This window comes from Pseudoalteromonas sp. XMcav1-K (assembly GCF_044005875.1).
GTDB lineage: Bacteria > Pseudomonadota > Gammaproteobacteria > Enterobacterales > Alteromonadaceae > Pseudoalteromonas > Pseudoalteromonas spongiae.
In genome coordinates, this window is sequence record NZ_JBIPJE010000018.1 from 1 (window position 1) to 57,671 (window position 57,671).

A 57,671-nucleotide genomic window follows, 5' to 3' on the forward strand; every position below is an offset into this window, starting at 1 on the left:
AACACAGTAGAAAAGCCAATCAAGCGCTGCCGAACGGTTCTTTTGAGCGCACTTTTCTCATTGTTGCTCGATATTCGCTTAGATTACTAGGCCACACATCGAGCGCCGCGATAAAAGCACGCTCAAAGAGAGCAAAAATAGAACAGCAAAGATCAACAGACCCTAGTTTAGGTAAAGAAAAACCCAGCTAGTGCTGGGTTTTTTTGTTGTTTATACTGCGGAAAATTATAAATGCTGTTTTATGATTTCATAAAAGGCAGCAATATGATCATCGCGGTCATTTAATGCTGGAATATAACGGTAGTGTTCGCCGCCAGCATGTTCAAAAATTTCACGATTTTCTTCTTCTAATTCTTCCAATGTTTCCAAGCAGTCTGAGCTAAAAGCTGGGCTGGCAATGGCAATGTTCTTAATGCCATTTTCTTTGGCTAATTTTTCGAGTGTTTCATCGGTGTAAGGTTTTAACCATTCCGCTTTACCAAAACGACTTTGGAAGGTGGTGATTACGTCGTCTTTGTTAAGTCCTAACTTTTCTACCACTAAACGGGTGGTCATTTGGCAAAAACAATAATACGGATCGCCTTTTTCTAGGAAAAACTTAGGTGTGCCATGGTAGCTAAGTACCAATTTTTCAGGCATACCATGTTTGTCTAAATCTTCTTTGATACTTGCGGCAAGGGCATCAATATAATGCGGGTTGTCTTGATAACCATTGATAAAGTGTAGTTCAGGTACCCAACGCCAGTTAACAAGCTCACGACTAATGGCATCATAAGTTGAGCCAGTAGTTGAACCGCTGTACTGAGGATATAAAGGTAAGACGACAATTTTTTGATAGCCTTTTTCACGAATCTCTTCGAGCACTGATTTGATTGATGGGTTACCGTAGCGCATCGCTAAGAATACTTCGGCGTGATCTAGGCCTTTGTCTTTAAGTAAAGTTGCTAGCTTCGCTTGCTGTTTTTTACTGTAAACCAATAATGGTGAACCGTGTTCAGTCCAAATACCGGCGTAAAGTTTTGCCGAACGTTTTGGGCGAATACGTAAAATAATGCCGTGCAAAATAATTTTCCAAAGCACACGCGGAATTTCAACGATGCGCGGATCAGATAAAAACTCTGCCAAATAGGTTCTTAGAGCCTTTGCGGTGGGTGCATCTGGGCTGCCTAAGTTAGTGAGTAAAACGGCTGTTTTTTTATGAAATCGTTTATGCGGTTCTTCAGTGACGGCAGTGAATCGAGACACGGTGACCCTTACTTAATTTGCTAAATTAAAAAGATTGTATCAAATCTTTTTGGAAAATTGCCCACATTACGTTGTGTTAGCTATTTAAGATCAATTTTTGATAAATAACTCGAGCTTACGTTAAATAAATATGGCTGAGGACAAATAGCCTAGACTTTTGTAATTCAACAAGTTTAGATGGTGTAAATTACTACACAAGCAAAGCAAATGAAAAAAATAGCTGTTTTACTTCTCGTTGTTTTAAGTGCTTTAAGCACGCCAGTGTTTGCCAAAGAGCAAACCGTTGTTTTGATTTCCCTTGATGGTTTTCGCTGGGATTATATTGAAAAGCACCAAGCAAAGAATTTAGCAAAAATTGCTAAAGCAGGCGTTCGTGCAGAGCGCATGATTCCAGTTTACCCAACGAAAACATTTCCTAATCATATTTCAATTATTACCGGCTTGCAGCCCGCTAATCACGGCATAATTGATAATAAATTTTGTGATAGAAATCGTAAAGAATGCTACAGCATGGGCAAAGGGCGTAACGACAGTACCTGGCTAAACGGAACGCCACTTTGGAACCTTGCTGAAATGCAAGGTGTTAAAGCGGCAACTTACTTTTGGCCAGAATCAGACGCGCGCTTTAATGGTCGTACACCAAGTTACTTTTATCACTACTCGCAACATAGCGATTATCAGCGCCGCGTAGACCAAATTGTAGACTGGCTTAGCTTGCCAAAGTCACAGCGCCCACGTTTTATTGCCGCTTATTTTTCAGTGGTTGATTCAATGGGCCATGATTTTGGACCTAACGCACAGCAAACGTTTGATGCGGTGCAAAAAATGGATGCGTTAATTGCCCAGTTGGATGCGCGCTTAGCCGAGCTGAAAGATCTTAATATTAATTTAGTTTTAGTATCCGATCACGGCATGTCGCAAGTTGATCCAAAACAGACCATTGAAATTAATTCGTTGGGCTTGTCTGAAGACGATTTTCTGATTAAGAATTCAGGTACTCGTGTGCAGCTTTATAAAAAGCCAGAATCCCAAATCGCTATTTTAGAGGCTAAAAAACACTTAGCAGAGCAAGCGAAAGGGCGTTATAGCGTACTTGATAAAAGCACACTAGCGAGTCGCGGGATTAAGTTTGGTGCTCGAGATGCAGATATTATTATTGAAACCACTGCACCAAAAACGTTCTCATTTGAAGGTGAATCAGATTATTTAGGCACGCATGGTTATGCCTACACTCAAGAAATGGGGGCATTATTTATAGCTAAAGGGCCTGCGTTTAAACAAAATACGTCGATTGCTGAGTTTCCTAATCTAGATGTTTACCCAACAATTGCGAAAGTACTTGGTTTAAAAATACTTTCCCCGGTAGATGGTGATGGCAAAAGCTTGGAAAGTGCACTTGCTCAATAAAGCCAGTAATAGCTATTTCGCTTAAGGATATAAGCAGCTTTAGCCGACTTAAATAATGCGTTATTTGAGTAAACAGGTATTAAGCGCAGAAGTTAGGTTAAATACTTTATTTTTAGCAATAACTTTCCAGAAAATTAATTTAATTAGTATGAATTAAGCAAAGGTTAAGTTTAAAAAGGCTAAAGTAAGCTTAAGTTCCAATCTCCCTTGGACTTTATTTCCCTTGTTGTTTTTATACAAGCTTTGCCCGCTAACTTTAGCGGGCTTTTTTATGCCTGTTAACAGGTTTGCTTAGTTAAAAATGTAGGAGTTGACAGAGTTAAGCTAAGGTTAAGTTAGTAAACTTATACTAAAAACCAGTTCCCAATCTCCAAAAGTACTGAGTTTAACTTGGTAACAAAAAGCCCGCATATTGTAGCGGGCTTTTTATATAAGGTGGGATTATTGTTCCCAGTAAGCTTGTTGCAAACTGTCTTCTCGTTCAGGCAAGCCGCGCGTTAAACGTGGCGAATGTTGCACTAATACTTCATAACTTACACGGTTAGCATATTTACTGATTTGTGAAAGCGATGAATAGGTAAGTGCATTGATTTTATGCTTACTTGAGGTAGGAACATTTAACTGGTGATATACATTAGCGCTAATATCGTGAAGTACTGCTGCCAGTGCGCCATCACCTGCGCCATTGGTATTTTTAATGCTGTCAGGCCCGCCCATGTAAGGTGCAGTGTGAGTGTAAATTTTTACTGGATTTTTACAGTCTTTGCGACGCATCGCGCGTGAAAATTCAAACTTATTAAAATCAGGAATACTGCCTGGCATTAATTGGTGCTCTGTTGGGCGTTTCCAACAGTCATCAATGTAACTAGCTAAGAACATGCCTTGAGCGCCAGCAGTACAAATTACCATATCAACCCAATCAAGCGCTTTATCGGCGGCTAATAGCGGGTCTTCAAAGCCGGTAATAGCAAGGCCTTCCTCTTCGTTCATGGCTAATATGTCAACGTGGTCGTTAACGAAGTTTTGCCACCACTCTGGGTCTTGCTCAATTAAGAATTTGGTGCCTAAGCTCAGTACAACAGGTACATTTGCTGCGTTTGCGTATTCAACGGCTTTTAGCGCCGCTTCGGTCATGGTGTCTTCACCTGTGGTACGCATTAAATAGGCCGAAATAACTAAAGCAGACGAGTTAGCAATAAGCTCTTGGGAAATGGATTCAGGACGTAGGCGGTTCATTAAGCCTGGACTGATAGCGAAAGTACGTTCGCCACTTTCATCAATAAGGGTAAAACAACGACCAATTGGGCCATCGACCGGTTGTAGATGTTCTAAATCTACGCGGGTTGAAGTTTTACTAACGAAACGATAGGCATAACTACCAATTTTGATATTTTCGCACATTACACCAAGCAGTACCGAGCGGTCATCTGATAGCACTGAGTAATTATGCATGGTGTTACCAATAGTGCCGCCAGCAAATTCGTAGTCGATCATGTCATGATCTTTTAACCGTGCATAGAGAGCGTTGGTGGTGTCATCATCCATTACTTGCGACATACCGCGGTGCAGGCCAAACTCATTGAGAAAGGCTTGATCAACTTTGGCTTCTATATCAACCACAATTTGGTCAATACCCACTATGTAATTACGTGCAAGCTTGCTGTCTTGTGTGATCACGTTCGTTAACGGATCTTTATCTTCCACTGGAAAGTAGTGTTTTTGTCTGCGTCGTCCAGGAAATTTCATCTTGTTTCTACATTGCTTTGGCGTCGTGCAAAATGGCGGCGGATTATAGCCTAAAAAATAATTGAATAACTATGACATTAGCCCTTTATTTTAAAAAATTCTAAGAAAAAGAGATAACAATGCATGAATCTTTTTAACTTGGTAAAATATTTAAGGTGTTTATAAATCAACCTGAGTAAGTATGTACCCTGAATTTAGCGATGAATATTGGATGATTGAGGCGCTTAAACGTGCTGATATTGCCGAGCAACATGGAGAAATACCGGTTGGTGCCATTGTTGTAAAAGACAATCAGATTATTGCTGAGGGATATAATTTATCAATTACACAGCATGATCCATCGGCCCATGCTGAGATGATGGCAATTCGCCAAGCTGGCAAGCACATTGAAAATTACCGTATGCTCGATTGTACGTTATACGTCACACTTGAACCTTGCTCTATGTGTGCAGGGTTGTTGGTGCATAGCCGTATAAAACGTTTGGTATTTGGCGCACATGATGAAAAAACAGGTTCAGCGGGCAGTATTATGGACTTAACCCGTCACGAAAAGCTCAATCATCAAATAGATGTAACTAGCGGGGTTTTAGCTGAGGTGTGCAGTGAAAAGCTGTCGGCATTTTTTAAAAAACGTCGCGCAGAAATAAAAGCCGCTAAAAAAGCGGCTAAAGGTGAAAGCTAGCTCGCTTCAGCTTCCACCAATAAATTAAATGCTCTGCGACGCTCAAGAACTTTACGATGGGTGTTGCGTCTTGCAATACGGCGACGAATAGCACAAGTGTTAACCGTACTGCGTTTTACTTTGAATTTTCTACGCGTTTTTAGCATAGGTTCTCCTTAAAAAGGTGAGAGTGGAGAAGGGTGATTGGCTAAAGCCCTTATCTCTCGATAAGTTTATTAATAAATTATGACACTTATATGACATTCACAGTGGTGAATTCAACTATTGTGTTACTCATCTTGGTTTTCATCAAGCCAAACGAGCGTGTCGTAATAGCGGCGAATATTATCGACATATTTAACGGCGACATCGCCACGGGCGAACCCGTATCTTGTTTGGCGATAGTAGCGCTTTTTAATCAGTAACGGTAAATGTTTTTTCACATCTGCCCATTTGTCGGCATCGCCACCTGCTTTTTCCGTTAACACGCGAGCATCTTCCATATGACCAAAGCCCACATTGTAAGCGGCAAGCGCAAGCCAAGTGCGGTCTGGTTCTTTTATGCGTTCGGGCACGCGATTAATCAATTTTTCTAAATAGATACCGCCACCACGAATATTTTGTTCAGGTTCAAGGCGGTTTTTAACACCCACCGATTTAGCAGTGGGCAAGGTCAACATCATAATACCGCGTACGCCAGTTGGCGATTTGGCACGAGGGTCCCACATCGACTCTTGATAACTCACAGCTGCCAGTAAGCGCCAATCAAGGCTGCGTGAATATTGCTTAAACCAATCTCGGTATTTAGGTAATACATCACGAACTGCTTCTATATAAGCGAGGGTATTGATGTAGTTAAACTGACGAACGTGGCCAAAATATTTTTCTTCTAGGTTTTGCAATAGGCCTGTTGAGCGCGCATAACCAAAAAACTCAATCGCCATTGCATATAAACTGTCGTCATCATTTTGCTGTAGCATCCAAGCGACGGGTTCTTCACGGGTCACTGAAAAGGCAATACTAAGCTCAGGGTGATAGCGGCGAAATAGCGCTAAAGTATGCGAGTCAGCAATGGTGTAATCGAATTTGCCATCAATAATGCCTTGTAATAATTCGGCTTCATCAAACTCTTCGGTTTCAACCCATTGTAAGTTTTCAAAGTTGGCTTTTGCTTTTAATAAACTGGCGGCATGAGCGCTTTTGGCAATAACGGTAACAGGGGCATCTAGCTGTGAAAAATTACGCGGTCTTTTGCGCCCTTGTTTATAAACTAGTTTTTGACTGATTGAGCGATATTGCGGAGCAAAACGGTATTTATTTAAACGTGATTTGTTTAGGGTAAGGCCTGAGGCCAGAATATCGATTTGTCCTTTTTCTAGCTTGTTAAGCATGTCTTTAATTGAGAAAAAAGGAATGATTTCGAGTTCTGCGTCAATAAAATTTGCGAATGCTTTGGCTAGCTCATATTCAAAACCGAGCTCACCATTGGCACTAATATAGTAGGTACTTTCGCCGGCAAGCGTGCCGATACGAACTTTATCTTTTTGTTTAATTTGGCCGAGGTGTGTTTCTGCGACAGGCTCTGAGCATGCTGCCAGCAAAAAAATAACCAGTGTAATTACAACGCGTTTTAGCACTCAAATCCTAAAATAACTAACCCCTACAAGCTTGTTATAACAGATAAAGTCCCGATCGTCACGAGGACTAATGTCCTATACATGAAAATAGAATTTGCCTATTTTTGTCTATTTTTTGATTTTTATTTAAATCTCATGTCATTTTCCACTATAATGTGCGCCCATAAATCTTCGTTCAATCCTTAACCCCGGATGAAAATACCTATGTTGATCCTACGTGGTGCACCTGCACTTTCTGATTTTAAAGTTCAAAAGATCCTTAAAACCTGCGCTGACGCCAATTTACCAGTGACTGGTGTTTACGCTGAGTTTATGCATTTTGCTGATTTAACAGCAGAACTTTCAGAGTCTGAGTTAGACAAACTAAATAAGCTATTAAAGTATGGCCCGACCATTACTGAACATACGCCTGAAGGTGCGCTCATTTTAGTGACGCCGCGCATTGGTACCATTTCTCCATGGGCATCAAAGGCAACTGATATTGCTAACAACTGTGGTTTAGACAAAGTACACCGTGTTGAACGTGGTATTGCTTACTATGTTGAAGGCGACCTAAACGCTGAGCAGTTAAATGACGTTGCTAAGCTAGTTCATGACCGTATGACAGAGTCTGTTCACAATAGCCTTGAAGATGCAGGTCAGTTATTCCGCGTTGAAGAGCCGCGCCCAATGTCATCAGTAGACATTCTTGGCGGTGGCCGTGAAGCGCTTGTGACTGCAAACGTAGAGCAAGGTTTCGCACTAGCAGATGATGAAATTGACTACCTAGTAGAAAACTTCACTAAACTAGGTCGTAACCCGAACGACATCGAATTATTCATGTTCGCACAGGCGAACTCAGAGCACTGTCGTCACAAGATTTTCAACGCCGATTGGACAATCGACGGCGTAGAACAGCCTAAGTCGCTGTTCAAAATGATCAAGAATACTTACGAAACGCACCCAGAAAACGTACTGTCTGCTTATAAAGATAATGCAGCGGTAATGAAGGGTTCTAAAGCGGGTCGTTTCTTCCCAAATAAAGAAGGCGAGTACAGCTACAATCAAGAGAACATTGAAATCTTGATGAAGGTTGAAACGCACAACCACCCAACTGCGATTGCTCCATTCTCTGGCGCATCAACCGGTTCTGGTGGTGAAATTCGTGACGAAGGTGCAACAGGTCGTGGTTCTAAGCCAAAAGCAGGCCTAGTTGGTTTTACTGTATCTAACCTTCGCATCCCTGGTTTTGAACAACCGTGGGAAACTAACTTCGGCAAGCCTGGTCGTATTGTTGATGCACTAGACATCATGATTGACGGCCCGCTAGGTGGCGCGGCGTTCAACAACGAATTTGGTCGTCCTAACCTACTTGGTTATTTCCGTACTTACGAAGAAAAAGTTAACAGCCATAACGGTGAAGAGGTACGTGGTTACCACAAGCCAATCATGCTTGCAGGTGGTCTAGGTAACATCCGTACTGAGCACGTTCAAAAAGGTGAAATTCCAGTAGGTGCTAAGCTAGTAGCACTAGGTGGCCCTGCGATGAACATCGGTCTTGGTGGTGGTGCGGCATCATCAATGGCATCTGGTCAGTCAAACGAAGATTTAGACTTTGCTTCTGTACAGCGTGAAAACCCAGAAATGGAGCGTCGTTGTCAGGAAGTTATTGATAAATGTTGGCAGCTAGGCGACGAAAACCCAATCGCGTTTATCCACGATGTGGGCGCGGGTGGTCTTTCAAACGCATTCCCTGAGCTAGTAGACGACGGTGGCCGTGGTGGTAAATTCCAACTACGTAATATCCCGAACGATGAGCCGGGTATGGCACCGCACGAAATTTGGTGTAACGAATCACAAGAGCGCTATGTACTTGCAGTAGCAGCTGAAGACTTCGCACGTTTTGAAGAAATCTGTAAGCGTGAGCGCGCACAATACGCAGTAATTGGTGAAGCAACAGAAGAGCGTCACCTAACAGTTGCGGATAGCCACTTTGATAACAACCCGGTAGATCTTCCGCTTGAAGTGCTACTTGGTAAAGCACCTAAGATGCACCGTGACGTTGAATCAAAGAAAGTAGAGGGTCAAGCTCTAAACACAGACAGCATCGATGTAGAGGAAGCGGCTAAGCGTTTACTTCGTCTACCGACTATCGCTGAAAAAACATTCCTTATTACCATTGGTGACCGTACGGTAACAGGCCTAGTGGCACGTGACCAAATGGTTGGCCCTTGGCAGGTGCCAGTAGCAAACTGTGCTGTAACAGCAGCTGCGTTTGATACTTATCACGGTGAAGCCATGTCTATGGGTGAGCGCACTCCTGCGGCACTTCTAAACTATGGTGCATCAGCACGTTTAGCAGTAGCAGAAGCGTTAACGAACATTGCTGGCGCAAACATTGGCGGTCTTGAGAACATCAAGCTATCTGCAAACTGGATGGCAGCAGCAGGTCACCCAGGTGAAGATGCAGGTCTTTACGAAGCAGTAAAAGCAGTAGGTGAAGAGTTATGTCCAGCACTTGGCCTAACTATCCCAGTTGGTAAAGATTCAATGTCGATGAAGACAACATGGCAAGACGACGGTGAAGACAAAGCGGTTACAGCGCCTCTTTCTCTAGTAATCACTGCATTTGGCCGTGTAGAAGACATTCGTAAAACAGTAACCCCTCAGCTTCGCACTGATAAAGGTGACTCAAGCCTGATCTTAGTTGACTTGGGTGCAGGTCAAAACCGTATGGGTGCATCAAGCCTTGCACAGGTTTACAAGCAGCTTGGTGATAAGACGCCTGACGTTGATAGCCCAGAGCTATTAAAAGGCTTCTATGAAGCGATGCAAGCACTTGTAGCTGACGAGAAGTTACTTGCTTACCACGACCGTTCAGACGGTGGTTTATTCACAACGGTAGCTGAAATGGCATTCGCAGGTCGCACAGGTGTAACTGTAAACCTTGATAGCCTAACAGGTTCTGACATCGAAGCACTTTATAACGAAGAGCTAGGTGCAGTTATTCAGGTTCGCAATGACGACCTTGCAGCAGTTGAAGCTGTGTTAGCTGACAACGGCCTTGCGGCAATCAGCCACACTATCGGTGCATTAAACACGGAAGACAAAGTTATCTTCAACCGTGGCGGCGAAGCAGTACTTGCAAATACACGTACTGAACTACGTACTATTTGGGCTGAAACAACTTACAAGATGCAAGCACTTCGTGATAACCCTGAGTGTGCTAAGCAAGAATTTGATGCTAAGTTTGACGAAAAAGATCCTGGTCTTAACGTTAAACTAAGCTTCGACCTAAACGAAGACGTAGCAGCACCTTACATTGCAACTGGTGCTAAGCCTAAGATGGCTATCCTACGTGAGCAAGGCGTTAACTCACACGTTGAAATGGCAGCCGCGTTTAACCGTGCAGGTTTTGCAGCAGTAGACGTACACATGAGTGACATCCTTGAAGGTCGCCTAACGCTAGAAGAGTTCAAAGGCCTTGTAGCATGTGGTGGTTTCTCTTACGGTGACGTACTAGGTGCTGGTGAAGGTTGGGCTAAGTCAATTCTATTCAATGATATGGCACGCGATCAGTTCCAAACATTCTTTGAGCGTCAAGACACGTTCAGCTTAGGTGTGTGTAACGGTTGTCAGATGCTTTCAACACTGAAAGAGCTTATTCCTGGCACTGAGCACTGGCCACGTTTTGTAACCAACAAGTCAGAGCGGTTTGAAGCACGTTTCAGCCTTGTTGAAGTACAAGAAAGCCCGTCAGTATTCTTCCAAGGTATGGCTGGTTCTCGCATGCCTATCGCTGTATCTCACGGTGAAGGTCATGCTGAGTTTGCAAATGATGCGGCAGTGAAAGCAGCGCTTGCGTCTGGCACAGTTGCAGTTCAGTACGTTGATAACTTTGGTAAGCCTACAACGCAATACCCGAATAACCCAAATGGTTCACCAGAAGGTATTACAGGTATTACATCATCGGACGGTCGTGCAACAGTCATGATGCCACACCCTGAGCGTGTATTCCGTGCAGTTGCTAACTCTTGGCACCCAGATGAGTGGAAAGAAGATAGCCCATGGATGCGTATGTTCCGTAACGCACGTAAGAATGTTGGGTGAGACTGAACCGAAACGAAGTTTCGCAGTTAGTCGAACGCTTTTCAGGGAGGAAAAGCCGGGCCGCAGCTTCAGGACGAATTAGTATGCACAGCCTCAACTTGATTTAATTGAAAGGTCACTTCGGTGGCCTTTTTTATTGTTTGGGGAATTTAACTCTTGGCAGCGATACCCAAAAAAAGAGTGGAAAGAGGACAGCCCATGGATGCGTATGTTCCGTAACGCACGCAAGAACGTGGGTTAATTGAGTTAATTTATAACTCGTTAGAAAAGGTCGCGTAAGCGGCCTTTTTTGTATATGAAAATTAAGACCGACAAAAATATCGGGAATATTTTTGAACAGCGCAGCTGGCACGAAGGGCGAAAGGCAGGATGCCTGAAGTCATCGAAGTTTCGCAGCGTGTTTTACGCGAGTCTGCGATGACGATTACTGCGTAACGCACCGAGCCGCAGCTTCAGGACGAATTAGTCTGCACTGCCTCAACTAGCTTTAAAAAAGGTCACTCAAGTGGCCTTTTTTGTTGCTTGAAGAAAGCTAACTCTTGGCAGCGATACCCAAAAGACGAGTGGAGCGATGACAGTCCGTGGTTGCTTATGTTCCGTAACGCTAGAAAGAACATCGGCTAATTGTTAGCTGAAAGGAAAAGGTCACTTCGGTGGCCTTTTTTATTATCTAAAATAAATATTTAAGTTAAATAAGATTAGTAACTTTTACAGGATTTTAATTTAATTAATAAATTAATTTTTATTTATATAAAGTTTAGATAAATATTCAAATTGCATTGAGCTTTGTTGTAGAAAAGCGCATACTGGCGGCAAATATTTAACTGCGAATAAGTATCATGACGATTTGTGATGTTCCCGTAAAGCAACAGGCGACAATAGCGCGTTTGTGTCCAAGTTTAGATTCCGCCGTCGCTCAACGACTAGAGGAAATGGGGTTCGCTGAAAATGCGTTAATAACCTGCATACGTCGCACACCGTTCAATGGTCCCATTGTTTATCAAGTGGGTGATTGTGTTTACTCACTCGAACCTGCAATAGCTAAACGTATTTACATCGCATAAACCGTAAGAGCCCTCATGAAACGAATTTTATTAGTTGGTAAGCCCAACTGTGGTAAAAGTTTGCTTTTTAATCAGTTAACAGGCTTAAAGCAAAAAGTTGCTAACTTTCCAGGTGTCACAGTCGAGCTTAAAAGTGGTCAATTTAATGACTTTGAAGTAGTTGATTTTCCAGGTACCTATTCGCTAAATACGCTTTCAAAAGATGAGCAGATCGCAGTCGAAAAGCTAAATGAGGCGATTAATCAAGACGACACCGAAGTGATTGTAAATGTACTAGACGCAACGCGATTAGAGCGCAGTTTGGTATTTGCATTGCAAGTGCAACATTTAGCACAGCAACATAATAAAAAGGTCGTGTTTGCACTTAACTTAATTGATGAATTACAGCGCTTTAATCATCAAATAGATGTAGCACAACTCGCTAAAGATTTGAATGCTCCAGTATTTGCTTTGTCAGCAAAAACGCTTACTGGTGTAACTGAGTTTCAAAAAGGCTTAGTTGAAATTGCTAAAGCACCTTTTCAGCAAAATCTTCATTCAGATCCTAGTAAAAACGTGCAAAGTGCTAAAGCGCTTGCAAAAAAATATGCAATTGCCAGTGATATTGTGCTTAAAAAGCAAAATGTTATCGATAATTTTTTGTTAAATAGCGTGTTTGGTGCAGTGGCATTTTTTACAATTATGTTTTTACTATTTCAGAGCATTTTCACATGGGCCGCGCCGCTAATGGATGGCGTAGAAATGCTTATTGGTGATACCGCCGCGCTCGTTACAGGGTTATTGCCAAGTGGCATGATGCAAGACTTTACGGCAGATGCTTTGTTTAGTGGTGTGGGTTCTTTTTTAGTATTTGTGCCGCAAATTATGGTGCTGACGTTTATCATAGGTCTGCTCGAAGACAGTGGTTATTTGGCACGAGCTGCTTTGATATGCCATAAGCCTTTAAGCTTCTTTGGTTTGTCTGGTCGTAGCTTTATTCCTTACCTATCTGCACATGCCTGCGCGATACCTGCCATTATGGCCGCCAGAACCATAGAGTCACCGCGTAAACGCCTGATCACTATGATGACTATTCCCCTGATGTCATGCTCTGCAAGATTGCCGGTTTATGCCTTGTTAGTTGCGGTATTTATTCCGGCAGATCACACAGTACTTGGTATCTTTAACTTACAAGGTATCGCATTTTTTGCCCTGTATTTATTTGGCATTGTGATGGCGCTGATTGTAAGTGCATTATTGAGTAAGTCTAAAATGACAGAGCAGAGCCAGTCTGAAATGCCATTTATTTTAGAACTGCCAACCTACCGGATGCCCCATTGGAAACCACTAATGCACCGTGTTTTGAACAGTGGCATTTATTTTATTAAACGCGCCGCACCGGTTATTTTTATTGTGTCAGTGGTGATTTGGGTATTGGGTTATTTTCCGCAAAATGCTGATTTAGAGCATTCGTTACTTGGTCAATTTGGTCAGTTTATCGCACCAGTGTTTGAACCACTTGGTGTAGATTGGCGCTATGGTGTGGCAATCATGATGTCGTTTTTGGCGCGAGAAGTCTTTGTTGGTGCGTTAGGCACACTGTATGGCATGGAAGGCGCTGATGAAAATATTGCAGGACTAGCATCACAAATTATGGCAGATGGCTTACCACTTGGTACTGGCATTGGTTTAATGCTGTTTTATGTAGTGGCATTGCAATGTGTAGCAACCGTGGCAACGATAAAAGCGGAAATGGGTAACGCTAAACTCGCATGGGCTTTATTTGTGGTGTATGGATTAGTTGCTTATTGCTTAGCTGCACTTGCTCATTACTTTATATAAACATCTTACGTTATGCATTAGAGGCTATTTTCATGGCTCCTTTTCAGCCATTAGGTGCGTTACCGAGTCGATGTTGTGATTCAGTTTTAGGTTGAAGCACCGAGCGCATTAAATTAATGACTTTTTAATCCCTTAGTTGTTAGTATTGCGCTGTACCTAAATCGGTTAAACCCTTATTGGAAGTAAGTAATGAAAAAATTAACTTTAGTTGTAATGGTAACGGGCGCGTTTTACGCTAATTCTGTGAGTGCGGTTGATTTAAAAAGCACGTTAAATACTGCTGTAGCGAACCAAACAGCAGAAAAAACAACATCAAATGCCTTAGTAAAATATGCATCTGAACAATTGGGTTTATCTGAAGATATCATTGGTTCAGGCATGGGCGCGTTGCTCAAAGTAGCAAAAGATCATGTTAGCCCTGAAAACTTTGCCTTGATTAGTCAAGCATTACCAAATACTAACGGGCTGCTCAGTGAAGCGCCTAAATCGTCAATGTCTTCACTAAGTTCAATGCTAGGCAAAGGTGGCGATAAAGGTAAACAAGCTGCAAGCCTAGGTTATTTGGATAGTGCGTTTGAAAGCATTGGTATTCCAAAAGAGCAAGTTCCTTTACTAGTAAACTCATTAGTTGGCTACATGGCGAATAATGGATACAGCAAAGAAGCTAACTTATTAAAGCAAGGTTTAAGCTTTTTATAAATTTAAAACCACAATAAAAAAGGCCACAATGGCCTTTTTTATTTAAACAGGGTTTGAACGTAACCGCTTTTCTCGCCATATTTTTAGGTAAAATAACCCGAGAGTCAGCTCGGTGATTATTGCCAAAAAGATCCCTACACCTGCATTACCTAGCGTAAATTCAATACTACCGAGTATTGCCAAGCCAAACATAATCACCATAAAACTCAAGCTAACACCTAGCTGTGCCGTGTTGTCTGATATGTTGCGTATTTGCCAAGAGACCAATGCAAGCCCAAGAAACAGAATGCTTGCTCTACGCCCCATAAAATAGGTTGCATCGCTGGCTTCAATATTAAATAGATAAAAAAGCAGCTCGGGTATTCCCATTAGGGCGACTGAAAGTAACGCAGCGATTAACGCCGTGATACCTGATAACAAACGAAAGTCCACTATTTACTCCCAGTAAAAAATGTAAAGCGTCGCATTATCGAAATTGATAACAGTATTATTAATGCAAAAAATGGCAATGTTCCTGAGGATGACTTCTTATTGTCTGTAACGTTATTTGCTGGGAGTGCTGATTTAGAGGCATCTAGTGGGAAAGCATCTAGGCTATCTTCTACGCCGTCACCATCATCATCGGTATCGGTATTGTTACCTATGCCGTCACCATCAGTGTCAACTGACTCTGTCGCATCGAGCGGGAAAGCATCCGCAGTATCTAATACACTGTCATTATCGTCATCAGTATCTGCGTTATTGCCTATACCATCACCATCGGTATCGACCGACTCTGTCGCATCGAGTGGGAATGCATCCGCGGCATCTAATACACTGTCATTATCATCATCAGTATCTGCGTTATTACCTATACCATCACCATCGGTATCGACTGATTCTGTCGCATCGAGTGGGAATGCATCCGCAGCATCTAATGCACCGTCATTATCGTCATCAGTATCGGCATTATTGCCTATGCCATCACTATCTGTGTCTACCGACTCATTAGCATCGAGTGGGAATGCATCTTCGGTATCTAGTACACTATCATTGTCGTCATCAGTATCAGCATTGTTACCAATACCGTCAACATCGGTATCCAGCCATTCACCTGCATCTAATGGGAAAGCATCTTTATCGTCTAAATAGCCATCATTGTCATCATCAGGATCGAGTTTGTTTCCAATGCCATCATTATCAGAATCTAACCATTCAATGGGATTAAATGGGAAGGCATCTATATCATCGTTGTAACCGTCATTATCATCATCCAGATCTTGGTCGTTTGGAATGCCGTCGTTATCTGCGTCATTAATCTCGCCAGCTTCTGAACCGTAAGTAAAATAATCATTGAGTGAATAAATGACATCTCTGGAATTAGTGCCATCGAAGGTAACGCGTAAACTGAGCGAATGATTTCCTTCTATTAACGGCAAGGAAACTGCAACAGGTCCTAAATCAGCTTGCCAAAAATAAACTTCTTCCCAATCACCGTCATTTATCTTTATTTCAGTCTTCTTAGCTTCTAAATCATTTCCCATGAAATGAATATCAATACCAATCTTATTGAGCTCAGGCTGAATAAATGTTCCACCATGATAATAAGCACCAATAGTTCCAATGCTTGGAATATAAAAACTGTCTTTGGCTGAAAGCTCAACACTGGAATTGTTAAAAGTCAGTTTAAATTTCAGGTTTTCACAGCTGTCTTTAAAATGTGAAAGACGAGACTCATTTGAATTTAAAGTACCAGTGTGAAGCTGTGTTTTTGTACCATCTTCATGCTCACAGAAAAATTGGTATTGACTATCAATATTGTATTTTGCACCTTGTAGGTCATGGTAAAATTGACCGTCCAAATATTTATTTGGTTTAAGTGAGATTGTTTCTCCATCACTTACAATGGATGCTGATAAATAAGCCTTTTCTGGGTTAAGTGGCAGTTCATTATTGGGCGTTTCTATTGGATAGCGATCGTAACCCCGAACGTAGTCAGAAATGCGTAGTTTGCCTTCGTTGCTTAAGCCGAAGTATGGTGAAACAATAAACGCTGTTTCAGCATTAGTAGAATCAAATAATTGCAGTATTTTTTTATCCAATACTGATTCATTATTTGTTTCGAACACTTGTATCTTAGTTATGTCGTTGGATAAATCTATATTATTTGCAGGATCATAGTGATGATCTTGCACTTTATAAGCAGCAACGTCGTTATAATTCGATAAATCAAATGTTGTGGCACTCAAAGTTGTTAAATCAATTTGAATATCCTCGCCAAGCATGCCTGTTTGTGAAGGTGTGTTTTGATATAAAAATAGTTTTTCTGTGTCGGATTGGTCTGTAATTCTATAGTGAGATTGATAGGAAAACTCATAGCTATGGTCAAGATTACCAACAGCAAGGTATTGAATGCTAGGCTGAGTAGGGGCAGATAACCATCCTAGTTTAAGTGTATCTTTTGAAAAGTACGTTGACGTAAAGAAGTTATTGATGTGTGTAAAGTCACTATTACCACTTGCATCTGTTAAGGAGGTTAACCCCGTTACGTGAGTTAACTCATCAACATCTAATTTAAATTCGGTATTCTCAGTTAAGTTTAGTAGATGAGAAGAAATCCCTTTTTTTATATTGATAAAACCAGACCTAACAGGTAAATCGCTGGTATCTAGATTAAAATAGGTAGCTCCCAACCAAAGGCTAGTATCGGGAACATTAATTATTACAGGAGATAGACCTGTTACTGTGTAAGTTGACCTTTCGCCGCTAGAATCGATCATATCTACAGATACCTCACTCGGTGAGTTAGTAGACAAAGTTAGTTTCATCGCATTTTCAAAGTAAGTAGGAATGCGTAATCTACTGGTATCAGATTCTAAAACGACCGCATTATGATGAATACCATCAGCTGCAACATCAGGAATAATAGCGGTATCTTGAACATCAACAGTAATTGTTAATTCAGCGGAGCTTTTTGCTGCGACAACTATCGATTCTTTATCGCTCGAAATAGAAGCACCTGTGGGAAAACCTTCTGTAAAACTCACCTTGTATGTTTGCGCCTCGTTAGCGCTATTATAAATTGTGAATGTTTTGGTGCTAGACCATTGCTTAGTGTTTTTATCTAAGGTGCCAAAATTTAACGCGGTTAGACTGGCGGATGTAGTTGCTTTTAGGCTTGCTAATATATCCAATCTTCCAGCGCCTTGTGCAAGTGGTGATACACCTAAATCAATTGCTCCTGCTACCAATAGCTGTTTGGCAGAGGAAGCGTTAAGAGAATCATTGTTCTGCTTTAATAACGCAATGGCTCCTGCAACATGTGGGGTAGCCATACTCGTGCCGCTTAAATGACCATAACTATACCTACCAGTTAATGTCGACTCTATGTAGTGGCCAGGAGCTGTAATTTCCGGTTTTGTAAAATTAGTTGCGGTTAGCGCTTTCGATGAGAATGATGACATTTCATCAATCTTCCTCGATGATGCAACGGTGATTGCTTTTTCGGCAGCTGCTGGAGAACTGTTGTTTATAGCGCCATAATAGCCATCATTACCGGCAGCAACTACCACAACTACTCCTGCATCAACCGCATTATTAACAGCGGTGCTGGTTGGATCTGTAGCATTACCACTTCCGCCTAAACTCATATTGATAATGTCTACTGCATCATCAGTTGTAATATCTCCATCAGGGTCTACTGCGCGTTCAATACCAGCGATAATGTCACTACTATATCCCCAACCATCGTCATTAAGTACTTTATAAGCATGAAAAGTAACATTGGGTGCAACGCCTTTAATATAACCATTTGCGCCTACAATACCAGCGACGTGAGTACCATGCCCATTTTCATCCATAGGATCATTGTCGTTGTAATGAAAGTCATAACCATTTGTTACGCGGCAATTAATACCAAAGCAGCCACCTAGATCTGGGTGAGTGTAATCAACACCTGAATCTAAGATAGCAACAACAACGCCTTCGCCTGTTAATAGTTGTCCGTCATTACTTTGAAGCTCCCATACTTTGTCAGCATTAATAAGTGGCACACTTTGTTCTAAATTAACGGTTTTAATGGTGTCTTTACTTACGCTTTTTACGCTAGGGAGTTGTCTTAGCGAATCTATGTAAGTTTGTTCGGCTTCTAATACAATCGCGTTGTTTACACGTGAAAATTGTCTTAACACCTTTATGTTTGGCGAAATAGCACGTAGTGCATGAATTGTTGATAATTGCTGGTTTTGAATGGCAAGTTCTGTTTGTTGAAGCTTAGAATTAATATGATGCAGCTGGTTTTGTGAAGCTGTTTTCGCTTGACCTTTGTCGGGAAATAGTTGTTTTTCAATTTTTCGTTTTACTTCTAATACCGATGCCTCTTTAAGCTGAACGATATAACGAGGTTTAGCACTCGTGTAGTATGACTTTTGCTCTAAAGGCTTACCATTTTCATTCAGAACAACGCGTGTGTGTTTTGTGACACTAGTTTGACGTTCATTCAAATTTAGATTATTTGAAAGTGAAAAGTTTGTGTTGCTTGCGTGTAATGAGGTAGCGATTGATAAGGCACATACAGAGACTGCGAACTGTCCCTTTTTCACAAAATATGGCATATATCATCCTTTGAGTACTATGAATATGGTGCTCATAGTACTCAGTTTAAAAGGTGATCGCTAGTCTAGATTGCCGAAACATAAGTATTTGATTTCTAAATAATCATCTAATCCATAAGCGGATCCTTCGCGGCCGTAACCGGACTGTTTTACGCCACCAAATGGGGCGGCGGCATTTGAAATAATGCCTTCATTAATGCCAAGCATGCCAAACTTTAATTGATTGGCTGCGCGCATAATGCGATTAATGTTTTGGCTATAAAAGTAAGCGGCAAGGCCATACTCAGTATCGTTAGCGAGATTGATAGCACTTTGCTCATCATCAAAGCTAAAAATAGTGGCTACTGGGCCAAAAATCTCGTTTTGTGCAATCTCCATAGTGTTGTTGCAGTTGGTTAAAATAGTTGCTGGGTAGCCTGTTGCACTTGCTTCACCTTGGTAGTGAATATGTGCGCCTTCACTTAGCGCTGTATCAACTAATTGTGTGACTTTATCGATTGCGGCTTGGTTAATAAGCGGACCAAGTTGCACATCGTTCAGGCCATTGCCTTGTATTAACTGCTTTAACTTTTCTGTGAAGATGGATAAAAATGGCTGTTTAATGGATTCGGCAAGATAAATACGATTGGCGCACACGCAGGTTTGCCCAGCGTTTCGAAATTTTGCTGCAATTAACCCTGTGGCTGCAGCTTCTAAATCAGCATCGTCAAAAACAATAAACGGTGCATTACCGCCAAGCTCCATCGAAACGCGTTTTACCGTTGATGCGGCTTGTTGGGTGAGTAATTTACCCACAGCTGTGGAACCGGTAAAACTAAACTTGGCAATATCTGGATGGGTGGTTAACACCTCGCCAATGGCTTTAGCATTAGTACCTGCAACCACATTAAAAACACCTTTTGGTATGCCTGCCTGTAGGCTTAATTCAGCCATTGCCAGCGCACTTAAAGGCGTTAACTCTGATGGTTTCACAATAAAACAGCAGCCTGCAGCAAGTGCAGCTGCGGCTTTTCGGGTGATCATCGCATTAGGAAAATTCCAAGGTGTAATCGCCGCAACAACACCAACAGGGTGTTTTGTTACAATCACTTGCTGAGAATTGCTTAGTGCAGGAATGGTATCGCCGTAAACTCGCTTGGCTTCTTCGCAAAACCACTCAATATAACTAATGCCATATTTAATTTCACCGCGCGCTTCCGCCAGTGGCTTACCTTGCTCTAAGGTGAGTAATAGCGCTAAATCGTCAAGATTTTCTGTTAATAACTCGCCCCACTTTTTAAGTTGAGATGCTCGTTCGTAGGCAGTGGTACTTTGCCATGCTTGTTGAGCGCTTTTGGCGGCAGAAACAGCATCTTCAACTTGCGTTATTTCAATATTATCAACCTGCAGTAGTGACTCATTGTTAAAAGGATTAATAACATCAAATGAGCTTTTTGATGATAACCACGAGCCGTTAACGAAACTACTTTGTTTAATCAGTGATTGGTTTTTTAACTGCGATAAATTAGGTGTTGTCACGTACTAACTCCTGTGGTTTTAAAATAGTCTCGTCGTATACGTAAAAATGCTCGCTTGAGGCTTGCTGCCACCAGATACTCCAATTGCCAAGTGGCCTATCTTCCAGTATTTCACCTTTGCGTAACGGTTTTATTAAGCTGCCAACCGACATTAGCAAGCCGTATGGCGTTCTGCGTTTTACCATTTGCGGCAATAGTTTATCGGGGTCGTCTAATCCCATGCTACCGAGTAATTCATAAAAGGCGTGAAGGGTATTTTTATGAAAGTTTTTAACTCGCTCACTTTTACTTTCAACATCGATTGCTTTTGCGCGCGCAGGATCTTGTGTGGCAATGCCAGTTGGGCATTCGTTAGTGTTACAGCTGCGAGATTGAATGCAGCCTAATGCCATCATCATAGTTCGCGCTGCGTTCACAGCGTCTGCGCCAATTGCAAGTTTTGCTAATAGATCGAATGCCGATGCGGTTTTACCAGAGGCAATAATGCTAATTCTATCGCGAATACCAACGCCAATTAATGCGTTATGAATAAGGTAAACACTTTCAAGGCAGGTCATGCCTAAGCGGTTTGAAAATTCAACGGGCGCAGCGCCTGTGCCACCCTCAGCGCCATCAACTGTAATAAAGTCGGGGTAAATATCCAGTTCTAACATGGCTTTACAGATTGCTAAAAACTCGGCGGGATTGCCTAAACAAAGTTTAAAGCCAACAGGTTTGCCCTGGCTAAGCTCGCGTAATTCAGCAACAAAGTTAAGTAATTCTTTTGGCGTTTTGCACTTGGGATGCGCCGCTGGCGATATACAGTCTTTATCTTGGTCCACTAATCGAATACGTGCTATTTCGTCGGTAATTTTTGCTTTAGGCAATACACCACCATGCCCTGGTTTTGCACCTTGCGATAGCTTTATTTCAATCATTTTAACTTGCGGTAATGCGCTTTTAGTGCGAAATACTTCATGGTCAAAGTCGCCATCTTGTGTTCGACACGAAAATAACCCCGAACCGATTTGCCAAACAATGTCGCCACCGTGTTTTAGGTGATAAGGGCTGAGCCCGCCTTCACCAGTATTGTGGTAAAAACTACCTTTATGGGCGCCTAAGTTAAGCGCTTCGATGGCGTTTTTACTTAACGAACCAAAACTCATTGCAGAAATATTTAAGCGAGATGCCGAATAGGGTTGTTTGCAATCCGGACCACCAATTAGCGTGCGCTTATATTCTTCTTTTACGTCACACGGCGCGAGCGAGTGCCATAAACTTAAATAATTTTCTTCCAGTAAATCGCGCTGCGTACCAAAGGCAATAGTATCGCGCACCGATTTTGAACGTTGGTAAACAAGCGAACGTTGCTCGCGGTTAAAGGGTTTTTCTTCGGTGTCGTTGGCAATAAAATATTGCTGTATTTCAACGCGAAATGACTCTAAAAAATAGCGAATGTAAGCAACAACTGGGTACAACCGGTTTAAATTACGCTTTGAGAAAAAGATATCGAAAAAGCCAATCGCACTGTAAAGAAGGGTAAAAATAAACAGTGATAGTGTTAGGTCATCAGGATGCTGTTGCCATAAAAAAAATGTAGTAGCGTTTCCTAAGGTGAGTATTAACCAATAGGTTTTTTGCATAATAGTCATGTAGTTTACTCTTATTTTGCTGACGGTTGCGTATAAGAGATAAAGGATTGACGCGAGACGACTAATTTGGGCAACCCTTGCACTCGTCTCTAATTTTGCATAATAACGTGGTCTTTGTCACTGAAAGAAAAAGGAAACCGTATTGGTTTCCTTTTATTCAGAAAGGGTTGGGTTCTGAATGTTTGACTGGTTTTAAAAATTAGCGAGCAAGTTTACGCCAAACTTCCGTTTCTTCTGTGCCATTCACTAACCCTTTGTGATGCCAGTAAATAACTTCTTGGCCGTGTTCTTGTTTGGTTTCAAGCCAACCTTTAAAGGTAAACACTTTACCTTGGTGCTCATTTGAAGTGCCTTTTTCAATATGCTCGCTGTAGCTATCGCCGTCTATGGTAAACTTGCCGGCTAAATACCCTAAGAACTCACCTTGCTGCATATTGTTTAAGGCAAATTTATCGCCTTTCACGGTTTTGATTGCCACAAGTGTCGCGTTATCTGCTTTTAGTACTTCACCTGACGGCGTTTTGTATTCACCTTTAATAAATTGCCAATCACCTTCATATTGGTGGGCAATGGCATTTGATACAAAAAGTGCGAGTGTTAGGCATAGTCCTTTAATTAAATTCATTGGTATTTCCTGTTATTAATGTTTGGTAACAGTTAATACTAAAGGCCTTTTAAAAAGTAGTGTTAGAATCACAAATCAGAAAAAAATAAGAAAAATTCAGCCCATAAATCACATTAATTACCGCTCAGGAGTATAAAAAATGCAGCCATCATCTTCACGCCTTAATTATTCATTTATCACTGAAAAAGATATCGATGATTTATATCAACTCGACCAAGACCCTGCGGTAATGAAATATTTAAATGGTGGCAAGCCAACCACGATGGAAGAAAAGCACACAGTGTTTTTACCGCGCATGGCAAAGTATGCCAATAAAGAAAAAGGTTGGGGTCTTTGGAAAGTTAACATTAAAGAGTCGGGTGAATTTATTGGTTGGATTTTAGTACGGCCAATGCATTTCTTTAATGATGAAACCGATACCCAGTGGCATAACCTTGAACTAGGTTGGCGTTTTAAGCAAAGCTCATGGGGTAAAGGGTATGCAACCGAAGCTGCTAATGCCCTAGTTGAGCAAATTGCGTTAATGCCTGAGTACACGCATATTAGTGCAATTGCGTTAAAAGAGAATGCTGGCTCCATTGGTGTAATGGAAAAGCTCGGTATGACGTTTGTAAAAGAGTATATGCATAGCGATCCGCTAGGGGATATTCCAGCGGTTTATTATGAAAGGGAACTTTGATTACTTTGCTATAACTCTGGAGTGTAATCTTAGCCAGAGTTTAGTTTGATACTATGTTTGTCGCGCTGGCGACAACAGCGTCCGTACTTTTATCTAGCGCCATCCATGGCGCTCTCTTGTTCATTTTTGTTACACGACAAAAACGAACCAAAAAACGTGCCCCAAAATCAAACTGATTCTTCAAACATAATTTAAATGTGAACATAAACGCCATGAATCGGCATCCATGCCTCAGCATGGCTTGCTCGACCGCTTCGCGCCCTGTCTCGCATTATTCATTTAAATAATGTTTTCAGGTTTGATTTAATGGGTGACGAAAGACCGAAGCAACGCTTCGCAGCTTGAGGAAGTGAGGTCATGGATGACCGATGGAACCAACCTTCATGGATGAATTATTTACTCAATGCGATACATTACTTGTTGTTATAAGGCAATTAATTGCCAACAAATATAATTCGTAACGCCTCAGTCAAAAGGGAAAGTTTTGTTGGCTATAATGTGAAGAGTAGCGAAACCAGCCAACTGAATTTTGTCCGGTTTTAACTGTTTGTTATGTATTTGGTTCGCCTATAAACTTGATAAAATTTGATCCTAGCTTGGTAGTTCTACTTTCAAGAACTGGCTTACTTCTGTCTACGTTGTAACCTTCTTGAGTAATAAAACCCTTAGTAAATAGTTCTTTCCATACAGTATTATAAATTTCGAAATTACCAACCATTTCAGGAAAAGCATTTTCCAATAAACCTCTGATAGCGCCAGAAATTAAACCTGCATTCCATTTTGGGAATTCATGATTATTATGTTCTGCCCATTTCATTGGATTATCAATTAAATGTAAAATTTTGATATGCCAAGATGTAAAGGAATCAATTGCTTGTAGGTAAACATTTTGCATAACATCATCTGGTGATTTACCCATAGCAGAGTTACAAATGACATTTCTTAAAGCTTTTAGCTTTTCTTGATCATGATTTTTTATTGCTATAGCGCTAGCATTAATTAGGGTCGTCATAAACCGTTCATTATTCTGAAGAGTATTTTCTGTTATCACTCCGTCATCCAACAGTTTATTTATAACTTCAGTGACTTGTACCATCCATTCTGTTTTTCTCTTTAGCATAGGAGGTTCAATTATGGCATTAAATGCTTCAACTGAAGCTCCTCCTATTAAAGGCACCATTGATAGGGTTGATCTAGCTATTCTATGTGCTTTCTCTGATGATGGCTCTATCATTGGGTCAATCAGTTCTTTATCTATTCTGTTATCCATAACCTAAACTCTAAAACCTGAAAAATACATAACGCTTTGCTAAAGGGCAATAACCAGTGAGTTTAAGAACAAATTTCAGCAACTTGTTATATGCCTGCATATGCTCTTTCTATTTGCTGAGTATAAATTTGTACAGCGTCTTTGGCTCGTTGTTGGCTCACTTTAAGCTGCAATCCTCTTTTTTGCATTACACATAATAACTCCATTAACCAGTCACGATATAAATAACAGCAGTGCATAGCAATGGTTATGTTGGGAAGATGATTTATATCAATATTGGTATTCAAATGAGCGACACGTACATTACGAGTATTTTTCATTTCTTCATGGTATGAAGACCACTCAGTCTCACTAATATCAAGGTAAGAAAGAAGCATATCTTTATTAAAGAGCTTTAAATTATCTTCTTTTGTTAATGTGATTTGAGCGACAAACTTTTTCCAGTGCGTTTCTTGGCTATTTTGCCCAAACAAACCATTCCAACAAATAACTAAATCCGCATAGCACATATCAGCTATTGGAACCCAAGCGCTGCCGAGAGGAGGCTTTTGTTTACAAATGAAGTCAGCATATACACATGCCCTTAAACAATCGTCCACAAGTCCAATTTGTTGGCTAAATAAATCCATATTAATCCACGCTTAACAAAGGCATATAACAATTTAATATCGACCAATTGGGTCGTTTTTCTGACGCGCCACGGGGTATTTTTATCATTGTACCAGTTCTACCACACTAACTAACTTGTTGCTACAGATAAACTTTTAATCATTATAGAAATTGTGAAAAGGACAAAAGCGACCAAATGGGTCGTTTTCTTGAATATAGGTGAAACTCATAGCAACTGGAGATAAAATCAGTATTGAAAAATAATTTTCTAATGACCGCTTTTCGCTCAATTACGACCTTGAAGGCTGCCACTGAGAAAAACTTCCCCCTTAAATCAAACCTGAAAGCAAAATTTAAATGAATAATGCGAGACAGGGAGCGTAGCGGTCGAGCAAGCCATGCTGAGGCATGGATGCCGATTCATGGCGTTTATGTTCACATTTAAATTATGTTTGAAGAATCAGTTTGATTTCTGGGGCGGCTTTTTCTTGGTTCGTTCTTTTTGGCCGTGTAGATTCAATTAATCAGTGCAACACTTTATTTAATCATAAAAGTGGAGCCAGTTAATGAGTAATAGTTCAGCTGTTCGTTTTACCGATAAAGAAAAAGATGAAGTTTGGCGAAGATGGAAGTCTGGTGAATCTTTGAGTGCTATCGGCAATATATTGGGACGCAAAGCACCTTCAATTTATCATGTTTTATCTAAATATGGTGGTGTAAAACGCTTTAAACGAAAACGCTCTAAGAATCACCTATCTTTAAATGAGCGAGAAGAAATATCACGAGGTATAGCTCAAAATAAGTCTTTTAGGGTAATTGCTAAAGAACTCAAACGAGCGCCTTCGTCTATAAGTAGAGAAGTATCACGTAACGGCGGCATTCATAAATACAGGGCTTGTACCGCTGACGATAAAGCTTGGAAACGTGCTAAAAGACCTAAACTTTGTAAACTAAAATTAAATCAAGAACTCGCATTATTAATAGCTGATAAGTTAAAAAATTTGTGGTCACCTGAACAAATCGCTGGTTGGCTAAAATTACAATATCCAAATGATAAGAGTTGGCACGTGTCTCACGAAACAATCTATAAAAGCTTATATATCCAAACTAGGGGAGTATTGAAAAAAGAGTTACTTAAATGCCTTCGCTCAAAGCCAAGAATAAGAGGAACTAGAACTAAAGAAAAAAACAAAAGAGGTCATATTCAAGAGCTAGTTTCAATTAGTGAACGCCCCGCTTCGATTGAAGATAGGGCTATACCAGGTCATTGGGAAGGTGACCTTATTGAAGGCAGTCAAAAAAGCTATATAGCAACATTAGTTGAAAGGCAAACTAGGTATGTATGTCTTGTTAAAGTAAAAAATAAAAGCACGCATAATGTCATTCCTCAACTAATAAAACATGCTCAAAAATTACCTAGTAGTTTATATAAATCGTTGACTTGGGATCGAGGTACAGAGCTCAAAGGTCATAAAACGTTTTCAGAACAAACAAATATTGATGTGTACTTTTGCGATCCTCAAAGTCCTTGGCAGCGAGGCTCAAATGAGAATACTAATAGATTGTTAAGACAATACTTCCCGAAGGGTACAAATTTATCAATATATTCTCAGGAGGAATTAGATGATGTAGCACAAGCACTTAATAGTCGACCGAGAAAAACTCTTGGATTTTGTACACCGTTAGACAAATTTAGAGAGTGTGTTGCATTGACTGATTGATCACACACGTTTAAAAAGAATGAACGAGCGCATCATGGATGATGCGAGATAACAATCAAGGATGAATGCTGCTTTGCACAAGGCTATCAATATGCCCAATGCCGATTACCAATTCCATCCCCATTCAATCTCCTCTACAATTTAACCAATACCCACAAACCCATAGGCTCATAATTTGAAAATTCACTTTTTAGGTACGTCTTCAGCGTGCCCTTCACTTAATCGCAATGTTAGTGCTACTGCGGTGAGTTTTGACTCGACTAAGTCTTGGTTGCTGGTGGATTGTGGTGAGGGGACGCAGCATCAAATTTTAAAAAGTGAACTGGCGAGCTACCACTTATCGGTGATTTTAATTACCCATTTACATGGTGATCATTGTTATGGCTTGCCGGGGTTAATTGCCTCTATTTCGTTGGCGGGGCGAAAAGAGCCTGTACATTTAGTGGCACCTAAAGCGGTAATTGATTTTGTATTAAGCGCGCTTAAATTTACTCAAATGGAAACGGGGTTTGAGTTAATTTGCCGTGAAATTGAAGCGATAGATCACGGCCTTGATTTTAGTTTTTGTCAAGTGTCTATTCACCCATTAAAGCACCGCGTACCGAGTGTTGCCTTTAAAATAACGGAGCAAAATATTCCGCGAAAACTGCATCTTGATAAGTTGGCTAATGACGGCATTGCCACGGGTAGCCATTATAACTTGCTGCAAAAAGGGCACGATGCGGAATACCAAGGTAAGTTGTTACGTACAGAAGAATATAGCTTTCCTAGCTGGCAGCCGCGCAAGGTGATTATTTGTGGAGATAACGAAAAGCCAGCATTGTTATCCAATGCCGTTGAAGATATCGACTTATTGGTTCACGAAGCGACATTTACTCACAGTGATTTACATAAAGTTGGGTTGCATACCGGGCACAGTGATGCCAAACGCATTGCTGAATTTGCCGAGTTGTATCAGATCCCGCGTCTTGCGCTGTTTCATTTTTCAAGCAGATATCACGGCGAAGGCATGCTAGAACCGCTAGAAAATGAGGCAAAACGATACTACTTTGGTGAGTTAATATTGGCTTTTGATGGCTTAGTCGTTGAAATTGACAAACAAAAGAACGCGTAAAGTGAGTTGTCATAGAAATGACCTGTCACCCAATGGCTAAATGGTTTAAAATAAAAGCACTTTCATAGACAGTGCGAATTCATGCCAAAAAAAGATCCTTATTTAGACCGCGAACAACAAAAGTACGATAATCCAGTACCGAGTCGAGAGTTTATTCTTGATCACATCAGCAACCGAACTAAACCTGCAAATTTTGCCGATTTATGCGGCGAGCTTAATGTATTTGAAGAAGAGCGCCAAATTGCGCTAAAACGTCGTTTACGCGCAATGGAGCGTGACGGGCAGTTACTTTTTAATAAGCTAAAATGCTACTGCATTCCAGATAAAGTCGGTTTAGTAAAAGGTAAGGTTATTGGTCATCGCGAAGGGTTTGGCTTTTTAGAGCTGGATGAAGGCGGTAAAGATTGGTTTATTCCAAAACACCAAATGGAGCAAGTGCTGCATGGTGATCGTGTTTTAGCAAAACCTGCTAACATGGGTAAAAATGGCAAATGCGATGCGCGTATTGTGCGTGTACTTGAGGGCGATAGAGCGCCGATTATTGGCCGTTTTTTCCGTGAGCACGGCATGGCCGTTGTGGTAGCGGAAGATCCTCGCATTAGCCAAGATATTATGATTTTGCCGGGCTTTGAAGGTGATGCGAAGCACAATCAAATGGTGCAAATCGAAATCACTCAGCGCCCAAGTAAACGTATGAATGCGCTTGGTAAAGTGATTGATGTACTTGGTGAACATATGGCTCCAGGTATGGAGATTGAAGTTGCGCTACGTAATCACGACATTCCAAATCAATGGCCAAAAGACCTTGAGCAGCAAATTGCTGGCCTAACCGACGAAGTGCTTGAAAAAGACAAAGAAGGGCGCATCGATTTACGTCATTTACCATTGGTGACTATTGATGGGGAAGACGCCCGTGACTTTGATGATGCGGTATTCTGCGAAGCGAAAAAGTCAGGTGGTTGGCGTTTGTGGGTCGCGATTGCCGATGTATCGCACTATGTTAGCAAAAACAGCCCATTAGATCGTGAAGCAATTCAACGTGGTAACTCGGTGTACTTCCCGTCAGAAGTTATTCCAATGTTGCCAAAAGTGCTGTCTAACGGGTTATGTAGTTTAAATCCGAAAGTAGACCGCCTGTGTATGGTGGCTGAAATGACGGTATCACAAACGGGTAAATTGTCAGGCTATCGTTTTTACCAAGCCGTGATGAATTCGCACGCACGCTTAACTTACACCAAAGTGGGTGAGTTATTGGGTGGCGATGAAAATGCATTAGGTAAAGAAAATGCAGCGCTTGTGCCGCATATTCGCGAATTACACTTAATGTATAAAACGCTGAAAGCAGCGCGTTTAGAGCGCGGCGCTATTGAGTTTGAAACCAAAGAGCCGAAATTTATTTTTAACGCGCAGCGTAAAATCGAATCAATTGTGGCACTTAGCCGCAACGATGCACATAAATTGATCGAAGAGTGCATGATTTTAGCGAACGTTGCCGCCGCCAAGTTATTAGAAAAACACGAAGCGCCAGCGCTTTACCGTGTGCATGATGAGCCTGATCCTGAAAAGCTAATGAACTTTAGCCAGTTTTTAGGTGAGTTGGGTATTGAAGTAACTATGCCGCAAGAGCCAACGCCAAAAGAAGTGGGCGAGTTATTTGACCGATTAGAAAAGCGCCCTGAAATTGAGCTTATTCAAACCATGTTGTTACGCTCAATGAAGCAAGCGGTGTATCAGGCTGATAATATTGGCCACTTTGGCTTGGCGTTAAAAGCCTATGCGCACTTTACTTCGCCAATTCGCCGTTACCCTGATTTAGTTGTGCACCGCGCAATTAAAGCCGTTATTAAAGAGCAGGGGCAAAAAACATCGGGTGAATATGCCTATATTCAAGATGAGGTCGATCAGCTAGGCGAGCAATGCTCAATGACTGAACGCCGCGCAGACGATGCCACCCGTGAAGTGGCTGATTGGCTTAAGTGCGAATTTATGCAAGACCGCGTAGGCGAAGTATTCAGTGGTGTGATTTCATCGGTGACAAACTTTGGCTTATTTGTGCGCTTAAACGACTTATATATCGACGGTATGGTGCATGTTACGTCACTTGGCAACGACTACTATCATTTCGACGGTAAAAAGCATTGTTTAATAGGTGAAAATAGCCGCAAAGTATTCCGTATGGGTGATGCTATTGATGTGCAAGTAGCCTCTGTTAGCCTTGATGATCGCCGCATTAATTTAACGCTAGGTGAAGAAGTAGGGCAAGACCGCTATTCACGTCGTCGTGCCCAAAAAGCTGTAAATGAAGCGAGCAGTGTGCGCGACCAGCTACGTGCAGGTGCGATTCCTGAAAAAGGCAAAGGTAAGGGCAAACCAAAACCTGCGGGTAAATCATCAGGTAAGCCGACCAAGAAAAGCAAAGCAGGTAAAAAGTCTGCTAGCAAAACCAAATCAAAAGCTTCGGCTGCTAAAAAGCGTCCGGGTAAAAATGCAAGAAAACGTGCTAAGAGCTAATTAAATGAGTAACGAATTAATTTTTGGCTTTCACTCAGTGGAAGCAATTTTAAATAAAGAACCAGAGCGCTTTATCGAAATTTATGCGCTAAAAGGCCGCGAAGATAAACGCCTTAATCCAATTATTAACTTAGCGCGTCAATTCGGTGTGTCTATCCAATTTATGCAGCGTAAAGCACTCGATGATAAAGCCAAAGGTGAACAGCATCAGGGGATTATTGCCCGCGTAAAAGAGGGTAAAAAGTACAACGAGAAAGATCTCGACCAGATCATTGCCAATAGCGATACGCCATTTTTATTAGTACTTGATGGCGTAACTGACCCGCATAACTTAGGTGCGTGTTTACGTAATGCTGATGCCGCAGGTGTAGATGCGATTATTGTACCGAAAGATAAATCAGCCAAACTGAATGGTACCGCGCGTAAAGTTGCCTGTGGTGCGGCAGAAACGGTTCCTTTAGTGCAGGTAACAAACCTTGCTCGCACCCTGCGTGATATTAAAGAAATGGGTGTTTGGGTTGTTGGTACTGCTGGCGAAACAGATGTTGAAGTATTTGATGCTAAGCTAACAGGCCCAATGGCAATTGTAATGGGCGCAGAAGGCTCAGGTATGCGTCGCTTAACCCGTGAGCACTGCGATGAGCTGGTTAAAATTCCAATGGTCGGTACAGTTTCAAGCTTAAATGTATCGGTGGCAACGGGTATTTGTTTGTTTGAAGTACTGCGCCAACGACGCGCGTAAATACAGTTTACTCGCTTGGTAAAAAGGTCGCTTAGCGGCCTTTTTTTGTTATTAAACAGTGACCTTTTTAAGATAACAGTCTATATATTTTAAAGTTGAACTTTAAGCCATGGAACTGTTTATGTCACTGCACCAATTAATTTATCAAAGTAGAGAGTCGCGAAAGCTAACAAATCAAGATTTTACGGATTTGCTGGTGGTTGCTCGTCGTAATAATGGCAATCAGCATATAACAGGCTGTTTGTTTTACAACGGTGGTTGGCTGTTACAGGTGTTGGAAGGAGAGCATGCTCAACTTAGTTCACTTTATGAAAAAATAATGAAGGATGACAGACATCAGGACTGTAATTTAATGTACTTCGAGCCTGCAGATAAACGCGTGTTTTCTAAATGGAACATGGGAATGATTAATTTGGAAGTAGAAAAAGACAGTAAATATTCAGAACTTAAGAGAGAAATGGAACATTTTTCATCTGGTAGCGTAGCAATTCCACTTGCAATCAAGTTATTACGTATTTTTTCGAATGATTTTGAACCAAAATCAATTTGAGCTAGAAACGTTTTCATATCACTAATAAAAAGCCGCGTAATTGCGGCTTTTTAAATTAATACTTAGCTATTTCGTTAATCTTCTAGGTAAACAATTTCACCTAAGTTAAGTGATTCAAGTTCCGCTTTAATTTTTGCCACATCACCCACAATAACCCATGTCATTTGGTCTTGTTTGATAAGGCCTTTAGCTTGTTGTTTCACGTCACTAAGTGTGGTGCTTTTTACTTTTGAACCATATTGCTCAAGGTCAGATACATCTTTGCCTCGCTTATATGCGCTTGATAGCGAGCCAAGTAACGACCACTTTTTCTCGTAACGACCTGGTAGTTTAGCAACCTTGTTACTGACAACTTTATTTAGCTCTTCGTCAGTGGCTGGTTTTTTACCAGTGTAGTTTTCTAGTTCTTTTAAGATCTCTTGAATCGACTCTTTGGTTTTGTCGGTTTGCACTGGCGCATAAACAAAGAACGGAGACTGCCCTTTATAGTCAAGTAATGCAGAGCGAGCACCGTATGACCAACCTTTATCTTCACGCAGATTCATATTAATACGTGACGTAAATGAACCGCCAATAATGGTGTTCATAATATCCAGCTTAATATCTTGATCAGTGGCTAAACTATTGCGATCCGGGCCAAGTAAACCGGCAACAATCAGTGATTGTGGCGTATCTGGCTTGTCGATTACATATACTTTAGCTGTTTGTGCCGGTGTTACCTGCGTTAGGCTTACCGCTGGTTTTGCAGTATTTGGCGCCTTCCAGTCAGCCAACGTAGTATTTAGTGTTGTGGTTAGCTCATCCATTGAAATATCGCCAACCACAACTAAGCGTGCGTTATCAGGGCGTAACCAAGTGTTTTTGTAATTAACTAAGTCGTCACGAGTGAAACTGTTAACGGTTGCTGCGTAACCCGAGCCTGTTAAAGGTTGCGAATATGCGTGATTTTCGCCGTATAAACGTGGTGGCAGTTCACGCAATGCATTGCTCATTGGTGTTGATTTTTCTTTTTTGATGCCGTCAATCGTGAGTTTACGAATACGCTCAATATCTTGCTCGTTAAATGCAGGGTTAAGTATCGCTTGTGAAAATAACTCAGCACTGCGCTGCCAATTCACTTTTAATGCACTTAAACTAACATCAGCGTTATCTAAACTTGCACCTGAATAAAGTGACGCGCCAATTTTTTCAAGTTCTGCAGCCAGCTCTAAGCTTGATAATTCATTGGTGCCTTCGCGCAGCATTTTCATTGTAAAGAGTGCAAGGCCAGCTTTATCGTCGGTAGTTGATGAGAAGCCACCGTCAAAATTAAGTTCCATATTGATACTTGGCGTGTCAGAACGCTGTGCCAATACAACTTCTAAACCATTGTTTAAGCGCGCAGTTTGTACTTCAGGTAGCTTGAGTTCAGGTAATGAATCAACGCTTGGTACTTTACTTCTATCTGCGCCTGTTTGGTTGTGTGAAAGCTTTTCAAACGGTTCGATTGTTAGTACAAAATCACCATCAGTTAACCATTTTTTACCTGCTTGTTGAATATCAGCAGGGGTTGCGGCGTTTTGAATCGCCTCTTGTTTTTTATAGAAAACAGGGTCGCCGTGGTAAACCATGCCTGATGCTAGAATGTCTGACTTGCCACCAAAACCACCAACGCCTTCAACATTTTTTACCCAGCTTGCCGCATTTGAGAATTTAATACGGTTTAGTTCTTCGTTTGTAGGGCCTTCATCCAGTAGTTTCGCAAGTTCTTCATCAATAATCGCTTCTACTTCGTTTAAGTTTGCACCCGGTAGCGTATCAACACCAATCATAATTTGACCCGCCATAGTGCGAGTGTAGTTAAAGGCAAATGCCATTGATGCTTTTTGCTCTTGATAGACTAGGCGCTTATAAAGGCGACTGTTTTTTCCACCGGCAAGTACATCTGCAAGCAGTGATAAATACTCGCTATCAGCGGTACCTTTTTCAGCGGTATTCCATACTTTAACAATACGAGGACTCGGCACGCGGTCTTGCATTGTCATACGTTTAGTGCCAGTACGCTTAGCCACCCATGCATCAATTTGTGCAACTGGCTTACCTGGTTTGATGTCGCCAAAGTACTTGTTAACTTTTTCTTTTGCGGTTGCCACGTCAATGTCACCAGCAAGCACTAGTACGGCATTGTTAGGGCCATAATAATCTTTAAACCACTGGTGCACATCATCAAGTGACGCCGCATTTAAATCTTCCATTGAGCCGATGACAGACCACGAGTAAGGGTGACCTTTCGGGAATGTATTTTCCGCTACCGCTCCCCACATTTTGCCATAAGGGCGCGCTTCACCTTGGCGTTTTTCATTTTGTACGACACCGCGCTGTTCATCGAGTTTTTCTTGGGTAATGGCGCCAAGTAAGTGACCCATGCGATCAGATTCCATCCAAAGCGCCATATCTAATGCTGTGGTTGGTACGTTTTGGAAGTAGTTTGTACGGTCGTTGTTTGTAGTACCGTTTTGTTCAGTTGCACCGGCTTTTTCGAATGGACCAAAATACTCATCGTTATAGTTTTCAGTACCGTTAAACATTAAGTGTTCGAATAAATGGGCAAAACCAGTTTTGCCTAATTTTTCATGCTTTGAGCCAACGTTATACCAAACGTTTACAGCGACAATCGGTGCTTTTCGGTCTGTGTGAACAATAACTTTTAAGCCATTATCCAGTGTAAAAGAGTCATAACTTACGTCAACACTCGGTAAGTTAATTGCAGTGCTTGTTGATTGCGCTTGAGTCGAGGATGAGCTTGTACTGTTACAGCCTGAAAGTGCTAAAGATACAGCGACGGTAAGTGCCGTTAAAGTGAGTTTTTGCATTAATACTATCCTTAGAAAATTAGAGTACGTTGCACTGAGATGTGTGGAGTTATTTTACTTTTGATGCTGCGGACTCTAATAGCAAACGCCAAGCGCTGTTAGTTGTTAAGAAAACTAATTATCACGCCCTGATTTATTCCATTAAAGACAACGGCATTACGCTACAGTAACAACTTAGGTCAATATGCCTTTAGCTATAAAACACTAAGCGAAATTGAATTGCAAGGCTATGATTTAACAGATGTAAACAGCTTGGAAACAAAATAGAGCAGACAGCAGATATAACTAGCGTGCTTAAACTAAACTTTCAACAAGGGACTGAGTCTTGGTATAATAGTAAATTCACTGTCGCTTTGAGAATGATGTATGTTCAAGTTTATTGTTAAATTACACCCAGAAATATCGATTAAAAGTAAATCGGTTCGCAAACGTTTTACCAAGCTTTTAGCATCGAATGTTAAAAACATGGTTATTCGCGTTCATGAAGATGCGAAAGTAATTCAAAACTGGGACAACATCGTAGTGATGTGTAAAAGCCAAGATGAAGAGATTCGCCTTGGTTTAATCGATACCCTAAAGCGCGTGCCGGGTATTGTGCAATTTATTGAAGTACAAGAAACCACATTTGAATCTTTAGATGATATTTATCAAGTTGCACTTGAGCTTAACAAAGAGCGTTTAAAAGGCAAAACCTTCTGCGTACGTTGTAAACGTCAAGGTAAGCATGACTTCACCTCAAGCGACGTAGAGCGTTACGTTGGTGGTGGTTTAAATCAGAATGTTGAAGGTGCACAGGTAAAACTGCAAAAACCTGAAATTACGGTAAAAGTAGAAGTTAAAAATGAATTTGCTTACGTCGTCAAAGAAACGCATTTAGGTTTAGGTGGCTTTCCGCTTCCGACTCAAGAAGATGTATTAAGCTTAATGTCGGGCGGTTTTGACTCGGGTGTTGCAAGCTACTTAATGATGCGTAAAGGCGCACGTACTCACTTCTTATTCTTTAATCTTGGTGGTGCAACACACGAGATTGGCGTTAAGCAAGCAAGTTACTATTTGTGGAAACAATTTAGCTCAACGCACCGTGTAAAGTTTATTAAAGTAGACTTTGAACCGGTTGTTGCTGAAATTCTAGAAAACATCGAAAACAGCCAAATGGGTGTGGTACTTAAACGTATGATGATGCGTGCTGGTAGTGCAATTGCGCAAAAGCTGGGCATTGATGCGTTAGTTACAGGTGAAAGTCTAGGCCAGGTATCGAGCCAAACTTTAGCAAACTTAAATGTGATTGATCGCGTAACAGAAACGCTAATTTTACGCCCGCTTATTCAACACGATAAGCAAGAAATCATCGATATTGCTCGTAGCATAGGTACTTCTGAAATGGCTGAAGCCATGCCTGAGTTCTGTGGCGTTATTTCAAAAAAGCCAACGGTAAAAGCTAAGCTTGATAAGATCATTGCAGAAGAAGAAAACTTCGATTTTGATGTGCTTGATACGGTTGTAAATAATGCGCGTATTATGTGCATTAAAGAGATTGAAGCGGAAACTAAAGAAGAAGTTAAAGAAGCTGAATCGGCAGCTGAATTACCAAAAGGCGCGATCGTAATTGATATTCGTTCGCCGGAAGAAGAAGACAACGATCCGTTAGAGCTTGATGGTATTGAAGTTAAACACTTACCGTTTTATAAGTTAGCAACACAGTTTGGTGATTTACCAAAAGGTGAAGACTATTACCTCTATTGTAAAAAGGGCGTAATGAGCCAATTACAAGCGCTGATCTTACATGAAGAAGGCTACACTAACGTTAAGGTGTACCGTCCTGAATAAGCGCTAAAAAGCGAGAGTTAAATGGGGTTGAATAGCAATATTCAGCCCCTTTTTTATGGATGTAACCACAGATACTGTCGATTTCGCTTTGCTGCTGTTTAAATACGTCGCGATTCATTGAAGAGTAGTTTTGCGAAGTTGCGCGCATTACCCAGTAGGCACTGTCAAGCGCGCTACTAAGTGATATTTCCACCCCTTCTTTATTAGCAATAAACACCGCTTCATTGATCAAACCGATAATTTCGCTGGCATATTGTGGTGCGATAAGCGCGCCGTTTTTAACTTGATATACTGCAGTTAAAGGGTTTATCGCAATATTAATAATCAGTTTTTGCCACAGTAATGCGTTAATGTTTTGCTCTATGGTGATATTTGGTATGGCTGTTAAAAGATGCTCGATTGTTGGTGTTTTTTCGGTGTTAGCGTTTAATGCGCCAATAAAACTAGCGCCAAAGCCAGTGTGTGCTATCGCAAAATCTGCATGCTTAAGTGCAGCCATGCTGGTGGTTAAGAAAAACAGATTCTGTGTCGTGAGCGCTTGGTTAATTTCCGTCAAGTTGGGCATGCCATTATGGCTCAATATCACGGTGGCGCCGGTGCTTATTTTATTTTGCAGTTGAGCTAAAACGTTGGCGACTTGGTAAGACTTGGTTGGAATAAAGAGGTTATCGATAGAGTCTATTTGATCAATCGTTACGGTTTCGAGCGAGAATGTTTCAACCGACTGGTCAAGCGCTGTAACCGTTATGTGCGCTGAGTTTTTGGTTTTACTGCGTACAATCAGTTTGATATCAAATGCTGTGCGCAGCAATCGGGCGAACAATAAACCAATGGCGCCGTGGCCAACAATATACAGCTTAGGCTTGTTCACTTTCTTTCGCTTTTGAATAGCGTTTATGCCATATAGCACTGATGATTAAGTAACTAAGAATACCTGCAACATCAGCAACAAAGTCAGCAAATGAAGCTTGGCGATGAGGAAGCATACCTTGCACGTATTCCACACCAGCACCATACGCTGCCAAAATTACAATATATAACCAGAACGGCGCTTTTACCGCGCGTTTTAAAAAGCCTGTTAACACAAAAAACACAGCGAAGTGAGCAATCTTATCGATGTGCGAGATGCTAACTAGCGATGACTTTACTTCTTTAAAAAAGAGCAGGCTGCAGGCAATAATAAATACAATAAACAATGCCTGATAAATACGTCGGCTCACACAAAACTTCCTCAAAATCACGAATTTCGAGTATAACAAATAGCATTGCGTGAAAATATGAAAAATTTGTAAGTTTAATTATGCGCTTTATAATACCAACCCAATTAAAAAGCTAATCATGCTTGCAGCTAAATTTATCGGTGTAGAGTGGCTACATAAATTAAATTCTGCCTTGTTAGCATTTCATTTATCCAGCGCTATATCTGATCACATATTTAACAGAATTGGTATAATCGCACCATTAGCACATAACGGAGATAACTATGCCTTCATTTGATATCGTTTCTGAAGTGGAAATGACTGAAGCAAAAAACGCGGTTGATAATTCAAATCGTGAATTAGATACGCGTTACGATTTTAGAGGTGTTGAAGCCTCATTTGAATTTGGTAAAGAGATTATCACGATGAAAGCTGATTCAGATTTTCAGCTTAATCAGATGTTTGATATTTTAGCGGCAAAAGCAGTAAAGCGCGGCTTAGATGTTAAAAGCTTTGAAGTAAAAGATGTGGTTCACACGGGTAAAACGTATTCTCAGCAAGTGTTTATCAAGCAGGGCATAGAAAAAGACATTGCCAAAAAAATTGTGAAGCTGATTAAAGACTCAAAAGTAAAAGTACAAGCTGCGATTCAAGGTGAAGAAGTGCGCGTAACAGGTAAAAAACGCGATGACTTACAAGCTATTATGCAACTCGTTCGCGAAGCTGAATTAGGGCAACCGTTCCAGTTTAAAAACTTCCGCGATTAATCGGTGGGTTTTCAAAATCACCAATTATTTTGGTGATGTAAATTAAAAAAAGAGCCACAAATGTGGCTCTTTCTTTATGGTGTAATCTTAACTTCGTCTGCGTAAGCTAATTAGGGTGAGAAGCCCTAACATTGCAAATAAACTACCGCTTGAAGAACTTGATGTTGCTTCAGTAGTTGGAGGAGCAATGTTTTTAACAGTTACTTGAACACTTGCTGTGCTCGTTAGTAATTGGTCGCTCACTGTAACTTCAAATGTAAGTACTTGATCGCTATCAACGCTAGGTGCTGTGAAAACTAAGTTTGCCTCATCTGTACTGGTTAAATTCACTGCCGGACCACTGGTTTGTTTCCAGTTGTAATAAAGTTCATCACCATCTGGGTCGCTCGATTCTGCGGTTAACGTGACCGTTGCACCTTCATTTACTGATAAATCATTACCGATTGTAACTACCGGTGCTTGATTTGAACGCTTGATATCAATTGAAATATGAACACCTGAAGAGCCCTTACCGTCAGATACCGACACAAATAACTTAATAGCGGTATCACTTACTACATCTGGTGCTGTAAAACTGAGAGTGTTGCTGGCATTACCTGCTAAATCAATTGCAGGGCCTGAGATTTGTTGCCACTCATAGGTTAGTGCATCGCCGTCTTCATCTGTCGCGGAGACGGAAATAGTCACTAGCTCATTAGCTAATACTGATTGAGGTGCATCAATTTCGACAACTGGAAGCTTATTTACATTGATAACGTTTACAGTGATGTATGCGGTTGTACTACCTTTGCCATCATCTGCTGTGAGCGAGAATGTTAAGCTTTCGTCTGCTTGCACTTGCGGTGCGGTAAAGCTTAGGTTTGCACTTGTGCTATCTGCAATTGCCACTTCAGTACCTGATATTTGCTGCCAAGCTAGCGTGATAGGATCGTTATCAGCATCGCTTACAGTTGCGCTTAGCGCCACAGCTTCGCCTTCGGTAACATAATGAGTGGTTTCAAGTTGAATAATCGGTAGTAGGTTGTTGTCTACCGTATCTTCAACTTCAAGGTAATCAAGATAATGTGAAATCAGCGCAGACTTACTGCCAGCAGATAAGTGACTTAGTGAGCAAGTATTCACAATTAGTTTGCTGTTATTGATAGCACCTTGAATGCCACACGGGCCAAACTCATTTTTCCATTTACCTTCAATGTCATCATAAAACACACCTTTCGCGTTAAGAAAGGTTGTTGCATTTTGTTGTGTAATAAACTCAGAGCTTGGCGGTGAGATGCTATCCTCAGCAATGATAGTTTGGCTCACGGTTTGCCCATTATTAAGCGCGATACTTTCCACTTGCTCTACACGAACATCGGTGTTGGTTACCGTTAAATCGAGTGTATTGCTAAGTTCAGGCGATAGGCTAAGGACATTTTCACCGGCAATAATAAGCTTGCTGTTAAAGCGCGAGTAGTTATCAATAAATGATACTTCTTCACTGGTTGCTTTACGGTCACGGCCGAATGCTTGCAGTGTGCCATCGTCGAGTCTATTCCAAGGCGTGCGAGACTCACCAAAATCGACAGAGACAAATTTAAAGTTGGTGCTGGTTAGCGGGAATAAAAAGTCTGAATAGTAAACAGGCAAGGTCAAGCTATCGTAAACTTGTTTTGTTTCCGCATTTAATGAGTGATCTAAATGAAAGTGCACTGCTGAAGATTCACCGTTGTATGCGAATACTTTCAAGTATTCAGCGCTTTTATAACCTTCTGCGGTAACGGCATTAATCTGCAAGTTTAGTTGGCCATTCTCAGTAATAAGCTCTGCAAAATTCACGTCAAACGGTGCGGATAGTGTTTTTTTAAGTTCACCGTTAATTAACAATTCAACATGATCAACTTGAGATAAGTCGTCACTGCTAATGGTTGCTTGTGCATTGTGCGCAATCAGTGATTTATCGCTAATAGAACCGACTGAAATAGTCGCAATGCTAGGGTATACTTGTGCATTAAATGTAGCGGCATTGCCATCGGTATTGAGGTTTTGAATGTCTACGCCTGTATGTTTTGCGGCATAGTTTTTACTCGCTGGCAGGGTTTGAGGTGAAAAGCTATCACCCGTAGTAAATACATCGTTTTCATCAGCGTAGGCCGCAACTAGCTCAATTTCATTTAAATTATCAGCTTGAATGAGGCGAATAAGTTTGTTGTCAGAGTAGCTATTATCGTTGGCAAAGTAGCCCCAGCTATTGAGCTCTGAATTTATATGCCAAATATTTAAACCTTCAGCGTTTAAGTTTAAGTCGTTACCGCTTCTATCACGGTATTGCACAATAAAGTACTCGTCGTACTTATTGGTGGCACTTGTATCGCTGCGTAAAATAAGCGCATCTTGGTTAGTTGATGTGGCTGAAAGTTGATAGTTGGTATCTGAAGTTGATGCAAACTGCGGCGTCAGCCAGCCAAGTGCAAATTTACTAAATGCACTGTGATCTGAACTGTTATTATCCATCATATCCATGCCGCCTGTACCACCACGCGGACCAATGCTGTCATCGTAATCGTAGTAATCAGGCAGGCCAAGTGCATGGCCGGTTTCATGAATAAGTACAAGCGGTGAAAATGCTTGCCCTTCCGAATAGGCCAGCCATTGCCAAGAAATTGTGCTGATGGTTTTACCATCGACGGTAAATGAATTGTCGCCAAAACCTGAGAAAGTACCCCACCAAAGGCTTGCCCATTCGCCAGGAGGGCCGGTCCAAATCACCGCAACATAATCGATGTCGCCGTCGCCGTCGTTATCGTATTGGCTAAAGTCATGGCCAAGCGCATCGTGGTGTTCAATTGCTTCTTTGATGATTTGCTGCTTTACCTGTGCAGCGTTGGTACCATCGTCAAGCGGACGGTTGTACTCGGTTTTATACCAATCAAGTACATTACCTTGAATATCAAGTTTGTTATATGACGAACGCTGGTAAAATGCACGGTGGCTTTCAAACGGGAAACTGCTGGCGTTGCCCTCACCAAATATTTTACTGTTAATTGCGCTTTGAGAGTTGCTTTCATTGTGTAAGTAATCGGGAAATTCAACTAGCAGCACCAACATTTTAGGAGTGCCTAAACTCGGAAAATACCCTTCAAATGGGTTTGCTTCATCTGCTTTATTTTGCATTGTTCGCAGTTGCGGCAAATGGTGTAAACGCTGGTGGTTACCATATGATTTTGCTTGCAAAGCGCGCTGGCTAAACGTTTTTTCGGCTTTATAGCGTTTTAGCTGCTCTTGCGTGGGCGGTTGTAATGCACTTACGTGTAGAGTCAAAAATGCACTACAGGCAAGAAGTACCTTAGTTAACTGTTTCATAGTTGAATCCGTTACAAATCTATTGTCACTGTGTGAGTAATAAAGTTTACTCCTAAATGACCTTTTATAGAAACAATAAGGGAACAGTTTACCAGCTGTTTTTAGCGGTTTAGACTTCTAAAATTGACATTTTCACTTATCCCCTCCACAATACGCGCCTAAATTAATAGCCTATTGGTGCCGTTAAACTTTTGGTCTTTCGCTTCAGTAAAATAGCGGGTCAAACATAACAACGGATAATCGGGAAGTTGGTGCATAAGTCTTTGCCTTATTAAGTCCAACGCTGCCCCCGCAACGGTGATGTATTTTGTATTAAATAAAATGCTCAGCCCGGAGACCGGCCAATTGGTTTCTTAAAACGATTAACATTGTGCGGTGGGCACAAGGGGATAATATGTATCACAAATCTAAGTTAGGTTTGGCGCTTAGCCTTGCCTTGTCTTCTTCATTCGTTGCAGCTAACACAACTGACACTCAAACAGAGCATGATATTGAAACCATTGTTGTTACCGCGAATAAGCTTGAGCAATCAATTGACCAAACTCTGGCAAGCGTGCAAGTTATTGACCGTGCGCAAATTGAGCAATTAAATGTGCGTGATGTGTTAAGTGTGTTAGAAACGCAAGCGGGCATTCAAGTAAACCGTAATGGTGGGCAAGGGCAAAATGCGAGCCTATTTGTACGTGGCTTAGAATCTCGTTACTCGCTTATTTTAATTGATGGTGTGCGGGTAGGCTCAGCAACCTTAGGTTATAAAAGCTTATCAACTTTGCCATTAAATTCAGTTGAGCGTATTGAAGTAGTAAAAGGCTCTCGCGCAGCACAATATGGTTCTGATGCGTTAGCGGGTGTTATTAATATTATTACGCGTCAATCACAAGGCCACAGTATTGCATTAACGACAGGCTCTAATAGTTATGCGAGCTTAGAAGGTACGTCACGTTTTACTACGGAATACGTGGATATTGCGCTTAATGCAGGTTATGAGCGTACAGAAGGATTTGACGTATTAGAAAATGATGCAACAAACTTTGCCGATCCAGATAAAGACGGTTACGACAACTTAAACCTAGGGCTAAACCTTACTCATAATAATGCGTTGTTAGGTCAATTAGGTTTTATTGCTCAGTATTCAACGGGCGAAGTGGAGTTTGATAATTATTTTGATTATCAAGAGTCTTCATTAGATAAAACCGAATATGAAAACTACCATGTAAATGCTAATTGGTTTAAACAGTTAGGTGACTTTAGCCATAAAGTAGATGTTGCGTTTAGCCAAGATCAAGATGATACGTTTGGCACTAAACCAACTAGCCGCTTTGCAACAGAGCGTGTACAGCTAGATTATTTATCGACATATCAGTTATCTGAGCAAATCGACTTTAATGGCGGCTTAAACTGGCATCAAGACAAGATTGATACAACGAGCAGCTATGATGAGAAAAGTCGCAATGCTTATGCTGCATTTGTTGGCGCGTATTACGATGACGGCAACTTTTTAGCTAATGTGGCTGTGCGTCATGATGATTATGATGAAGTAGGTTCTGAGCAAACGTATAACATTGCGGGTGGTATTTACCTACATCAAGACGCAGTACTGCGTGTAAGTCAAAGCTCTGGCTTTAAAGCACCTACGTTCAACGATTTATACTACCCTGGTTCAGGTAACCCAGAGCTTGAAGCTGAAACATCAATTAACCGTGAGCTTGGCTTACGTATTGATTTTGATAGCCTAAGTGTGGATGTTGCGGCATTTCGTAACGAGCTAACCAATAAAATTGCGTGGGCACCAGCACCAACAGCGGATAACCCATATCGTTGGTCACCATTTAATATTGCTGAAGCACGTTATGAAGGCGTAGAGCTAACCACTAATTTTGCATTTTACGGTTTTGATAACACGCTTAATGTAAGCTATATCGACGCGCAGAAAGTGGATAGCTCACCGATCGCAGTTGAAAAATATAGTGACTTGCCATTTGTTGCAAAAGAAAATGTACGTTACAGCATCGCTAAGCAGTGGCAAGATTTAGATATTAATTTAAGTGTTGCGTATCAATCTGAGCAAAAATCGACGCTGATTACTAAAATCCCATCGCGCATTGTGTGGGACTTAGCTGCAAACTATCAAATTCAACAGCAATTAACGGTAAGTGCTCGTATCGAAAATCTATTTGATAAAGAGTACATTCCAAGTCAAGGTTATGGTGTAGATATCGATGGCGATTGGGTAAATGATGCGTTTTACCACTACAACGAAATTGGTCGTCAGTTATTTGTTGGTATCGCGTACGATTTTTAACTGAGATTCATTTTGTAAAAAAAAGCCGCAAGTTGCGGCTTTTTTTATTGCGCTAGTAATGTCGCATAATTAGCTGAGAACTTGGCTAATTTAGGGCCAATCATAATACTGCAATAAGGTTGATTAGGGTTATCGCGGTAATAGTCTTGGTGGTATGTTTCAGCACTATAAAAAAGTGTCGCAGGGCTTAGCTCAGTGACAATTTTGTCTGCAAAAAGTGCTTGCTGGCTCGCCAGCATTTTTAAGCTCGCTAGTTTTTGAACATCATCAAGATAAAAAATAACACTGCGGTATTGTGTTCCAACATCATTACCTTGGCGGTTTAATTGTGTTGGATCGTGTAACTCAAAAAAGACTTGTAATAGTGTTGAGTAGCTAATAACTTGCTCATCAAATTCAATTTTCACCACTTCGGCATGACCGGATAAGCCGGTACAAATATCTTGATAAGTTGGGTTATCTAAATGACCACCACTGTAACCTGATAGCACCGATTGCACGCCTTTTAAACGGCGAAATGCCGCATCAATACACCAAAAGCAGCCACCACCAAAAATTGCTGTTTGCATTATTGTTTAATCTATTTTCTTGTTAGTTGCGTAAAGATTAATACAGTTAGACAAGGGACGGCAAGATGAAACAAAGTTTAATTATTGGGGCGGGCGGCATAGGTTTAGCTGTTGCTGAGCTGTTATGCCAACAAGACGACGAACATAACATTACCATTATTACTAGCAATCCAACTCTTTTACGTGATAAACGCTTTAATGTGTTGTTAGTCGAAAACCACAGCGAACAGCAGGTAGCAAGCTGTTTAGCAACATTATCAATTAAGTTCGATTATGTCTTTTGTTGTTTGGGTTTATTGCACCAAGAGGAAATTCAGCCCGAAAAAAATCTATCACAATGGCGTGTTGATTCGGCAATGGCATTAATGCAAGCCAACGCATTTGCGCCGCTCACCTACTTAGTGCATTTGCAAAAGTTACTGACAAAAGAGTGTAAATTGGCATTTTTATCAGCGCGAGTCGGCAGCATAGGCGATAACCGTTTAGGTGGTTGGTACAGTTACCGTATGGCTAAAGCGGCACTTAATATGGCAATCAAAACCGCGAGTGTGGAACTGGCTCGAAGTAGCAATAAGGTATGTGTAATAGCCTTTCATCCGGGCACAACAGATACCAAGTTGTCTAAACCATTTCAACGTAATGTGCCTGAAAATAAATTGTTTACTGTACAATTTAGTGCGGAATGTTTAATTCGCTTGATGTTTCAGGTTAATGAAAAAGACAGTGGAAAATTCTTTGCGTGGGATGGGCAAGAAATAGAGTGGTAGCTAAGCTTAGCTACCACTCTATAGTTTTATAGCGGATGATCGCTGGCTTGATCGTTAATTGCTTTTTCAGTGGTTTCTGGCGATTGTGTGTTACGCGCCAGCATGTAATATGCACTCGGAATAACAAATAGTGTTAGCAAGGTAGCCACAACCACACCGGTTAAAATAACAATACCAATAACCATACGACTTTCAGAACCCGGGCCCGATGCCAACACCAGCGGTACCGAACTCATTACTGTGGTTAAAGAGGTCATAATAATTGGGCGCAGGCGTTGTTTCGAAGCGCTGATTAATGCCTCGGTAAAGGCGACACCTTTATCGCGCAGCTGGTTGGCAAACTCCACAATTAAGATACCATTTTTGGCACTTAATCCTATCAACATAACAATACCAATTTGGCTATAAATATTGAGACTAGAGTTTGTGAAGAATAACCCTGTTAATGCACCGACTAAGCCAAGTGGTACTGTAAGCATAATTACTAACGGGTGCACAAAGCTCTCAAATTGCGCTGCAAGTACTAAGAAAGTAACCGTGAGCGCTAAAATAAACACATAGGTCATTGCCGATGCGCCTTCGTAGAACATTTGCGATTCGCCTTTGTAACCAATCGCGCCTTCAATATCGTTTTCTTCCATTGCCACTTGGTTTAGAAAATCAAGCGCTTCCGCTAGTGAGTAATCAGCAGCAAGGTTGGCGCTAATGGTAATGGCGCGCATTCGGTTATAACGGTTTAAACGCGCTGCTGTCGCTTGTTCATCAATGGCGATTAAGCTATCTAATGGCACTAAGTCATTGTTACGTGATTTTAGGTAAATCGACGAAATATTTTTCGGGTCTGAAAAGTCAGCTTTGGTGCCTTTTAAAATCACATCGTATTCTTCACCGCGGTCAATAAACGTGGTGACTCGGCGCTGACCCAGCATAGATTCAAGTGTGCGGCCAATTTGCGAAATACTAATACCCAGATCTGCTGCTTTGTTTTTATCAATACTGACTAAAAACTGCGGAAAGGTTTCTTTGTAATCGTGGTCAAGACGTACTAGCCCTTTGTTCTCACGGGCACGAGCTAGAATACGGTCACGCCAATCGGCCAGTTCTTCGTAGCTGTTACCTTGCAATACAAACTCAACCGGACGACTGTTGCCACGACCGCCAACACCAGAGCGCATAATGGCAAAGGCACGCACATCGGTAACATCGGTTAATTTGCCGCTGATCTCGCCCATTACCTGCCACGTATCACGTTTGCGTTCGTCCCAATCGGCCATACCGACAATTGCAACGCCGCCACGGCCACCCCAGCCAGGAACACGAATAAGTACGCGACTTAATTCACCATTTTCCTGATATGGCATCAGTTTTTCTTCAATCTGAGCCATGTTCTGAGCGTTATTTTCGTAGCTTGCGCCCTCAGGGCCATTCATCATTATAAAGAAAGTACCGCGGTCTTCTTTTGGTGTCAGTTCCGATGGCAGTTGTTTAAATAACAAGTAGCTAGCAAGGCCTGCAAAAATAAGAAGTAGCAGCATGCTTTTACTGCTAGCCACGTTGTTACGCAGTAAATTTTCGTAGCCGCTTTCAACTTTGCTAAATAGTGCATCAATTTTATGACTAAACTTGGATGCTTTTTCACTTGGCTTTAAAATTTTAGAGCACAGCGCTGGCGATAATGTGAGTGCGGTTAAACTTGAGAAAATCACCGCAGCGCTGGTGGCCATAGCAAATTCAGTAAATAAGCTACCAATTCGGCCTTCCATAAAGACTAGCGGCACAAATACCGACACCAGTACGAGTGTTGTTGCAACAATCGCAAAGCCAACTTCACGTGCACCGCGATAGGCCGCAAGCAGTGGCGGTTCGCCAAGTTCTACTCGGCGGTGAATGTTTTCAAGCATTACAATGGCATCATCTACTACTAAACCAATTGCCAGTACTAAGGCGAGTAAAGTAAGTAAGTTAATTGAGTAACCCATGCTGTAAAGAAAAGTAAAGCTACCAATCAGCGCCACGGGTACGGTAATTGCCGGAATAAGGGTTGCGCGCACGCTGCCTAAGAATAAAAAGATAACGGCAACTACTAACGCCATTGCAATAGCCAGTGTGCGATATACCTCAGCAATTGATTCACGGATGAAAATAGATGAATCGTAACTGTCTTGAATGGTGGTGCCTTCAGGTAATGAACGCTTAATTTTTTCTATTTCTTCGCGTGCTTTTTCAACTACGGTTAAGGTGTTAGCTTTGGCTTGTTTAACAATACCAAGGCCTATCATGTCTTTGCCGTTACCGCGGAATAGGTTTTCTTCATCAACCGCTTCAAGCCTTACGTCGGCCACTTCTTTTAAACGCACCAAGTAACCACTGTCACCGCGTTTAATGACTAAGTTTTGAAAATCACTTTGCGATTTATAGCTGCGCGCAATACGTACGGTGAAATCGCGATCTACCGATTCAATTTCACCGGCTGGTAATTCAACGTTCTCTTGACGTAATACACGCTCAATTTCATCAGCGGTAACCCCTTTAGCAGCCATTGCATCACGGTTTAACCATACTTTCATCGAGTATTCGCGTTGACCACCTAGACGCACATTGGCTACGCCATCTACTACCGCAAGCCTATCAACAATATAACGCTGGGCGTAATCAGACAGCTGCAATGAATTCATTGATGTACTGTTTAATACAAACCATGCAATTGGGCTTTCATCGCTGTCGGATTTTGACACTTCTGGCGGGCGTACTTGCTCGGGTAAGCTATCAAGTGCGCGTGAAACACGTTCACGTACATCGTTGGCAGCGGCATCAATATCGCGGTCAATATTGAATTCAATGGTAATATTTGAGCGACCATTTCGGCTTGACGAGTTAATGCTTTTAACGCCTTCAATACCTGAAATACGGTTTTCTAATACTTGGGTAATTTTGGTTTCGATAACCTCAGAAGACGCACCTGTGTAGCTAGTGCTTACTGACACAATTGGCGTATCAATATCTGGGTACTCTCTTAGCGGAAGCATTGAAAATGCAACTAAACCAAAAGTAAGTAGCAGTAAGTTTATTACGGTTGCAAAGACCGGACGTTTAACTGAAATGTCGGTTAAAATCATTTCAGCATCTCCTTAATTGTTACTTGGCTATTTGGTCTGACTTTAATAATGCCTTCAGTCACAATCTGTTCGCCTTCGCTTAAACCGCTGCCAATGGCAACCCAACCACCGCGGCGCAGGCCAATAGTGACTTGGCGTTTTTCAATTACGTTATCGTTGATGACATAAACAAAGTGTTTGTCTTGCTGTGGAATAAGCGACTTTTCAGGCACCATCAAGGTATTTTCTGCGCTTAGTTCTAATTGCGTGTATAGCAGCATGCCAGTGCGCAGCATGTTATCGTTATTATCAAAGTTAGCGGTAATTTTTACACTGCGTGTTGCCGCATCAATACGGCTGGCAATGTGCGACACAGTACCGCTGAAGGTTTTTGTTGGATAAGCAGGGCTTGTTGCGGTGACTGTCATACCAGTGGCGATTTGCGCGAGGTATTTCTCTGGTACATTAAAATCGGTTTTAATCACGCTGGTATCATCCAGTGTGGTGATTTCTGTACTGGTATTTACAAAGGTACCTGTAGATACTTCTCGCAGGCCAAGTTTGCCGCTAAATGGGGCGTATAGCTTCATTTCAGCAAGTTTAATTTTAGCGCTAGCCAGTTGTGTTTTGGTTGCCTCATAGCTAGCCTCTTGCTCATCAAGTGCAGAGCGCGCAGTAGCTTGTGTTTTTGCCAACTGCTGTAAACGCTTTAATTTGCGGTTTTCTTCTTTTAACAGAATTTCAAGTTCTTCAACGCGGGTTTTTTCTTCGGCATCTTGAAGTTCAATCAGCAACTGGCCCTTTTTAACGGTGTCGCCATCATCAAAAAAGATATTTTTAATATAGTCAGATTGTGCGCTAACGAGCGTTACCGCTTGATTTGCACGCGCAGTACCAAGCGATTCGATAATATTTGCTTGGCGGCTAATTGCAACTTGATGCGCTTGTACTGGTGTTGCGTTTGCATTTCGCTTGCTTTGTTGTCCTTGCGATTCAGGTAAATACAAATAAATGCATAAACCGAATAAAACAAAACAGATGAGGGGGAATAATGCTTTACCAGATTGTTTTGCGTGCATAAAAGTTTCTCGTAAGTGTTCAGGGCTCACTATTCTACTAGACAGTTTAGAACTTGTGCGTGTTAGGCATCGTATAATATTGTGAATTAAACGTGTTTTTTTCCGTGAGTACGTAGAATTTATGAAAAATAAAAGTAAAAATTGCCCATATTGCAAACAGCTACGAGCAGCATTAATTTGGGGTGTTTTAATGGCATGTTTATATTTTAGTGTGTGGGGCTAATGGCAAAACGTTTAAAAATAGCTGCGTCGGCGCATAAGCACGGTGGCGAGTTTTTGGTGGCCGGTAGTATTGTTTTAGTGCTGGTATTATTGTTCGTTAAATTAAAGCCCGAACCCATCTCTATTTTTGATGTGGCGGTAGTGATTGGCGCCTTGTGTGCAATGTTTATCGGATATTTTAAATTATCAGAACCACGCTATAATTTAGTATTGAGCAACAATGGTTTAGTGTTTTATCATCGCTACGGCAAAGTACGTATTTCTCGCGATAATATCGAGGAAGTGGGGCAAGTAAGTATTGCAAACGATGACCAGTTTATTGAACTTTCATGCTTGGGATTACGGCTTAAATCGATTGCGCCATTAATTAAACGTATGCCACCAAGGTTGGCACTTAAGCTAATTATGGAGCAGCGCAACTGGTTAATTGCAGGCATTAAAGTTAAGTGGCCGTTGGGTAATGTGCCGGATGATTGGCTAATTGAGGCTAATCAGTATCAAGATAAGTTTGAATCCAATGGTTTACTCGCCATGATGAGCCATCGTCTTGAGCATTTTAACGAGCTTTATGGCTATCATTTTTTGATATCCTATAATTACTTTGATCGCCCAGCAGATGAATTTGTGAATTTATTGCAACACTGGTTGCGAGATCCCGAGAAAACGATAGAAAAATATAGTAACATCAAGTAGAAAGATAGTTATAAGCGCAAATTTTTGAATGAAAACTCTCAGAGTTTCACGTTGCGTAAATCGGAAAGGCTGACTATGACAGTTGAAAGAGCATATGTAAAAAGTGGTCGCAACACCATAATTCATAAAGAAAAAAAGTTTGATTTAGTGATTGTTAATGGGGATAACCATCCTAAAATTAGAGTGACTGCTTTTGGTTTACAGCCTTTTAAAGAAAGCCTGCCGCGAAACCGCAGAGAAGCCAAAGAGCGCTATTTAGAGGTCGTGCAAATAGGCTCACCTGATGTATTTGGTGAAGAGAAACAACTTCTTTTTTTACAAGCACTGGATGGCCGAGAGTATAAAGTTGATTACTCAAAAGTTGGTACAAAACTGTTTGTGCGTGTTCATCAAGAAAGTTATATGTAGCTCAGAACAATTATTTTATTTCTAAAAAAGCAGTCATAGTTGAAAAATTATGGCTGCTTTTTTGCATTAAATTTTTATATTTTAGAAAACGACTTTTGATTAGGTGTTATTTATGACCATAGGAAAACAGCGTTCCGTGTTGCTCACTTGCTTAAGTGCAGTGTTAGTACTGGGGTGTGGTGGCGGCTCAGGTTCATCGAACGATGACAATACCAGTGCGCCTTTGTCTGTTAATGCCGGAAGTGATATTGCACTCGATGAAAAGCTCACGTTTTCAGTTAACGCGGTCGCAAGCCCAGAAGGTGGGACGTTTACTTGGCGACAGTTAAGTGGGCCGCAAATAGAAGGGTTTCCACTTGAGGGAGCCAAGCAAGAAATTGTCGCGCCCGATGTAAAACAAGATCAAACAATTGAGTTATCGGTTGAATATGTTGCCCCAGATAACCGTACGGTAAGCGATAACTTGGTGGTGTCGATTAACTCAGTTAATTTATTACCCGTTGTTTCAATTAAGCAAACTGCGCCAACAAGCTTACCGTCGCAATATGGCGATACTATTGTGTTGTCTAGCAGTAGCTCATTTGATCCAGATGAAAATGGTCAATTAGTCAGTTATTTGTGGCAACAAGTTGCAGGAACGGCAATTACCATTGCCGATAAATCATCTGCTGATTTAACATTTACACACCCATTGCTTGAACAAAATGACGAGGTAACGTTTAGTTTAACCATCACTGACGATGAAGGTGGTCAGCAATCTAACGAGTTAGCGCTAACCTTACAAAAAAGTAATCAGCTAATTTTTGCCAATGCCGGCGCAAACCAAAGCGCGCAAGAATTTTCCACTGTTACCTTAGATGCAAGCGCTTCAACCAGTGTTGACGGCAGTTTTCGCTGCAATTGGGTACAGCAATCAGGTGTAACAGTTACACTCGATAATAGCGATGTGTGCAAAACTCAATTTATAGTGCCAGATGTTGATGCCCCTGAAAGCCTTATATTTGAGCTAACGGTAACGGATAACGCCAATCGCTCTGACAGTGCACAAACACAGGTACTTGCAGAGCCAAAAGCTCTCGGTTTAATTAATGACAGTGGTATGAATCGCTGCTTTGATAACAGTAAAGAGTTAATTAACTGTGTTTCAACTGAATTCCCAATGCAGGACGCAGCACTTGGCCGCGACATTCATGCTGGTTTACTTGATAAGGTTGGCAGCGGCCCTGAGGCATTTGATTTCACCAAGCTTGATCAGTTTGCCGGAGAGTTGCCAGACAATGCCATTAATTTTAGCTGTGTAAGAGATAATATTTCAGGACTAATTTGGGAAGTTAAGCAGCCCAGTAGTGGCACATTGCCTAATACGCAACTGCGCGAGGCACAAAATACTTATAGTTGGTATTTAACAACGGTTAATAATGGTGGTTTTGCTGGGGTAGAGGCGCCCGCACAAGTTTCTTGCCCAAGTACGGTTAATTGTGGTCTTGATCAGTATGTAACTGAGGTTAATGAGATTAATTATTGTGGCGGTAATAATTGGCGAGTGCCAACCCATAGTGAGCTAAGCTCGCTACTGCATTTCGGTCAGCAGGGCTCGGGCAGTGTGCTGATCTCTGATTTTTTCCCGCACTCGGCAACACTCGCAATTGATGGCGTACTTCCGTATTGGACAATGCAAACCAGCGCTGAAGGTGGACAAAGCGCATTTGCTTGGGCGATTGATATGTTTTCAGGTAAAGACATTGGTTATCCTAAACAAAACCTTGGCTACATACGTTTAGTGCGAGACACCAGTAATGATGATTAATAAAGAGGGTACTATGCGTATTTTTAGTAAATTCTCGATTATTGTGACTACAACTATCTTTGCATGCTCTGCTAATGCGCAAGTATGTGTTGGTAATATTCCTAGCACGTCACCAACAGCGCAATTTACGGTAAATGCAGATGGCACCGCGGTTGATAATTTAACTGGGCTGATGTGGATGCGTTGTAGTATTGGTCAATCGTGGGATGCGACTAATAGCACCTGCACCGGTGGCACTGAGCAGTTAACTTGGCAACAAGCCTTGCTAGTTGCAGCAGATTATCAATATGCTGGCTTTGACGATTGGCAGTTGCCGAATGTTAAAGAGTTAAGTTCACTTGTTGAACGCCAGTGCGTTGATGCGGCAATTAATAACGTTGTATTCCCAGCAACATTGGCGCAAAACTATTGGACCAATACAAGCGGTGTTGGCAGTATTACTCAAGCATGGGCCGTTGCCTTTTATAGCGGTAAAACAAACCTAAGAAGCAAAACTTCAGATGTGCACTTGCGTTTAATGCGCTATGCGAAATGATTTGGTATCTACCTCGTTAGTTTGATAATCTTGTTGGGTTATCTTTGGGGTAGAATTGTTATGAAGTTGGTGCGATTTTGGGTCTTTTTGATTACAAGCTTACTGTTTTCAAATGTATCGTTGGCTGATGAATTATGTGATGTTGAGCTCGGACATGGCTTAATTATTACCGATGATGTCATTCGCATTGTCGATAAAGGGCAAACCAATGTGCAGATAAATAACGACACTCAGTTGTTTATTCGCGGCCGTTGGGTTGAGCTTAACGATGAAGAGATGCAAGTTTTAAAAGAATACAGCAAAGGGTTGCGCAGTACCGTACCTGAACTGGTTAAACTTGCTACCGACGGTGTTAATTTAGGCTTGTCAGCAATTGAACAAGTGGTTACAGGCTTTACTGATAAAGAGCCAGAAGTATTAAAAGACCAACTAAAGTACGTTGAAATTGCCCTAAAAGATAAGTTTAAAGCGGGCGACGACTTTTTCTATATCGCACCCCAATCCCTTTCTAAATTAGATGATTTTTTTGAAAAAGAAATCAGTCAAAAAATTCACTCTGCTGTGCATGGTTCTCTCGGCGCTATTTTAGTTGCGCTTGGCGATGCATTTGAGTCAAATGAAGGCAATATCGAGCAGAAAATCACAGGCATGGGTGAGCGTATTGATATTATCGCCAGCGAAATAGATAAGTCATTACAAAAGAAAGTTGTGCAGCTTGAACAAAAAGCGAATCAATATTGCGGCTGTTTACGCACCTTAAATGAGACTGAAGACAAACTACAGCAGCTAGTACCAGAACTTGCTGATTTTGATTTAGTACAAGTAAAAGGATTGAGTTTGTAATGACTAATTCAGTATTTAATAAAACGGATTTTCAAGTGGATTGTACTTGGTTAAAGCAACACCTTGATGACACTAACTTAGTTGTTCTTGATGCCAGTATGGATAACCCGGTAAATAAATCAAAAGATCAAAGCTGTGGCGTGATCCCAGGCGCAATACGTTTCGACTTTAGTAAAGATATTGTAGATGTAACCGCATCATCGCCCAATACCATGCCGAGTGCGCACGTTTTTGAAGATAACATACAGCAGTTAGGAATTAATCAAGATTCGCATTTGGTTGTATACGATAAACAAGGTTTGTTCTCTGCAGCGCGCGCTTGGTTTATGTTTAAAACTATGGGCTTTGATAATGTTGCTATTTTACGTGGCGGCTTACCTGCATGGCAGCAACAGGGTTTTGATGTTGTTGAAAGTTACGCGATACCAACAGTGAAAGGTAATTTTAAAGTTCAGCAAGATAAGCAGCTATTTGTTGATAAGCACTATGTATTGAATACAATTAACAATAACGATATTCAAATTGTTGATGCGAGAGGTTATGGACGTTTTAGTGGACAAGAAGCAGAACCGCGTGAAGGGATGCGCAGTGGCCATATTCCAAACTCGCTTAACTTACATTACGCCAGCTTGCTCGAACAAGGTGAGTTGTTAGATAAAGCTGCGCTCAAACAAATTTTTAACGAACTTGTTCCCGCACCTAAAGAATTTATATTTAGTTGCGGTTCAGGTGTAACCGCGTGTATTTTGGCATTAGCCGCCGAGGTTGCGGGGTTTGAAAATGTGAAAGTGTACGATGGCAGTTGGAGCGAATGGGGTAAAGATAAGCTGTTACCAATCGATACTGTGTCAAACTAAATCATATAATAAAACGAACTTTTAGATGATTTAGTTTGTTTCTATGTCATTTATCTTGGTTCTTTGTGTGTTCAACTTTTCGAAATATTTACACACAATTTACAACTAGCAATGATGACACAAACAACTAGACTACACCTAGTTATACCCCTGTATTATCATTATGAATATCACAAGAAGTTCCTTAAAAAACCCAGCCAGCGTGCTGGTGATTTTAGTGCTAATTATGCTGTTTGGTACAATTAGTATCTTTAAACTACCTATCCAATTAACCCCCGACATCGAGCAACCACAAATCACGATTATTTCAGGTTGGCGCCAAGCTGCCCCAGAAGAAATCGAATCAGTGATCATAGAGCCGTTAGAAAATGCGGTAAAAAACACGCCTGGTGCGCTTGAGGTAAATACGCAAATTAACCAGGGGCAGGGTTTTATTAATTTAACCTTTGCTGTTGGCAGCGATATGCAAGAGGCGATGCTAAATGTGCTAAACAGCTTAAACCAAGCTCCGCCTCTGCCTTTAGATGCAATGGACCCAATTGTTACGGCAGGTGGTAATGCAGGCCCTGGCTCCGGTGGGCCAACCGCAGCAACGTTGTTGGTGGTACCTACTGAAAGTAGTGGCCAGCTTGATATGGCACGTTATCAAAAACAAATTGATGAATTAATTCAACCGCGTTTGGCTAAAATCCCTGGAGTTGCCTTTGTTAACTTAGCGAGTGAAAGACCACGTGAGCTGCGTGTTACTTTTGACCCCCATAAAGCGGCCGCGCTAGGCATTAGCTTAAATCAAATTAGCCAAACACTTGCTTCTTCTACCGATACTTCAGGTGGTATTGCCGATGTTGGACGTCGCCAATATACCGTCCGTTTCACTGGACAATATGATTTAGATAATATGGCGCAGATGCGCATTGGCTATTCAGGTGAGCGTGCTATTTTCTTAGGCGATGTAGCTAAAATTGAGAATACCGTAACAGACCGCCGTGCAATGTCACAACGAAATGGTAAACCTGCGTATTACATCACCCTTACCCGTGCCAATGAATCTAATACTGTTGCGGTACTTGATGAACTGAATGCCACAATTAAAGAATTAAACGAAGGTATACTAGCTCAAGAAGGCTTAGCGATTGAATTAAGTTACGATGCATCTGTGCATATTCGTAACGCATTACAGTTGGTAAAAAGTAACCTAGGCTTAGGTGTACTGTTGGCCTGCGGTATTTTGTGGTTGTTTTTCAGAGGTTGGCGTACAACGTTAATTATCGCATCGACAATTCCGGTGTCGTTAATGGTGGCCTTTTTAGCGCTAAGTATTTTCAACCGCAGTTTAAATGTGGTGTCGTTGGCAGGATTGGCGTTTGCTGTAGGTTTAGTGCTTGATGCTGCGATTATTGTGCAAGAAAATATCACGCGATTAATGCAAACAGGCATGGCACGAAAGCAAGCCGTGTTAAAAGGCGCGGTGCAAGTAAGTGGTGCGTTATTTGCCTCAACTGCGACCAGCGTAGCGATTTTCCTACCGATTTTATTTATGGCGGGTATTGAAGGTCAGCTCTTTTCAGATTTAGCGTTAACGCTTTCTATTGCGGTAATTGCCTCATTAATTAGTGCTATCAGTATTATTCCTATTGCCAGTAAATATTTATTGAGCAATGAAAATAACGACGATCAATTTCATGCCTACTGGCGTCGTTTAACCAACTTAATTATGCGACTCACTAGCACGCGTACTAAGCAAGTTTCTTGGGTGGTCGGATTGTTAGGTGGCGCAGTAATAGTGACATATACCTTAGTGCCGCAAACTGACTTTATGCCGCGCGCACCAACTGATGGTTTCTTTTATAGTTTAGTTACACCAGCCGGTGCCAATATTGACTACATGGAAGAGGAACTGGCCGAGAAAGTAAAACAACGCTTAATGCCTTATTACTTAGGTGAGAAATCACCTGCAATCAAAGATTTTAATTTCTATGTGTTTGGTTCAAATGCGGGTGGCTTTATTTACTCTGCCGATGCTCAGCGTGTAGAAGAGCTAATGCAAGTTGCTCGCGAGGAAATATTTGCAGAGCTGCCCGATACCCAAGTCTTTTTATTTAGAGGCTCGATGATCCAAGTGGCAAATGGAGGCAACGGTCGTACTTTAAGTATCGACTTGCAGGGCTCTGATATGGAGCAATTGATGTCTACTGCGCAACTAGCATTGGCTGAAGTAAAAAAAGCTATGCCTGAGGCAATGGCGCAGCCGCAACCCTCTCTTAATATGGCAGAGCCTGAATTGCGACTCACACCAAATGATAGACGCATTACGCAAGCGGGTTTAACACGCCGTGACGTTGCAAGTGCGGTGCAAGCCTTTACCAGCGGTTTGTTTATTAGCGAATACTTTGACGGTAACGAACGCATGAACGTGATTTTACGTGCTAATCCATGGCAAAGCCCCGAAGAGCTAGCGAGTTTACCTATCACAACACCATTGGCAGGTGCGCAAACGCTGGGTGAGCTAGCCACTATTGAGCGAACCGTTGGACCATCTCAATTACGCCGTGTAAATGGCTACCGTACTGTTAGTAT

General features: G+C 41.5%; 41 protein-coding genes and 1 riboswitch (1 of these 42 running past the window's edge). Of the genes, 23 read left to right on the forward strand and 18 right to left on the reverse strand.

What is annotated here, in order from left to right; genetic code table 11:
• Positions 1–225: 225 nt before the first annotated feature.
• A complete protein-coding gene (hemH, locus tag ACHSBP_RS00815; RefSeq protein WP_010562083.1) occupies positions 226–1,245 on the reverse strand; it encodes a ferrochelatase in 1,020 nt (339 codons plus the stop codon).
• Positions 1,246–1,452: 207 nt separating this feature from the next.
• Between hemH and ACHSBP_RS00820 the strand changes: the two genes are divergently transcribed.
• Positions 1,453–2,652, forward strand: coding sequence for an ectonucleotide pyrophosphatase/phosphodiesterase (locus ACHSBP_RS00820; protein WP_010562082.1), 1,200 nt, complete (start codon positions 1,453–1,455; stop codon positions 2,650–2,652).
• A gap of 441 nt (positions 2,653–3,093) precedes the next feature.
• Here ACHSBP_RS00820 and ACHSBP_RS00825 read toward each other — a convergent pair whose 3' ends face one another.
• Positions 3,094–4,398, reverse strand: coding sequence for an inosine/guanosine kinase (locus ACHSBP_RS00825; RefSeq protein WP_010562081.1), 1,305 nt, complete (start codon positions 4,396–4,398; stop codon positions 3,094–3,096).
• Between the two features lie 181 nt (positions 4,399–4,579).
• Here ACHSBP_RS00825 and tadA point away from each other — a divergent pair, with 181 nt between their 5' ends.
• A complete protein-coding gene (gene tadA / locus ACHSBP_RS00830) occupies positions 4,580–5,080 on the forward strand; it encodes a tRNA adenosine(34) deaminase TadA (RefSeq protein WP_010562080.1) in 501 nt (166 codons plus the stop codon).
• Here tadA and ACHSBP_RS00835 read toward each other — a convergent pair.
• Together ACHSBP_RS00835 and mltF are read right to left on the reverse strand one after the other, a co-directional pair.
• The gene (locus ACHSBP_RS00835; protein ID WP_158523447.1) at positions 5,077–5,226 is read right to left on the reverse strand and encodes a hypothetical protein; all 150 of its coding nucleotides are present in this window, start codon (positions 5,224–5,226) and stop codon (positions 5,077–5,079) included. The genes tadA and ACHSBP_RS00835 overlap by 4 nt on opposite strands.
• A 123-nt stretch (positions 5,227–5,349) precedes the next feature.
• Positions 5,350–6,696, reverse strand: a complete 1,347-nt coding sequence (mltF, locus tag ACHSBP_RS00840) for a membrane-bound lytic murein transglycosylase MltF (protein ID WP_010562079.1) — start codon at positions 6,694–6,696, stop codon at positions 5,350–5,352.
• Between the two features lie 204 nt (positions 6,697–6,900).
• Here mltF and purL point away from each other — a divergent pair, with 204 nt between their 5' ends.
• The 4 genes from purL (at position 6,901) to ACHSBP_RS00860 (ending at position 14,369) form a co-directional block, all read left to right on the forward strand.
• Positions 6,901–10,785, forward strand: a complete 3,885-nt coding sequence (gene purL, locus ACHSBP_RS00845; RefSeq protein WP_395387952.1) for a phosphoribosylformylglycinamidine synthase — start codon at positions 6,901–6,903, stop codon at positions 10,783–10,785.
• Between the two features lie 839 nt (positions 10,786–11,624).
• The gene (locus tag ACHSBP_RS00850; RefSeq protein WP_010562077.1) at positions 11,625–11,849 is read left to right on the forward strand and encodes a FeoA family protein; all 225 of its coding nucleotides are present in this window, start codon (positions 11,625–11,627) and stop codon (positions 11,847–11,849) included.
• Between the two features lie 15 nt (positions 11,850–11,864).
• Positions 11,865–13,670, forward strand: a complete 1,806-nt coding sequence (locus ACHSBP_RS00855; RefSeq protein ID WP_395387953.1) for a ferrous iron transporter B — start codon at positions 11,865–11,867, stop codon at positions 13,668–13,670.
• A gap of 189 nt (positions 13,671–13,859) precedes the next feature.
• A complete protein-coding gene (locus tag ACHSBP_RS00860; RefSeq protein WP_395387954.1) occupies positions 13,860–14,369 on the forward strand; it encodes a DUF2780 domain-containing protein in 510 nt (169 codons plus the stop codon).
• Between the two features lie 42 nt (positions 14,370–14,411).
• Here ACHSBP_RS00860 and ACHSBP_RS00865 read toward each other — a convergent pair whose 3' ends face one another.
• The 5 genes from ACHSBP_RS00865 to ACHSBP_RS00885 all read right to left on the reverse strand — a co-directional run bounded on the left by ACHSBP_RS00865 (position 14,412) and on the right by ACHSBP_RS00885 (position 22,734).
• Positions 14,412–14,801, reverse strand: a complete 390-nt coding sequence (locus tag ACHSBP_RS00865) for a hypothetical protein (protein WP_010562074.1) — start codon at positions 14,799–14,801, stop codon at positions 14,412–14,414.
• On the reverse strand, positions 14,801–18,961 hold the full coding sequence (locus ACHSBP_RS00870; RefSeq protein WP_395387955.1) for a S8 family peptidase: 4,161 nt from the start codon (positions 18,959–18,961) through the stop codon (positions 14,801–14,803). Before ACHSBP_RS00870 ends, ACHSBP_RS00865 begins: the two co-directional genes overlap by 1 nt.
• 60 nt (positions 18,962–19,021) lie before the next feature.
• The gene (locus tag ACHSBP_RS00875) at positions 19,022–20,479 is read right to left on the reverse strand and encodes an NAD-dependent succinate-semialdehyde dehydrogenase (protein WP_010562072.1); all 1,458 of its coding nucleotides are present in this window, start codon (positions 20,477–20,479) and stop codon (positions 19,022–19,024) included.
• Positions 20,466–22,109, reverse strand: a complete 1,644-nt coding sequence (locus tag ACHSBP_RS00880) for an FMN-binding glutamate synthase family protein (RefSeq protein WP_010562071.1) — start codon at positions 22,107–22,109, stop codon at positions 20,466–20,468. Before ACHSBP_RS00880 ends, ACHSBP_RS00875 begins: the two co-directional genes overlap by 14 nt.
• Positions 22,110–22,308: 199 nt before the next feature.
• Positions 22,309–22,734 (reverse strand): hypothetical protein, encoded by a 426-nt coding sequence (locus ACHSBP_RS00885; protein ID WP_394228447.1) that lies wholly within the window; start codon positions 22,732–22,734, stop codon positions 22,309–22,311.
• A 139-nt stretch (positions 22,735–22,873) separates the two neighbouring features.
• On the opposite strand from ACHSBP_RS00885, the gene ACHSBP_RS00890 reads away from it, so the two are divergent.
• The gene (locus ACHSBP_RS00890) at positions 22,874–23,413 is read left to right on the forward strand and encodes a GNAT family N-acetyltransferase (protein ID WP_010562069.1); all 540 of its coding nucleotides are present in this window, start codon (positions 22,874–22,876) and stop codon (positions 23,411–23,413) included.
• A 550-nt stretch (positions 23,414–23,963) separates the two neighbouring features.
• Here ACHSBP_RS00890 and ACHSBP_RS00895 read toward each other — a convergent pair.
• Complete coding sequence (locus ACHSBP_RS00895; protein ID WP_010562068.1) at positions 23,964–24,683, reverse strand: hypothetical protein; 720 nt, start codon at positions 24,681–24,683, stop codon at positions 23,964–23,966.
• A gap of 86 nt (positions 24,684–24,769) precedes the next feature.
• Positions 24,770–25,312, reverse strand: coding sequence for a hypothetical protein (locus ACHSBP_RS00900; RefSeq protein ID WP_010562067.1), 543 nt, complete (start codon positions 25,310–25,312; stop codon positions 24,770–24,772).
• Positions 25,313–25,858: 546 nt separating this feature from the next.
• Between ACHSBP_RS00900 and ACHSBP_RS00905 the strand changes: the two genes are divergently transcribed.
• From ACHSBP_RS00905 to ACHSBP_RS00925, 5 genes are all read left to right on the forward strand, one after another.
• Complete coding sequence (locus ACHSBP_RS00905; RefSeq protein ID WP_395387956.1) at positions 25,859–27,013, forward strand: IS30 family transposase; 1,155 nt, start codon at positions 25,859–25,861, stop codon at positions 27,011–27,013.
• Between the two features lie 175 nt (positions 27,014–27,188).
• Positions 27,189–28,127 (forward strand): ribonuclease Z, encoded by a 939-nt coding sequence (locus ACHSBP_RS00910; RefSeq protein ID WP_010562066.1) that lies wholly within the window; start codon positions 27,189–27,191, stop codon positions 28,125–28,127.
• Between the two features lie 81 nt (positions 28,128–28,208).
• Complete coding sequence (rnr, locus tag ACHSBP_RS00915; RefSeq protein ID WP_010562065.1) at positions 28,209–30,638, forward strand: ribonuclease R; 2,430 nt, start codon at positions 28,209–28,211, stop codon at positions 30,636–30,638.
• A 4-nt stretch (positions 30,639–30,642) separates the two neighbouring features.
• The gene (gene rlmB / locus ACHSBP_RS00920; RefSeq protein WP_010562064.1) at positions 30,643–31,380 is read left to right on the forward strand and encodes a 23S rRNA (guanosine(2251)-2'-O)-methyltransferase RlmB; all 738 of its coding nucleotides are present in this window, start codon (positions 30,643–30,645) and stop codon (positions 31,378–31,380) included.
• A gap of 121 nt (positions 31,381–31,501) precedes the next feature.
• Positions 31,502–31,930, forward strand: a complete 429-nt coding sequence (locus ACHSBP_RS00925) for a BLUF domain-containing protein (RefSeq protein ID WP_010562063.1) — start codon at positions 31,502–31,504, stop codon at positions 31,928–31,930.
• Positions 31,931–32,004: 74 nt separating this feature from the next.
• Here the strand turns inward: ACHSBP_RS00925 and ACHSBP_RS00930 are convergent, their stop codons facing one another.
• On the reverse strand, positions 32,005–34,782 hold the full coding sequence (locus ACHSBP_RS00930; RefSeq protein ID WP_010562062.1) for a pitrilysin family protein: 2,778 nt from the start codon (positions 34,780–34,782) through the stop codon (positions 32,005–32,007).
• Between the two features lie 366 nt (positions 34,783–35,148).
• On the opposite strand from ACHSBP_RS00930, the gene thiI reads away from it, so the two are divergent.
• Complete coding sequence (gene thiI / locus ACHSBP_RS00935) at positions 35,149–36,609, forward strand: tRNA uracil 4-sulfurtransferase ThiI (RefSeq protein WP_010562061.1); 1,461 nt, start codon at positions 35,149–35,151, stop codon at positions 36,607–36,609.
• On the opposite strand, the gene ACHSBP_RS00940 is transcribed toward thiI, so the two are convergent.
• Both ACHSBP_RS00940 and ACHSBP_RS00945 read right to left on the reverse strand, forming a co-directional pair.
• On the reverse strand, positions 36,587–37,480 hold the full coding sequence (locus ACHSBP_RS00940; RefSeq protein WP_010562060.1) for a ketopantoate reductase family protein: 894 nt from the start codon (positions 37,478–37,480) through the stop codon (positions 36,587–36,589). The two genes, thiI and ACHSBP_RS00940, sit on opposite strands and share 23 nt — an antisense overlap.
• On the reverse strand, positions 37,467–37,829 hold the full coding sequence (locus ACHSBP_RS00945; protein WP_010562059.1) for a VanZ family protein: 363 nt from the start codon (positions 37,827–37,829) through the stop codon (positions 37,467–37,469). Before ACHSBP_RS00945 ends, ACHSBP_RS00940 begins: the two co-directional genes overlap by 14 nt.
• A 263-nt stretch (positions 37,830–38,092) precedes the next feature.
• Between ACHSBP_RS00945 and ACHSBP_RS00950 the strand changes: the two genes are divergently transcribed.
• Entirely contained in the window at positions 38,093–38,575 is a 483-nt protein-coding gene (locus ACHSBP_RS00950) for a YajQ family cyclic di-GMP-binding protein (RefSeq protein WP_100914137.1), read from the forward strand.
• Between the two features lie 87 nt (positions 38,576–38,662).
• Here ACHSBP_RS00950 and ACHSBP_RS00955 read toward each other — a convergent pair whose 3' ends face one another.
• The gene (locus ACHSBP_RS00955; protein WP_010562037.1) at positions 38,663–41,917 is read right to left on the reverse strand and encodes a M6 family metalloprotease domain-containing protein; all 3,255 of its coding nucleotides are present in this window, start codon (positions 41,915–41,917) and stop codon (positions 38,663–38,665) included.
• A 162-nt stretch (positions 41,918–42,079) separates the two neighbouring features.
• Positions 42,080–42,278: riboswitch (cobalamin riboswitch) on the forward strand.
• Between the two features lie 33 nt (positions 42,279–42,311).
• On the opposite strand from ACHSBP_RS00955, the gene ACHSBP_RS00960 reads away from it, so the two are divergent.
• On the forward strand, positions 42,312–44,219 hold the full coding sequence (locus ACHSBP_RS00960; RefSeq protein WP_395387957.1) for a TonB-dependent receptor domain-containing protein: 1,908 nt from the start codon (positions 42,312–42,314) through the stop codon (positions 44,217–44,219).
• A 44-nt stretch (positions 44,220–44,263) separates the two neighbouring features.
• Here the strand turns inward: ACHSBP_RS00960 and msrA are convergent, their stop codons facing one another.
• The gene (msrA, locus tag ACHSBP_RS00965; protein ID WP_395387958.1) at positions 44,264–44,788 is read right to left on the reverse strand and encodes a peptide-methionine (S)-S-oxide reductase MsrA; all 525 of its coding nucleotides are present in this window, start codon (positions 44,786–44,788) and stop codon (positions 44,264–44,266) included.
• A gap of 65 nt (positions 44,789–44,853) precedes the next feature.
• Between msrA and ACHSBP_RS00970 the strand changes: the two genes are divergently transcribed.
• Entirely contained in the window at positions 44,854–45,555 is a 702-nt protein-coding gene (locus ACHSBP_RS00970) for an SDR family NAD(P)-dependent oxidoreductase (RefSeq protein WP_395387959.1), read from the forward strand.
• A gap of 26 nt (positions 45,556–45,581) precedes the next feature.
• Here the strand turns inward: ACHSBP_RS00970 and ACHSBP_RS00975 are convergent, their stop codons facing one another.
• Positions 45,582–48,671: an efflux RND transporter permease subunit gene (locus ACHSBP_RS00975; protein ID WP_395387960.1), complete on the reverse strand. Its 3,090-nt coding sequence runs from the start codon at positions 48,669–48,671 to the stop codon at positions 45,582–45,584.
• On the reverse strand, positions 48,668–49,729 hold the full coding sequence (locus ACHSBP_RS00980; RefSeq protein WP_395387961.1) for an efflux RND transporter periplasmic adaptor subunit: 1,062 nt from the start codon (positions 49,727–49,729) through the stop codon (positions 48,668–48,670). Before ACHSBP_RS00980 ends, ACHSBP_RS00975 begins: the two co-directional genes overlap by 4 nt.
• Before the next feature lie 222 nt (positions 49,730–49,951).
• On the opposite strand from ACHSBP_RS00980, the gene ACHSBP_RS00985 reads away from it, so the two are divergent.
• The 7 genes from ACHSBP_RS00985 to ACHSBP_RS01015 all read left to right on the forward strand — a co-directional run.
• On the forward strand, positions 49,952–50,644 hold the full coding sequence (locus ACHSBP_RS00985; RefSeq protein ID WP_395387962.1) for a DUF2982 domain-containing protein: 693 nt from the start codon (positions 49,952–49,954) through the stop codon (positions 50,642–50,644).
• A gap of 75 nt (positions 50,645–50,719) precedes the next feature.
• A complete protein-coding gene (locus ACHSBP_RS00990; RefSeq protein ID WP_010562030.1) occupies positions 50,720–51,052 on the forward strand; it encodes a hypothetical protein in 333 nt (110 codons plus the stop codon).
• A gap of 112 nt (positions 51,053–51,164) precedes the next feature.
• Positions 51,165–52,859 (forward strand): PKD domain-containing protein, encoded by a 1,695-nt coding sequence (locus tag ACHSBP_RS00995; protein WP_395387963.1) that lies wholly within the window; start codon positions 51,165–51,167, stop codon positions 52,857–52,859.
• 13 nt (positions 52,860–52,872) lie between these two features.
• On the forward strand, positions 52,873–53,394 hold the full coding sequence (locus ACHSBP_RS01000) for a DUF1566 domain-containing protein (RefSeq protein ID WP_395387964.1): 522 nt from the start codon (positions 52,873–52,875) through the stop codon (positions 53,392–53,394).
• A gap of 60 nt (positions 53,395–53,454) precedes the next feature.
• On the forward strand, positions 53,455–54,237 hold the full coding sequence (locus ACHSBP_RS01005; protein WP_395387965.1) for a YggN family protein: 783 nt from the start codon (positions 53,455–53,457) through the stop codon (positions 54,235–54,237).
• Positions 54,237–55,094, forward strand: coding sequence for a sulfurtransferase (locus tag ACHSBP_RS01010; RefSeq protein WP_395387966.1), 858 nt, complete (start codon positions 54,237–54,239; stop codon positions 55,092–55,094). Before ACHSBP_RS01005 ends, ACHSBP_RS01010 begins: the two co-directional genes overlap by 1 nt.
• Positions 55,095–55,257: 163 nt before the next feature.
• On the forward strand, positions 55,258–57,671 hold the 5' portion of the coding sequence (locus ACHSBP_RS01015) for an efflux RND transporter permease subunit (protein WP_395387967.1). Its footprint extends 709 nt past the window's final position; the window shows 2,414 of its 3,123 coding nt (coding positions 1–2,414); the start codon lies at positions 55,258–55,260; its stop codon lies off the right edge, out of view.

What these genes read in the sequence shown, in the direction of transcription:
- ACHSBP_RS00820 (WP_010562082.1), top strand. Translation starts at nt 1,453, where the DNA reads ATGAAAAAAATAGCTGTTTTACTTCTCGTTGTTTTAAGTGCTTTAAGC.
- ACHSBP_RS00825 (WP_010562081.1), bottom strand. Translation starts at nt 4,398, where the DNA reads ATGAAATTTCCTGGACGACGCAGACAAAAACACTACTTTCCAGTGGAA.
- tadA (WP_010562080.1), top strand. Translation starts at nt 4,580, where the DNA reads ATGTACCCTGAATTTAGCGATGAATATTGGATGATTGAGGCGCTTAAA.
- ACHSBP_RS00835 (WP_158523447.1), bottom strand. Translation starts at nt 5,226, where the DNA reads ATGCTAAAAACGCGTAGAAAATTCAAAGTAAAACGCAGTACGGTTAAC.
- purL (WP_395387952.1), top strand. Translation starts at nt 6,901, where the DNA reads ATGTTGATCCTACGTGGTGCACCTGCACTTTCTGATTTTAAAGTTCAA.
- ACHSBP_RS00850 (WP_010562077.1), top strand. Translation starts at nt 11,625, where the DNA reads ATGACGATTTGTGATGTTCCCGTAAAGCAACAGGCGACAATAGCGCGT.
- ACHSBP_RS00855 (WP_395387953.1), top strand. Translation starts at nt 11,865, where the DNA reads ATGAAACGAATTTTATTAGTTGGTAAGCCCAACTGTGGTAAAAGTTTG.
- ACHSBP_RS00860 (WP_395387954.1), top strand. Translation starts at nt 13,860, where the DNA reads ATGAAAAAATTAACTTTAGTTGTAATGGTAACGGGCGCGTTTTACGCT.
- ACHSBP_RS00870 (WP_395387955.1), bottom strand. Translation starts at nt 18,961, where the DNA reads ATGCCATATTTTGTGAAAAAGGGACAGTTCGCAGTCTCTGTATGTGCC.
- ACHSBP_RS00880 (WP_010562071.1), bottom strand. Translation starts at nt 22,109, where the DNA reads ATGACTATTATGCAAAAAACCTATTGGTTAATACTCACCTTAGGAAAC.
- ACHSBP_RS00885 (WP_394228447.1), bottom strand. Translation starts at nt 22,734, where the DNA reads ATGAATTTAATTAAAGGACTATGCCTAACACTCGCACTTTTTGTATCA.
- ACHSBP_RS00890 (WP_010562069.1), top strand. Translation starts at nt 22,874, where the DNA reads ATGCAGCCATCATCTTCACGCCTTAATTATTCATTTATCACTGAAAAA.
- ACHSBP_RS00895 (WP_010562068.1), bottom strand. Translation starts at nt 24,683, where the DNA reads ATGGATAACAGAATAGATAAAGAACTGATTGACCCAATGATAGAGCCA.
- ACHSBP_RS00900 (WP_010562067.1), bottom strand. Translation starts at nt 25,312, where the DNA reads ATGGATTTATTTAGCCAACAAATTGGACTTGTGGACGATTGTTTAAGG.
- ACHSBP_RS00905 (WP_395387956.1), top strand. Translation starts at nt 25,859, where the DNA reads ATGAGTAATAGTTCAGCTGTTCGTTTTACCGATAAAGAAAAAGATGAA.
- rnr (WP_010562065.1), top strand. Translation starts at nt 28,209, where the DNA reads ATGCCAAAAAAAGATCCTTATTTAGACCGCGAACAACAAAAGTACGAT.
- rlmB (WP_010562064.1), top strand. Translation starts at nt 30,643, where the DNA reads ATGAGTAACGAATTAATTTTTGGCTTTCACTCAGTGGAAGCAATTTTA.
- ACHSBP_RS00925 (WP_010562063.1), top strand. Translation starts at nt 31,502, where the DNA reads ATGTCACTGCACCAATTAATTTATCAAAGTAGAGAGTCGCGAAAGCTA.
- ACHSBP_RS00930 (WP_010562062.1), bottom strand. Translation starts at nt 34,782, where the DNA reads ATGCAAAAACTCACTTTAACGGCACTTACCGTCGCTGTATCTTTAGCA.
- thiI (WP_010562061.1), top strand. Translation starts at nt 35,149, where the DNA reads ATGTTCAAGTTTATTGTTAAATTACACCCAGAAATATCGATTAAAAGT.
- ACHSBP_RS00950 (WP_100914137.1), top strand. Translation starts at nt 38,093, where the DNA reads ATGCCTTCATTTGATATCGTTTCTGAAGTGGAAATGACTGAAGCAAAA.
- ACHSBP_RS00955 (WP_010562037.1), bottom strand. Translation starts at nt 41,917, where the DNA reads ATGAAACAGTTAACTAAGGTACTTCTTGCCTGTAGTGCATTTTTGACT.
- ACHSBP_RS00960 (WP_395387957.1), top strand. Translation starts at nt 42,312, where the DNA reads ATGTATCACAAATCTAAGTTAGGTTTGGCGCTTAGCCTTGCCTTGTCT.
- msrA (WP_395387958.1), bottom strand. Translation starts at nt 44,788, where the DNA reads ATGCAAACAGCAATTTTTGGTGGTGGCTGCTTTTGGTGTATTGATGCG.
- ACHSBP_RS00970 (WP_395387959.1), top strand. Translation starts at nt 44,854, where the DNA reads ATGAAACAAAGTTTAATTATTGGGGCGGGCGGCATAGGTTTAGCTGTT.
- ACHSBP_RS00975 (WP_395387960.1), bottom strand. Translation starts at nt 48,671, where the DNA reads ATGATTTTAACCGACATTTCAGTTAAACGTCCGGTCTTTGCAACCGTA.
- ACHSBP_RS00980 (WP_395387961.1), bottom strand. Translation starts at nt 49,729, where the DNA reads ATGCACGCAAAACAATCTGGTAAAGCATTATTCCCCCTCATCTGTTTT.
- ACHSBP_RS00985 (WP_395387962.1), top strand. Translation starts at nt 49,952, where the DNA reads ATGGCAAAACGTTTAAAAATAGCTGCGTCGGCGCATAAGCACGGTGGC.
- ACHSBP_RS00990 (WP_010562030.1), top strand. Translation starts at nt 50,720, where the DNA reads ATGACAGTTGAAAGAGCATATGTAAAAAGTGGTCGCAACACCATAATT.
- ACHSBP_RS00995 (WP_395387963.1), top strand. Translation starts at nt 51,165, where the DNA reads ATGACCATAGGAAAACAGCGTTCCGTGTTGCTCACTTGCTTAAGTGCA.
- ACHSBP_RS01000 (WP_395387964.1), top strand. Translation starts at nt 52,873, where the DNA reads ATGCGTATTTTTAGTAAATTCTCGATTATTGTGACTACAACTATCTTT.
- ACHSBP_RS01005 (WP_395387965.1), top strand. Translation starts at nt 53,455, where the DNA reads ATGAAGTTGGTGCGATTTTGGGTCTTTTTGATTACAAGCTTACTGTTT.
- ACHSBP_RS01010 (WP_395387966.1), top strand. Translation starts at nt 54,237, where the DNA reads ATGACTAATTCAGTATTTAATAAAACGGATTTTCAAGTGGATTGTACT.